Below are 57671 nucleotides of genomic sequence, written 5' to 3'. Positions count from 1 at the left end.
TCTATGCCAACAGCTGGCGCGTTACGGGGGAGGCGGCCTGATGGAAAAGACAGTCAATCACAAGGCCTGGTTCCTGGTCCTTCCCGTGCTTCTGCTCGTCGCCTTCTCGGCGGTGATCCCGCTCATGACGGTGGTCAACTATTCGGTGCAGGACACGTTCGGCAACAACAAGTTCTTCTGGGCCGGCGTCGAATGGTTCGATGACATGCTGCATTCCAAGCGCCTCTGGGATGCGCTTGGCCGCCAGATGATCTTCTCGGCCGTGATCCTCGCCATTGAAATCCCGCTCGGCATCTTCATCGCTCTCAACATGCCCAAGCGGGGCTTCTGGGCCTCGTTCTGCCTTGTCCTCATGGCGCTGCCGCTGCTCATTCCGTGGAATGTGGTGGGCACGATCTGGCAGATCTTTGCCCGTGTCGATATCGGCCTGCTGGGTGCGACGCTTCATGGCCTGGGCATCTCCTACAATTATACGCAGGATGCCGTCGCCGCCTGGGCCACAGTCATCGTCATGGACGTCTGGCACTGGACGTCGCTGGTGGCGCTGCTGGCCTATGCCGGTCTGCAGTCGATCCCCGATGCCTATTATCAGGCGGCAAAGATCGATCAGGCGAGCCGCTGGAGCGTGTTCCGCTACATCGAGCTGCCCAAGATGCAGGGCGTCCTGATGATCGCCATCCTGCTGCGGTTCATGGACAGCTTCATGATCTACACCGAGCCCTTCGTGGTGACGGGAGGCGGGCCGGGCAACTCGACGACGTTCCTGTCCATCGACCTCGTCAAGATGGCGCTCGGCCAGTTTGACTTGGGACCGGCCGCTGCCTTCTCGATCATGTACTTCCTCGTGATCCTGCTGATTTCCTGGGTGTTCTACACCGTGATGACCAACCTCGACAAAAGGGAGGGCTTCTGATGGGTGCCGCAACCATGACCGCTGCCATCCCGGCCCGGCGCCGCAGCTCTGCCCGCATCGGCATCAGCTCGCGTGCCGTGGTGATGGCTCTCTATCTGATCTTCCTGCTGCTGCCGATCTACTGGCTCGTCAACATGAGCCTGAAGACCAACACGGAGATCCTGTCCACCTTCTCGATGTGGCCGCAGAACCCGACGCTGGCCAATTACATCACGATCCTCACGGATCCGAGCTGGTACATGGGCTATGTCAATTCGCTGATCTACGTGGTGATGAACACGGTGATCTCGATCACCGTGGCGCTGCCGGCGGCCTATGCCTTCTCGCGCTACACGTTTCTCGGCGACAAGCACCTGTTCTTCTGGCTGCTGACCAACCGCATGGCCCCGCCGGCGGTGTTCGCGCTGCCCTTCTTCCAGCTTTATTCCTCGGTCGGACTGTTCGACACGCATATCGCCGTCGCCCTGGCGCATTGCCTGTTCAACGTGCCGCTGGCGGTCTGGATCCTGGAAGGCTTCATGCGCGGTGTGCCGAAGGAAATCGACGAGACTGCCTATATTGACGGCTATTCCTTCGGCCGCTTCTTTGTGAAGATCTTCATGCCGCTGATCGCGAGCGGCATCGGCGTGGCCGCCTTCTTCTGCTTCATGTTCTCCTGGGTCGAGCTGCTGCTGTCGCGCACGCTCACCTCGGTGAATGCCAAGCCGATCGCGGCCACCATGACCCGCACGGTCTCGGCGTCGGGAATGGACTGGGGCGTACTGGCAGCTGCCGGTGTGCTGACCATCATCCCCGGTGCGCTGGTGATCTACTTCGTCCGCAACTACATCGCCAAGGGCTTTGCCCTGGGCCGCGTCTGATCTGAGGGAGAACAGATATGGACTGGATGGCCTGGACTGCTCCGACCGCGATTTTCTTTGCGACGATAGCGGCGCTGCTGGTGATCTTCACCGTGCTGGCGATCCGCTTTCCGGAGACGCCGCGCACCGGTGTGCTGCGGATCGAGACGACCCGGGGGGACCGTCTCTTCATAACCCTTCTGGGCTCAGCCTTCATCACGCTTGGCTGGCTCGCCGCCTTCGGCGCTCCCCTGTGGGGGGCTCTGATCGCCTGTCTCGTTTATGCCCTTGCGGTTTTCCGCTGGGTCTGACGGGCAGGTAACCTGATCTCACGATCATGAAACTTCGGGAGGAAATGGAATGAGAGTGTTTTACACCTCCACCGCTATGGCGCTCGCCATGCTGGTTGGAAGCGGAAGCGCCTTTGCTGACATGGAGGCAGCAAAGAAGTTCCTCGACGCGGAAATCGGCGACATGTCGGCGCTGTCGCGCGCCGATCAGGAAGCCGAGATGCAGTGGTTCATTGACGCTGCCGCTCCGTTCAAGGGTATGGACATCAAGGTCGTTTCCGAAACGATTACCACCCATGAATACGAAGCCAAGGTGCTGGCCCCGGCCTTCACTGCGATCACCGGCATCAAGATCACCCACGATCTGATCGGTGAAGGCGATGTGGTGGAGAAGCTGCAGACCCAGATGCAGTCGGGCGAGAACATCTACGACGCCTATATCAATGACTCGGATCTGATCGGCACCCACTGGCGCTATCAGCAGGCCCGCAACCTGACCGACTGGATGGCGGACGAAGGCAAGGATGTTACCAATCCGGGCCTCGATCTCAATGACTTCATCGGCATCAAGTTCACGACCGGCCCGGATGGCAAGCTCTACCAGCTGCCCGATCAGCAGTTCGCGAACCTCTACTGGTTCCGGTATGACTGGTTCAACGACGAGAAGAACAAGGCGGACTTCAAGGAAAAGTACGGCTACGAGCTCGGCGTGCCGGTGAACTGGTCGGCTTATGAGGATATCGCCGAGTTCTTCACCGGCCGGGAAATCGACGGCAAGAAAGTCTATGGCCATATGGACTACGGCAAGAAGGACCCGTCTCTCGGCTGGCGCTTCACCGATGCCTGGCTGTCGATGGCCGGTGCCGGCGACAAGGGCGAGCCGAACGGCCTTCCGGTCGATGAATGGGGCATTCGCGTCAACGAGAACTTCCAGCCGGTCGGCTCGTGCGTGGCCCGTGGTGGCGACACCAACGGCCCGGCTGCGGTCTACTCGATCGCCAAATACATCGAGTGGCTGAACAAGTATGCGCCTCCGGCGGCTGCCGGCATGGTGTTCGGCGAAGCCGGTCCGGTGCCTGCCCAGGGCGAAATTGCCCAGCAGATCTTCTGGTACACCGCCTTCACCGCCGACATGGTCAAGCCTGGCCTGCCGGTCATGAACGAGGACGGCACGCCGAAGTGGCGCATGGCTCCCTCGCCGCATGGCGTGTACTGGGAAGAGGGCATGAAGGTCGGCTATCAGGACGCTGGCTCCTGGACGCTGATGAAGTCAACCCCGGTGGACCGTGCCAAGGCGGCCTGGCTCTACGCCCAGTTCGTCACCTCCAAGACCGTGGATGTGAAGAAGAGCCATGTCGGCCTGACCTTCATCCGCGAATCCACTCTGCAGCATGACAGCTTCACCGAACGCGCTCCGAAGCTTGGTGGTCTGGTCGAGTTCTACCGCTCGCCCGCCCGCCTGCAGTGGTCGCCGACCGGCACCAACGTTCCGGACTACCCGAAGCTGGCTCAGCTGTGGTGGCAGAACATCGGTGACGCTTCCTCCGGTGCAAAGTCCCCGCAGGAAGCCATGGATGCGCTTTGCGCAGAGCAGGAAAAGGTGCTTGAGCGCCTGGAGCGTGCAGGCGTGCAGGGCGATATCGGCCCGAAGCTGAACGAGGAGCAGAGCGCCGAGTTCTGGTTCGACCAGCCGGGTGCGCCCAAGCGCAAGATCCCGGACGAGAAGGAGCAGCCCATCACCGTTTCCTATGATGAGCTGATTGCCTCGTGGAAATAAGTAATTAGCTATCGACAATCGGGGGCGGGGCCGTAAGGTCCCGCCCTTGGGCTGACCGGGTCCCGGCGCAAAACGCCATGAGGCCGGTCTCATGGAACAACAAGATGCTCCCCTCGCGCGGCATGGCGAAGGGGCTTCTGCGGCTGGTGCAATCGAGGAGGCTGACTTGACCCATATTCTTGCCATTGACCAGGGCACGACTTCGAGCCGCGCGATCCTCTTCGACAAGCACATGAAGGTGGTTGCGAGCGCGCAGGAAGAGTTTCCGCAGATCTATCCCCAGTCCGGCTGGGTGGAGCATGATCCGGCGGACCTGTGGTCCACGACCGCCGGTTCCTGCCGCGCTGCAATTGAGCGCGCCGGGCGCACGGGCCGCGACATTGCCGCCATCGGCATCACCAACCAGCGTGAGACGACACTGGTCTGGGACCGCAACACCGGCCAGCCGGTCTATAACGCCATCGTCTGGCAGGACCGGCGCACGGCAGATCTGTGCCGCCAGCTGAAGGACGAAGGCCATGAAGCCATGGTCAGTGCTCGCACCGGCCTGCTGCTCGACCCCTATTTCTCCGGCACCAAGCTGAAGTGGATCCTCGACAACGTGGAGGGGGCCCGCGCCCGCGCCGAAAAGGGTGAGCTGCTGTTCGGCACGGTCGACAGCTTCCTCATCTGGAAGCTGACGGCAGGCGCCGTTCATGCAACGGACGCCACCAACGCCGCCCGCACCCTGCTGTTCGACATTCACAAGGGCGAGTGGAGCGCGGAGATCTGCGAGCTTCTCGATATTCCCATGGGGATGCTGCCGGAAGTGAAGGACTGCGCTGCCAATTACGGCAATGCCCGCGCCGATCTCTTCGGCCACGAAATCCCGATCATGGGTGTGGCCGGTGACCAGCAGGCTGCGACCGTGGGGCAGGCGTGCTTCAAGCCGGGCATGCTGAAGTCCACCTATGGCACCGGCTGCTTTGCCCTGCTCAACACCGGTGACAAGCCGGTCGTCTCGCAGAGCCGGCTGCTCACCACCATCGCCTATCAGATCGGCGGCAAGCGCACCTATGCGCTGGAAGGCTCCATCTTCATCGCTGGTGCCGTGGTGCAGTGGCTGCGCGACGGGCTGAAGATCATCCGCGAAGCCAAGGAAACCCAGCCGCTGGCCGAGCAGGCCGATCCCGGCCAGCACGTGATCATGGTGCCTGCCTTCACCGGCCTTGGCGCGCCCTACTGGCGCCCGGACTGCCGCGGCGCCATCTTTGGCCTCACGCGCAACTCCGGCCCCGCCGAATTCGCCAAGGCGGCGCTGGAAAGCGTCGGCTACCAGACCCGGGACCTGCTGGAGGCCATGCAGGTGGACTGGACGGATGCGGCCGGAAAGCCCGTGCTGCGCGTCGATGGCGGCATGAGCGCCAGCGACTGGGCCATGCAGTTCCTCTCCGACATCCTCGGCGCCCCGGTCGACCGGCCGCAGGTTCTGGAGACGACGGCGCTGGGCGCGGCCTGGCTCGCGGGCATGGCAGCTGGCGTCTATCCGGACATGGAAGGCTTTGCGGAAAGCTGGGCCATCGAAAAGCGTTTCGAGCCGGCCATCGGCGAAGACGAGCGCCAGCGCAAATACGGCGCCTGGAAGTCTGCCGTTGCTGCGACCATGAGCCTTTGAAGGCTGGCTGGGATAGATGGTTTAGCCTCTGGCAAAGGTCTTCAGCTTCTCACATTGGTTGAGGCGGTAGCCCGCAGTGACACATCTGGTTTATGACAGGACGCTTCCGCCCCCCTCCCCACCAGGGGGAGGGGGGCTGAAAGGCTGTGCTTGAGCAACCAAAATGCCGCCCTTCCCCACGCCGTGGACGGCTGCAGATAAGATGTATGCATGCAGTAGCTGAAGGTGGGAGAGAATCTGATGCCCAGCCGATCTTGTCTCACTTTGCGCAGCATTTTTGCGCGCTTGTGATGTTGCGCCGCAGCGTCGTCCGGGTTAGGTAAAACCCATAAGTCATCAGGACCCGGTGCAATTCCGGGTGGCTCTTCCGGCCGCCGATCCGCCGGACAATTCACATGATCGCGCATGCAAGGACGTTCTGCCGGCTGGTTATACCGCCGGACTGCGCAGGTCATCTGAACGGATTTCTCATGATCTCACTCTCCGCTTACCGGAACCAGTGGTTCGGCAATGTGCGCGCCGACCTGCTTTCTGGCCTGCTCGTGGCCCTTGCCCTCATCCCCGAGGCCATCGCCTTTTCGATCATCGCCGGGGTCGATCCCAAGATCGGCCTCTATGCTTCCTTCTCCATTGCCGTCATCACCGCCATTGCAGGCGGGCGGCCGGGCATGATTTCCGCCGCGACGGCGGCAACGGCCGTGCTGATGGTCACGCTGGTGAAGGAGCATGGCCTGCAATATCTGCTGGCGGCGACCATCCTCGCCGGTGTGCTGCAGGTGGGGGCAGGGCTGCTGCGGCTGGGCCATGTCATGCGCTTCGTCTCGCGCTCGGTGATGACCGGTTTTGTCAATGCGCTGGCGATCCTGATCTTCATGGCGCAGCTGCCGGAACTGATCGGCGTGACGCCGCTGACCTATGTCATGACGGCGGCCGGTCTCGGGATCATTTATCTGTTCCCCTACATCACCCGTGCGGTGCCATCGCCGCTCGTCTGCATCTTCGTGCTGACGGGCCTTGCCATCTGGTTTGGCCTTGATGTGCGCACGGTCGGCGATATGGGCGAGCTGCCCTCAACCCTGCCGGTGTTCCTTCTGCCCGAAGTGCCGCTGACGTTGGAAACCTTCCTGATCGTGCTGCCGTACTCGGCGGCTGTTGCGGCCGTGGGCCTGCTGGAATCCCTCATGACCCAGCAGCTGGTCGATGAAGTGACCGATACGCCGTCCGACCGCAATCAGGAATGCATCGGGCAGGGCCTTGCGAATTTCGCCACCGGCTTCATTGGCGGCATGGCGGGCTGTGCCATGATCGGCCAGTCGATGATCAATGTGAAGTCCGGCGGACGCGGGCGCCTGTCCTGTTTCGCGGCGGGCGTCATCTTGCTGTTTCTCATCGTGGTGCTGGGGGATTGGGTGAAGCAGATCCCCATGCCTGCGCTGGTGGCGATCATGATCATGGTGTCCATCGGAACGTTCAGCTGGACGTCAATCCTCAACCTGCGCAGCCATCCGCGCTCTTCCTCCATCGTCATGCTGGCGACGGTCATCTGTGTGGTGGCAACCCATAACCTTGCCATCGGCGTGCTGGTGGGTGTGCTCCTGTCCGGCATCTTCTTTGCCTGGAAGATCTCCCAGCTGTTCCGCGTCACCTCGGAGCTTTCCGCCGATGGCCGCAGCCGCACCTATGTGGTGGAAGGGCAGCTGTTCTTTGCCTCGGTCGAGGATTTTTATTCAGCCTTCGACTTTCGCGAAGCGCTGGACCGGGTCACAATCGACGTCAGCCGCGCGCATATCTGGGACATTTCCAGCGTCTCGGCGCTGGACATGGTGGTGCTGAAATTCCGGAGGGAGGGGGCGGATGTCACCATCACGGGCCTCAACGAGGCCAGTGAGACCATCGTCGACAAGCTCGCACTGCATGACAAGCCGGGCGCGCTCGACAAGCTGACGGCCCACTGATGGAGGACAAAGCCATGACAGCCAGAACCATCACCGCCCTTCTGGACGCCTCGGTCTATGCGCCCAGCGTCTGTGAACATGCGGTCTGGGCGGCCTCCCGCCTTGGCCTGCCCGTGGATCTCGTGCATGTGCTGGTGCGCAAGGCCGTGCACAGTGCCGATTACAGCGGCTCCATCGCGCTGGGTGCGCGCACCGCGCTCTTGAGCGAACTCGCCCGCCTGGATGAGGAGCGGGCGCGGGTGGCCCATGAGCATGGCCGCGCCATTCTGGATGATGCCGAGGCGCTGGTGCGCGAGCGCGGGGTTGCCGCCGTCTCCAGCCGCCTGAGGCATGGCGAGGTGGTGGAAGCGGTGACCGGAATTGAAGCCGGTGCCGAACTGATCGTCGTCGGCAAGCGTGGGGAGGCGGCGGATTTCGAGACGCTGCATCTGGGCTCCAATCTGGAGCGCCTGGCCCGCAGCGTGTCCCGGCCGCTGCTGGTCGCAGCCCGCAGCTTCCGTCCGGTGGAAAAGGTGCTCGTCGCCTTTGATGGCGGCCCCAGTGTGGTGAAGGCGGTGGACTATATTGCCCGGAGCCCGCTTTTCTCCGGTCTGCATATCCATCTGCTGATGGCCGGCGAGCCCAATACCGCACAGAAGGCGAGCCTGAGTTCGGCCGAAGACAAGCTGAAATCCGCAGGATTTGATGTGCTCACCGGCATTGTGCCGGGCGATCCGGAGCCGGTGATTTCCTCGAATGTAGAGCACAATGGCATCGGTCTGCTGGTGATGGGGGCTTATGGCCACTCGCGCCTGCGCAGCCTCATCATCGGCTCCACCACGACGCAGATGCTGCGTTCCTGCAAGGTGCCGGTGCTGCTGTTCCGCTAATGCCGGATGGGGCAGGGGCAGCCGTGCTAGCTGCCCCTCATGTCTGCTTTCAGGATCAGAGGAAGACGGCCTCGCCGGTTCCATGCGGCACGGCTTGCGGGCGCTCGCAGGTGGTTTCCAGCGTGATGCGGCGGCCTTCGTCAGAGGCGCGTTCGAGGCTCTCCATGATCTCCAGCACATGCAGCGCCAGCGCGCCATTTGCCCGGTGCGGCCGGCCGGTGCGGATGGCTGCCGCCATATCGAAGACACCCGCCATGCGGTAGTCGGCCACCTCGCGCCCGTCGCGCAAGGGGCGGTTGGGGGCGCCGAAGGGCAGGTGCGAGATGTCCTGCGCTTCCCACTCGCCGTTGAGCGCCGACAGCAGAACCTCGCCGCCGAAGAAGTTCGGATCCGGGTTGAGGATGCTGCCTTCCGTGCCGTAGAACTCGATCGGCTTGCGCCCGTGCTTCCACACGTCCCAGGAGGCGGTGAAGGCGACATTGGCGCCATTGGCGAAGGCGAGCACGCCATTGACCGTGGTCGGCACCTCCACCGTCAGTTCCTTGCCGTTGTGCGGCTCGCTGGTGATGACGCGCGTCTCCCGCCCGCGCGAGGCATGGGCCACGACGCTTTCCACCGGCCCCAGGCAATTGACCAGCTGGGTGATCGGATAGCAGCCGATATCCAGCACCGGCCCGCCGCCCCTCTGGAAGAAGAAGAACGGGTTGGGATGCCACATTTCCATACCGGGGGTGGCGAAGGTGACGGCACCGCCGACCACCTTGCCGATCCTGCCTTCGTCGATCAGCTCGCGGGCGCGCTGATGGGCTGCGCCGAGGAACGTGTCCGGTGCCGAGCCGATCCTCAGCCCCTTGGCATCGGCGGAAGCAACCATTTCCTTCGCCTCCGCATAGGTGACGGCAAAGGGTTTTTCGGAATAGACGTGTTTGCCGGCCGCAAGGATCGATCCGCTGACGGCGGCATGGGCCTGCGGTACCGTCAGGTTGATGATCATCACGATGTCCGGATCGGCCAGCATGGCGTCAACCGTCATGGCCTCAACGCCATAGGCCTCCGCCTTGGCGCGGGCTGCCTCTGCATTGAGATCCGTCACCGCCTTCACCGAGACGATCTGCGATCTGGCGCCGCCGGTCAGGTAGGCATCGGAGATGTTGCCGCAGCCGATGATGCCGAGTTTCATGGTCTTCATTTGGGGGAGTTCCTTCAGGCGCTGCGGGAGGTCTTGGCGGCTTCGCCGGAAAGGCCGGTGAGATAGGCATAGCTCTGGCGGGCAAAGGCGGCTGCATCGGCCGGCTTGTCATGCTCCAGCACCATGAGGCGGACGCCATGGCTGCGGGCGGCTTCGTGCAGCGCCGGCCAGTCCAGCGTGCCCGCGCCCACATTGGCCCAGCCGTCTTCATCAAGATTCTCGCCCTGCGGCGCGATGTCCTTCACGTGGATGGCCGACAGCCGGTCCTTGTGCTTTGCCATCCATGCGAGCGGGTCCGCACCGCCGCGCACCAGCCAGGCAAGATCGGCCTCGATCGTCAGCGGAGAACCGGCCGAAGCCTCGATCAGCAGATCAAAGGGGATTGCGCCATCGGCGCAGGGGAACAGCTCCCAATGGTGGTTGTGATAGCCGAGGTCGATGTTGCGGCTCTTGAGGCGCACGGCCATTTCACCGAGCTCTGCGCCAAGCTTGCGCCAGTAGTTGGCGGGCATGCCCTCGCGCTCGCCGGGGGGAACGGCAGGCATGTAGAGCTGGGAGATGCCGATGGCGGCTGCCTGATCCGCCACCCAGTCGAACCGCTCGCGCAGGTCGGCCAGCCCGACGTGACCGGAGGGGGCGGTTATCCCGTGCTGGTCGAGCAGGGACCGGGTTTCGGCAGCATTGGCCAGATGCGAGCCGATGGTCTCCACATGGCTAAAGCCGATGGAGGCCAGCGTCTCAAGCTGACGGGCGAGGTTTCCATAGTCCCGCAGGGAGTAAAGCTGGATGGAGATGATGTCCTGCATGTCGAATGCTCCAGTGAGATGAGGGAAGAAGGGGCAGGGTCAGAGGCGTTCGCCGTCCTCGCCGCCAAAGAGGGAAAGCTGGTCCGCGTCAAAGGCGAGGCTGACGGCGGTGCCGAGCGGATAGCTGATGGTGCCGGGCAGGCGGATCTGCAGCGACAGGCTGTCATTGGCGCACCACATCAGATTGTCGGCGCCGTGGGTCTCCAGCAGATCGACCCGGAAGCCCGGCTGTGCATCGGGGGTGTTGACGCGCACATGCTCCGGCCGCACGCCCAGCGTTGCGAGCATGGGCGCACGCACCGGCTCGCGGAAGCGGTACTGGCTCAACGGCTGGAGGATGCCCGGTGCAGTGAAAACAGGCGCACCGTCACCCGGCTGCACCGTGCCCTCGATGAAGTTCATGCGCGGGCTGCCGACGAAGCCGGCCACGAAGAGATTGGCCGGATGGTGATAGATCTCTGCCGGGGTGCCGAGCTGCTGGATCTTCTGGTCCTTCATCACGGCAATACGGTCGGCCAGCGTCAGCGCCTCGATCTGGTCGTGGGTGACGTAGATCATGGTCGTGTTCTGCATCTGCTGGTGCAGGCGCTTGATCTCGACGCGCAGTTCATTGCGCAGCTGCGCATCGAGGTTGGACAGGGGCTCATCGAAGAGGAACACATCCGCATCGCGTACCAGCGCCCGGCCAATGGCGACGCGCTGGCGCTGGCCGCCGGAGAGCTGGTCGGGGCGCCGGTCGAGAAGGTGGCTGATCTGCAGCATGTCCGCCGCACGGCTCACTTTGGCGTCGATGCTGGGCTTGGGTGTCTTGGCCATGCGCAGGCCGAAGGACATGTTCTCCCGCACGCTCATGCGCGGGTAGAGCGCGTAGGACTGGAACACCATGGCGATGCCCCGGTCCTTCGGCTCCTCCCAGGTGACATTGCGCCCGCCGATGTGGATCTGGCCTTCATTGATATCGAGAAGACCGGCGATGGCGTTGAGCAGGGTTGACTTGCCGCAGCCGGATGGGCCGAGCAGGACGATGAATTCCCCGGCCTCGATATCGAGCGACATGCCGTCGAACACCCGGTGCTGGCCGAATGCAACACTGACGTCACGGACTGAAACAGCAGACATGGCGTTATCCCTTGACCGCGCCGGCGGCGATGCCCCGCACGAACCAGCGTCCCGAGAGGAAATAGACCGCAAGCGGAACCAGCGCCGTGAGCATGGTGGCGGCCATGTCCACGTTGTAGGCGCGCTCGCCCTGGGTCGAATTGACGATATTGTTGAGCTGCACCGTCATCGGCAGGTTCTCCCGCCCGGCGAAGGTGAGGCCGAAGAGGAAGTCGTTCCAGATGCCGGTGACCTGCAGGATGGTGGCGACGATGAGGATCGGCGTCGACATGGGCAGGATCACCCGCAGGAAGATCGTCCAGAAGCCGCCGCCATCCACACGCGCCGCCTTGAACAGCTCGATGGGCAGGCCCGCATAATAGTTGCGGAACAGCAGGGTCATCAGCGGCAGGCCGAAGATGACGTGAACCAGCACGATGCACAGGAGCGAGTTGTAGATGCCGGTGGTGGCGAAGATGCGGACCAGCGGATAGAGGAACACCTGATAGGGCACGAAAGCGCCGATCAGCAGGATGCCGAACATCAGGTTCGCGCCCCGCACCCGCCAGAACGACAGGGCGTAGCCCGTGACGGCGCCCAGGGCGACCGAGAAGAACACCGATGGCACGAGGATCTTCAGCGAGTTCCAGAAGCCCGTGCTGATGCCGGAGCAGTCAAGGCCGGTGCAGGCCGAGGACCAGGCACGCAGCCACGGCTCGAAGGTCAGCGCCTTCGGCCAGGCGAGAATGCTGCCAAGCCGGATTTCCTCCATGTCCTTCAGCGAGGTCATGAGCATGATCCACAGCGGCAGCAGGAAGTAGAGTGCGCTGATGACCAGGAAGGCGTAGACACCGGCGCGGGAGAGCGTCAGGCGCTGCGGCTTGCGGCCCGAGGGGATGACGGTCTGGCTCATGCGTGCCTCCCGTGTTGCGGGCGGATGTAGCGGGCATAGACCCAGGGGGCGAGAACGCTGGCGACGGCGATGAGCATGGCCGTGGCGGCAGCGGTGGCGAGGCCGATGTTGTTGCGCTCGAAGAAGTGATCCATGACGAACTTGGCCGGCACTTCGGAGGCAATGCCCGGTCCGCCGAGCGTCATGGCGACAACGAGGTCGTAGAGCTTGACCACGCCCGTTGCGAGCAGGACGACGGCTGTGATGATCATTGGCCCGAGCAGCGGCAGCACCACCGACAGATAGGTGCGCCAGACGGGGATGCCGTCGATGCGGGCGGCCTTCCACAGGTCGGCATCAATGCCGCGCAGGCCCGCCAGCATGATGCACATGACAAGGCCCGCGCCATGCCACAGGCCCGCGATGACCAGCGTGTAGATGACCATCTGCGGATTGACGAGCCAGTCGAAGCGGAAGCTTGAAAAGCCGAGGTCGCGGACGATCTGCTGCAGGCCGAGCGTGGGGTTGAGGAACCACTGCCAGGCAAGGCCGGTGACCACGAAGGACATGGCATAGGGATAGAGGAAAACGGTGCGGAACACCGCCTCGCCACGCACATTTTGGTCGATGAAAACCGCCAGCAGAAAGCCGAGGATCAGGCAGCCGGCGATGAAGAGCACGCCGAAGACGGCGATGTTTTCGACCGAGAGCAGGAAGCGTTCGTTGGCGAAGAGGCGGGAATATTGCTGCAGACCCACCCAGTCCAGCACAGGCAGAAGCCTGGAACTGGTGAAGGACAGGCGGATGGTCCAGAGCAGGCAGCCCACAAAGACCACCAGAACGATGAGTGCCGTTGGAACGAGGGCCAGCGTGGCTGCCAGATTCCGCCGCCTGCGCGTGCGCACCCGTTCCGGCCGGCCGGCCGGTAGAGCTATGGTCATGACGAGTACCCCTTGATGGGCTCCGGTTGATGGCTCCGGAGGATGGGCTCCGGCAGTGTCACGGTGACATGCCGGAGCCCTGGCTGGGAGCCTTGGGAGCCTGTGCCGGTTCAGCCGGCGGATTGCATCGCGGAAATGAACCGGGCGATGAAGTCATCCGGGGTCATGGACGGGGTGCTCCAGAACTGGGTCACCACATCGCGGGTCGCGCCGACAAGGTCGGGCGATGCGATGAAGTTGATGCTGGGCACCTGCTGCTCGGGGTCCTTCAGGGCGGCCATGCCGGTCTGTGCGCAGCTGTCCATGCCGCTCACATCCACATCCAGCCGCACCGGAACCGAGCCTTTTTTCGTGTTGAAGGTGATCTGGGTTTCGGGATCCAGCATCAGCGTGGCCATGGCGGCCTGTGCTTCCTGGGCGCCCTTGTCGCTGACCTTGGGGAAGACAAAAACATCGCCGCCCATGACATAGCCGCCGGGCATGACGGTGCAGCCGAAGTCCTTGCCCGCTGTAAGCCCAGCGGCCGTGAACTCGCCCTTGGCCCAGTCGCCCATGAGCTGCATGGCGGCCCTGCCGGTGATCACCATGCTGGTGGTGTCGTTCCAGTTGCGGCCGGGGCTGCCCTCGTCGGTCAATGCGCGCAGGGCGGCGAAGGTTTCAGCTGCCTTGCGGAAGCCTTCGCTTTTGGCGGCCTCCGTATCGCGGTCAGCATAGACCTTGTGGAACACGTCCTTGCCCGCTTCCGCCACCAGGACGGCATCGAACAGCAGATGGTCCTGCCAGTTCTGGCCGCCATGGCCGAAGGGCACGATTCCCGCCTCGCGCAGCTTGCCGCCGGCAGCGATTACGTCGGCAAAGGTCTTCGGCGGTTCGACGCCGGCCTTGGCGAGAGCTTCCGGATTGTACCAGAGCCAGTTCTGGCCATGGATATTGACCGGGACAGCATAGAAACTGCCATTGCGCGTCGTCGCGGTGACGATGTCCGGCGGCAGCACATCCCGCCACTTGTTGGCTTCAGCCACCTCATCAAGGGAGCTCAGCATGCCGGTTGCCACCAGCTCGTCGAACTGAAGGCCGGTGTTGAACTGCATCACCGTCGGAGGATTGCCGCCGACAATGCGGTTGATGCCGGCGGTGCGGGCATTGGGGCCGCCGGCAATGGCGGAATCAATCCACTCACCGCCCTTGGCCTTGAAAGAATCTGCAAAAACCTTGATGGATTCGGACTCTCCCCCCGATGTCCACCAATGCAGCACTTCCGCCTTCATCTCGGCGGCCTGACCGGCCGCGGGCATAACCAGGCACATCGCCGTGGCCAGCAGGGCATGACGAAACTTTTTCATATGGTCTCCTCCCATTGAAACGATTTCATGGCCTCTTTGGGTTCTCTGTAATCGTTTACATCATTTTCATAGCACAGGCATGCGCCGCTTGAAAAGGGTAAATATTCGGAAGGACAACCGGGAGGGCGCCGGGGAGGGGCGGTTCGGGGCAGGCTGCAGCAAGATGGCGGACAGCTGAGGCGCTCCCGATGTAGAAGCAGAAGCACAGCTGCGCCAAACACTCAGCGTCACCCCGGGCGAAGCTGAGCGCAGATCCGGGGGCCACTCGTTCGCAGAGCGGTGAAGATTGCTTCCGGTGATGCCACTGGCTTCGGGCGTGAGCTTGCCGCAAGGCTTGAGACAACGGCAGCTCTCTGCAAGCGAGTGGACCCCGGCTCGCGCTGCGCTTGGCGGGGGCGACTCAGTGCCTGCTGCCTGCTTGCGCGCTCACCTTGCGCTGGCGGGCATCCCCGTGCTGCCGCGTACGACAAGTTCAACCGGCAGGAGCCGGTGCAGGCTGGGCGGGGTGCCGGTTTCGATCAGGTCCAGCAGCACATCCATGGCTTCCTCGCCGATTTCGCGGCGGGGCTGGCGCACGGTGGTCAGCGGCGGAGTGGTGCAGCTGGAGAACTGGATGTCGTCAAAGCCCATCACGGCCACATCTTCCGGCACTTTCAGGCCGCGCCGGGTCAGCTCCATGATCACGCCGATGGCCATTTCATCATTGGCGCAGAAGAAGGCCGTCGGGGGCTCCTCCATGCCATCCATGCTGGCTGCGGCCCTGACACCGCTTTCGATGGAAAAGTCGCCGGGCAGCAGCAGGCCCGGGTCGAGCGGAATGTCCGCTGCTGCGAGCGCAGCAGCATAGCCGTCCTGCCGCTGGCGCGTCAGGATGTTGCGCGCCGGGCCTGCCACATAGGCGATGCGGCGGTGGCCGGCGGCGATCAGATGTTCCGTGGCGAGCCGTGCCGCGGCCTGATTGTCGATGCCGATGAAGGGCAAGCCGGGCATTTCGATTTCCTCGCAGACCGAGATCATCGGCGGCGGATTGGCCGGAATGCTGCCCGCAGGCCAGGGCAGGCGGCCCGAAAGCAGCACCAGCCCGTCCACCTTGCCCGAGCGCAGATAGGAAACATAGGTTTCCTCGATGGCCGGATCATTCTCGCTGTTGCCGATGAGCAGACCATAGCCGCGCTGCTGGGCCACGGCCTCCAGCCCGCGCAGGATGCTGGCGAAGAAGGTGTTGCCGATATCAGGCACGATGACGAGAATCATGCGCGTGCTTTTCAGCCGCAGGCTCTGCGCCATGGCGTTTGCGGTGAAGCCGGTGCTGTCGATGGCCGCCAGCACTTTCTTGCGCGTGGCCTCCGCCACCTTCGCCGGATGGTGCAATGCGCGGCTGACGGTGGCGATGGAAACACCGGCGAGGCGCGCAACGTCCTCGATCGTGGCGGTCTTGCTCTGCATGCTGTTCCCTGTCTCTGCCTTGATGCAAGGCTATATGCAACCTCTGACCTATGCCTTGCCAAACTGCGTCTGTAAATGTTTACAGCGACAGTAAAAAGGTTTACATAAGCCATGTAGGCCGTCTGGAGCATGATAATCCACGGCTTGCATCCGCGTTACCCCTGCCGGATGAAATGCAGAAACATGTTCCAGCACGCCAGCCCGGCGTCCTTCCTCAAATGGGTGAGGCGCCGGAACAGGGGGGATTTTGTCATCGCTCGGGAGGTGCGCATGAAAACGATGAAGGGTCCGGGTCTGTTTCTGGCCCAGTTCGCCGGGGATACGGCGCCGTTCAACTCGCTCAAGTCCATGGTGACCTGGGCGGCGGACCTCGGCTATCGCGGGGTTCAGATTCCGACCTGGGACAGCCGCCTGTTCGATCTGGACAAGGCCGCAGACTCTGCTGGCTATTGTGAGGACGTGGCCGGCATCTGCCGGGAGGCGGGCGTCGAAGTCACCGAGCTTGCAACGCATCTTCAGGGCCAGCTTGTGGCCGTTCATCCGGCCTATGACGTGCCATTCGATGGTTTTGCCCCGGCGGCGGTGCATGGCAATCCGGCCGCGCGGCAGGCCTGGGCGGTGGATCAGATGCTGAAGGCGGCCAAGGCCTCGCGCCATTTCGGCCTCAATGCCAGTGTCAGCTTTACCGGCGCGCTGGCCTGGCCTTATGTCTACCCCTGGCCGCAGCGGCCGGAGGGGCTGATCGATACGGCCTTTGATGAACTGGCCCGGCGCTGGCGGCCGATCCTTGATGCCTATGACGAGGCGGGCGTCGATCTGTGCTACGAAATTCATCCCGGCGAGGATATCTTTGACGGCGCCAGCTTCGAGATGTTCCTGGAGCGCGTCGGCGGGCATCCGCGCTGCTGCATCAACTATGATCCGTCGCATTTCGTGCTGATGCAGCTCGATTATCTGGCCTTCATCGACATCTATCACGAGCGTATCCGAGCCTTCCATGTGAAGGACGCCGAGTTCAATCCGGACGGGCGCCAGGGTGTCTATTCCGGCTATCAGCCGTGGATCAACCGCGCCGGGCGTTTCCGCTCGCTGGGCGACGGGCAGGTGGATTTCGCCGGTGTCTTCTCCCGCCTCACGGCCCATGGCTATGACGGCTGGGCCGTGCTGGAATGGGAATGCTGCATCAAGCACCCGGAAGACGGCGCGGCCGAAGGGGCGCCCTTCATCGCGGACCACATCATCCGGGTGACTGAAAAGGCCTTTGACGACTTTGCCGCCAGCGGTGCAGATGATGCTGCCAACCGGCGGATGCTGGGCCTTGCCCCGGCTGCGGCCGGCTGAGGGAGGACTGGAACATGGCAATTGAAGCAAGGGGCGGGGCGGGGCAAGGCACCCGCGTGCGCCTTGGCATGGTTGGCGGCGGGCAGGGCGGCTTCATCGGCGCCGTCCACCGCATGGCCGCGAGGCTGGATGGTGACTTTGACCTCGTGGCCGGCGCCTTCTCGTCGGATCCGGAGCGGGCACGCCAGTCCGGCCTTGAGCTGGGTGTCGATCCGGCCCGCTGTTATGACAGCTTTGAAGCAATGGCCACTGCGGAAGCGGCAAGGCCGGACGGCATCGAGGCGGTGTCCATCGTCACGCCCAACCATCTGCATTTCCCGGTGGCCCGCGCCTTTCTGAAAGCCGGCATCCACGTCATCTGCGACAAGCCGCTGACCTCGACGCTGGAGGATGCGGAAGAGCTGGTGAAGCTGGGTGAGGCCAGCGGGCGGCTGTTCGTGCTCACGCACAACTATTCTGCCTATCCCATGGTGCGGCAGGCGCGGGAGATGATCGCCAATGGCGCACTTGGCACCTTGCGCCTGGTGCAGGTGGAATATCCGCAGGACTGGCTGACCGAGGCGGTGGAGGAAAGCGGCCAGAAACAGGCCGCCTGGCGCACCGATCCGGCCCGCTCGGGCGCGGGCGGCTGTATCGGCGACATCGGCACCCATGCGTTCCAGCTGGCCACCTTCGTGACGCAGCTTGCCCCGTCACAGGTGCTGGCCGATCTCAGCACCTTCGTTCCGGGCCGCCGGGTGGATGACAATGTCAACGTGCTGCTGCGGTTTGCCAGCGGCGCGCGCGGCATGCTCTGGGCCAGCCAGGTGGCGCCCGGCAACGAAAACGGCCTTCGCCTGCGTGTTTATGGCGACAAGGGCGGGCTGGAATGGGAGCAGGAAAACCCGAACCATCTGTGGTTCACCCCCTTCGGCGAACCGCGCCGCCGCCTGACACGCGGCGGGGCAGGCACGGGACCTGCTGCCGCTGCCGTGACGCGGGTGCCCTCTGGCCATCCGGAAGGCTATCTGGAGGCCTTCGCCACGCTCTACCGTGAGGCGGCGGGTGCCATCCGCACGGCACGCGACGGCGGACCGGTGGCCCTGCCGGAGCATCTGCCGGGCCTCAGCGACGGCCTTGCCGGCCTGCGCTTCATCGACGCCTGCATCCGCTCGTCATCTGCGGGCGGGGTGTGGACGGGGCTGTAAGCTGTTGAAAAATAGGGACCGGAACATCTGCTGTTCCGGTCCACGCTGAAGGAAAAACCTCTCCATCGTCATCCCGGCCAAGCGCAGCGCGAGCCGGGACCGGTGAGCCCGGGTCTCCCGGCTATGGCTCCAAAGGCAACCAACTTATACCCCGGCTCACCGGTCCCGGATTTCCGCTTCGCTGCGTCCGGGAAGACGATGGATAGGGGAGGGCGGGAAGAGCGCATTCAAGCAAGGCCGGAGCAGGTGCTGCTCCGGCCTTCTTGTTGATCTTACACGCTCACCCGCGTGCCGCTGCGGGCAGCTTCTGCGATGGCGTGGATGACCTTTTCGAATTCCAGTGCGGCTGCGAAATCCGGCCATGGCTTTGTGCCGGTTTCGATGGCGCGCAGGAATTCGGCGGCCTCGATGATCTTCAGGTCGTTGAAGCCGATCTGGTGGCCGGGGGCGGGGCAGAAGGCGCCGTAAACATCGTGATCCGGCCCGGTGAGAATGGTGCGGAAGCCCTGTTCGGCCTTCGGGCCCTCGTTGACGAAGAGCTGCAGCTCGTTCATCCGCTCCTGATCATAGATGATCATGCCTTCGGTGCCGTGGATCTCGAAGCCGAGGCGGTTCTTGCGGCCCCAGGCGGAGCGGGAGGCGGCGAAGGAGCCCTGTGCGCCATTGGCAAAACGCAGGATGGCGGTGGCCGTATCCTCGTTTTCCACCTTGCCCCGGCCGGTGCCATCCGGCAGGGGGCGGGTTTCGTGTACGGTCTGCATGTCGGCGATGAGGCTTTCGATGGGGCCGCAGATGCCGCAGAGCAGGCTGATCAGGTGGCAGCCGATATCCCCCAGCGCGCCAAGGCCTGCTTCGCCAAGCTTTGCCCGCCAGGTCCAGGGCAGATCCGGGTCGGCCTGATAATCCTCGTCCACCGCGCCGCGCACATGCACGATGCGGCCAATCCGCCCCTCCTGCACCAGCTTCTGCGCATGGCGGTAGGCGGGATTGCGGGTGTAGTTGTAGCCGGTCATGGTCAGCTTGCCGAAGCGGGCGGCGGCCTCGGCCATCTCTTCGGCTTCGGCCAGCGTCAGGCCCATCGGCTTCTCGCACCACACGTGCTTGCCCGCCTCCAGAGCGGCGATGGCCATCTCCTTGTGGAAACGGTTTGGCGTGGTGATCGACACCACGTCCACCTTCGGGTCAGTGACCAGCGCCTGCCAGTCTCCGGTGGAGCGGGCGAAGCCGAACTGGCTGGCAAAGGCGGCGGCCTTGTCTTCCGGCGTGTCGCAGAGCAGCTCCAGCCGCACGTCCTGCACGTCGCCCATGACGGCGCGGGCATTGCGCCAGGCGAGCGCATGCGCCTTGCCCATGAAGCCTGTTCCGATCAGGCCAATCCCCAGGGTCATTGATTTCCTCCCGAAACCAAATAGAATTTTTATTCCATTATTGTCATCCTGCGGCTATCCTGTTTTGTCAAGCAGGATCAACGAACTGGCAAACCGCAATGTCGCACCTCTCCGCCCCGCGCAACATCGAAGCCTTCCATGCCCGTCTGCTGGAAGCGGCGGAAACCCTGCCGAAACGCCTGCGCCAATGCGCGGAATATCTGGCGGCGAACACGGACCGGATCGCGGTTTCGACGGTGGCCGAGATGGCGCTGGCGGCCGGAGTGCAGCCCTCGGCGCTGATGCGATTCTGCAAGATCCTGGGTTTTTCCGGCTATTCGGAGATGCAGCGCCTGTTCCGCGATGCCTATGCGCAGGGCTGGCCGGACTACGCGACACGGCTCAGAAACCTGCGGGAAAGCGGTGCTGGCAGCCCCTCTGCCTTGCTGGCGGAGTTCATCGATGCGGGCCGCATGTCGCTGGAAAATCTCGCCAGCAGCGTCGACAGCCGCAATCTGGACCGGGCGGTGAAGATCCTTTCCGAAGCCGGAATGGTGCATCTCGTGGGCCTGCGCCGTGCCTTCCCGGTGGCGTCCTATCTCGCCTATGCCTTTGAAAAAATGGATGTTCCGGCGTTTCTGCATGATGGTGTGGGTAAGCTGGATCACCGCCATGCCATCCGTCCGGGCGATGCGCTGGTGGCCATCACCTTCTCGCCCTACAGCGGGGAAACGGTGGAACTGGCGGAGTTTGCCCGCAGCCAGGATGTGCCGGTCATCGCCATCACCGACACGGTGATGAGCCCGCTGCAGAAACTGGATGCGACGGTGCTGAGTGTGGCGGAAGTTGACTTCGGTGCCTTCCGTGCGCTGTCGGCGACGCTCTCGCTTGCCATCACGCTGGCGGTGGCCGTTGGTGCCGGACGAAAAGCCGCACCATAAAAAAACTGTTGCATCAAACCTAAAAATGGAATGAATATTCCATACCCGAAGCCCGGACATATCCGGGCCGGGTGGCCGCCGGGGGGAGCCGGCGGATCCGCACTCTGGGAGGTTATGATGAGAAAAGCGCTTACCGCCGTCGCCGCTGCGGCCATCGCCGTGGCAGGCCTGTCTGCTCCGGCTGTTGCCGAAGGTGAAAAGTTCGTCCTGGTCAGCCATGCGCCGGACAGTGACAGCTGGTGGAACACCATCAAGAATGCCATCGCCGTTGCCGGCGAGCAGATGAAGGTCAGTGTCGAATACCGCAACCCGCCGACCGGTGATCTGGCCGACATGGCCCGCATCGTCGAGCAGGCGGCTGCATCCAACCCGAATGGCATCATCGTCACCATCGCTGACTATGATGTGCTGTCCGGCCCGATTTCCAACGCTGTGGCCAAGGGCATTCCGGTCATCACCATCAACTCCGGCACCATCGAGCAGTCCAAGAACCTGGGCGCGCTGCTGCATGTGGGCCAGCCGGAATATGACGCAGGCTTCGGCGCGGGCGAAAAGGCCAAGGCTGCCGGTGCCACCTCGTTCCTGTGTGTGAACCACTACATCACCAACCCGGCCTCCGTGGAACGCTGCCAGGGCTTTGCCGCCGCGCTCGGCGTGGATCTGGGCAACCAGATGATCGATGCCGGTCAGGACCCGTCCGAAATCCAGAACAAGGTCTCGGCTTATCTGCAGACCAACCCGGACACGGGCGCCATCCTCGCCCTCGGCCCCACCTCTGCGCACCCGACGCTGGCGGCGCTGGAGCAGAATGGCAAGGCTGGCCAGATCTTCTTCGGCACCTTCGATCTTTCCTCTGAAATCGCCAATGCCATCAAGGCTGGCACCATCAACTTCGCCATCGACCAGCAGCCTTATCTGCAGGGCTACCTGCCGGTGGTGATCCTCACCAACTTCGCCCGTTACGGCGTCGTGCCGGGCAACTCGATCAACTCGGGCCCGGGCTTCGTCACCAAGGACAACATCGCACTGGTTGAGAAATACGCCGGTCAGTACCGCTAAGCGGCTGACATGAGCTGAGGTTTCAGCCCCGGCCGGGGCGGTGTGAAAGCGCCCCGGCCCCTTGCAACAGACGTTTCCTGAAAATCGAGGCAACTCATGACGGACGAGCGCATCAAGCAGGTCTCGGCCCTGCGCCGTGCCATGATCCGGCCCGAGCTGGGTGCGACCACCGGCACCGTTCTGGTCTTCCTTTTCTTCCTTTTGATCGCGGGCAACTCCGGCATGTTCGCGCCGGAAGGCATCATGAACTGGACCGTGGTGTCCGCCCAGTTTGCCATCATCGCCGTGGGCGCCTGCCTGCTGATGATTTCCGGCGAATTCGACCTTTCGGTCGGCTCCATGATCGGCTTTGCCGGCATTGTCATCGCCATTCTGAGTGTCAAATTCGGCTTGCCCGTCTGGGTGTCCATCATCGCGGCCTTTGTCATCTGCGTGACGCTGGGCTGGATCAACGGCATGCTGGTGATCAAGACCGGGCTGCCGTCCTTCATCGTGACACTGGCCTTCCTCTACATCCTGCGCGGCCTCACCATCTGGCTGTCGATCCTCACCACCCGCCAGACCATCATCGGCGGCGTCAAGGATCTGGCACAGAACGACTGGCTCGCCTTCCTGTTCGGCGGCGTGATCTTCAAGAACCTCTTCGTCTGGTTTGCCGATATCGGCCTTGTCGGCAAGTTCGTGGCTGGTCCCAAGGCCGGGCTGCCGGTGGTGGAAGGCGTGCCGATGCTGGTGGTCTGGGCGCTGGTTCTGGTCGCCTTCGGCCATATCCTTCTCACCCGCACCAAGTTCGGCAACTGGATCTTTGCCTCCGGCGGTGATGCGCAGGCGGCCCGCTATGTGGGCGTGCCGGTCAACCGGGTGAAGGTGCTGATGTTCATGTTCACCGCCTTCTGCGCCACCGTATTTGCCACCTGCCAGGTGATCGAATTCGGCTCGGCGGCGGCGGACCGCGGCCTGCTGAAGGAGTTCGAGGCGATCATCTGCGTGGTCATCGGCGGGGCGCTGCTCACCGGCGGCTATGGCTCGGTCATTGGCGCGGCGCTGGGCGCCATCATCTTCGGCGTGGTGCAGCAGGGCCTGTTCTTCTCGGGCGCAGAGAGTTCGCTCTTCCGGGTGTTCCTCGGCACGATCCTGATCCTTGCCGTGATCCTCAACACCTACATCCGCCGCATGATCACGGGAGAACGCTGATGTCCGCCCCGCTCATCGAACTGCGCAACATCGAGAAGCATTTCGGCCCCGTGATCGCGCTGGCGGGCGTCAGCTTCGACGTGAAGGCCGGAGAATGCCACTGCCTGCTGGGCGACAACGGCGCCGGCAAGTCCACCTTCATCAAGACCATGGCCGGCGTGCACAAGCCGACCAAGGGCGAGATCCTGGTGGACGGCAAGGCTACGGCCTTCAACAGCCCGCGTGACGCCATGGGCGCAGGCATTGCCACGGTCTATCAGGATCTGGCGATGATCCCGCTGATGTCGGTCACCCGGAATTTCTGGATGGGCCGCGAGCCGGAGAAGAAGTTCGGCCCGTTCCGCTTCATCGACTTTGACAAGGCTAACCGGGTGACGCTGGAGGAAATGGCCAACATGGGCATTCACCTGCGCGAGCCGGAACAGGCGGTCGGCACGCTTTCGGGCGGCGAGCCCCAGACGGTGGCCATCGCCCGTGCGGTCTATTTCGGCGCCAAGGTGCTGATCCTCGACGAGCCGACTTCGGCGCTCGGCGTGCGCCAGACCTCCAACGTGCTGGCAACCATCGACAAGGTGCGCAAGCGCGGCATTGGTGTCGTCTTCATCACCCACAATGTGCGCCATGCCATGGCGGTGGGTGACCGGTTCACCGTGCTGAACCGCGGCAAGACGCTGGGCACCGCAAAGCGCGGGGAAATCAAGCCGGAAGAATTGCAGGACCTGATGGCGGGTGGCAAGGAACTGGCTGAACTTGAGGGTTCGCTCGGCGGCACGATCTGAGGTGTTGCGGGTTAATTTAGGAAAGACCGACATGACAATGCGTTTCGCAGTATTGGGGGCAGGGCGGATTGGCCGCGTCCATGCCAAGGCGATCGCCGCGACGGAAGGAGCCACGCTGATTGCCGTGGCCGATCCCATCGCAGCGGCGGCTCAGTCGCTGGCGGCGGAGCATGGCTGCTCCATCCGCACCATCGACGAGATTGAAGCGGCAAAGGATGTGGATGCGGTCATCATCTGCACCCCGACCGACACCCACGCAGACCTGATCGAGCGCTTTGCCCGCGCCGGCAAGGGCATCTTCTGCGAAAAGCCGGTGGATCTGAACGTCCAGCGCGTCAAGGACTGCCTGAAGACGGTGAAGGAAACCGGCGCCACGCTGATGGTCGGCTTCAACCGCCGCTTCGATCCGCATTTCGCCGCGCTCAAGGCCACCATCGACAGCGGCCGCATTGGCGATGTGGAGATGGTGACGATCACCTCGCGCGATCCTTCGCCCCCGCCGTACGAGTACATCTCCCGTTCGGGCGGCATCTTCCGCGACATGACCATCCATGACTTCGACGTGGCCCGCTGGCTTCTGGGCGAGGAAGTGGACACGGTGATGGCCTCTGCCTCCGTTCTGGTCGATCCGGAAATCGGCAAGCGCGGGGATTTTGACAGCGTCAACATCATCCTGCGCACCGCGTCGGGCCGTCAGGCGATCATCACCAACACCCGCCGTGCGGTCTATGGCTATGACCAGCGCATCGAGGTGCTGGGAGCCAAGGGGCTGGTGGCTGCAGAGAACCTGCGCGAGGCCAACATCGAGGTGGCCGATGCCAGCGGCTATCACAAGCCGCCGCTGCTCGACTTCTTCATGACCCGCTACACGGCAGCCTATGCCGCTGAAATCACCGCCTTCATCAAGGCCGTGACGGACAAAACCGTGCCGCCCACCACGGGTGAGGACGGGCTGAAGGCGCTGGCGCTGGCGGAGGCTGCGCTGAAGTCGGTCGCGGAAGGGCGGGCCGTGCGCCTCTCGGAAATCACGGGCTGAAGGACCAACGCGGATGAGCAAGACCCTCGATCTCATCACCATCGGCCGGTCCTCGGTCGATCTCTATGGCTCCCAGGTGGGCGGCCGTCTTGAGGATATGGGCAGCTTCCAGAAATATATCGGAGGTTCGCCCACCAACATTGCCGCCGGTTCTGCGCGGCTTGGCCTCAAGGCTGGCCTCATCACCCGCGTGGGGGATGAGCACATGGGCCGCTTCATCCGCGAACAGCTGGTGCGCGAGGGCGTGGACGTGACGGGCGTGAAAACCGACCCGGAACGCCTCACCGCCCTCGTGCTGCTGGGCATCCGTGACGACAAGCAGTTCCCGCTGATCTTCTACCGCGAGAACTGCGCCGACATGGCGATCTGCGAGGACGACATCGACCCCGCATATATCGCCAGCGCAAGGGCGGTGGTGGCCACCGGCACGCACCTGTCCCATCCGCGCACTGAAGCTGCCGTGCTGAAGGCTCTGCGCCTTGCCCGCGAAAGCGGCGGCCAGACGGCGCTCGACATCGATTACCGCCCCAACCTCTGGGGCCTGTCCGGTCATGGCGACGGCGAAAACCGCTTCATTGCTTCGGCCAAGGTGACGGCCCGCCTGCAGCAGCACCTGCCGTTGTTCGATCTGATCGTCGGCACGGAAGAAGAGTTCCACATTGCAGGCGGCTCCACCAACACCATCGAGGCCCTTCGTGCCGTGCGGGCGCTGACGGGGGCGACGCTGATCTGCAAGCGCGGGCCCATGGGCGCTGCTGCCTTTGCCGGGGCCATTCCCGACACGCTGGATGAAGGCGAGGCAGGGCCGGGCTTTCCCATCGAGGTGTTCAACGTGCTGGGCGCGGGCGACGGCTTCATGGCGGGTCTGCTGAAGGGCTGGCTTGATGGCGAGACCTGGCCGCGTGCGCTGACCTATGCCAATGCCTGCGGCGCCTTTGCCGTGTCGCGCCATGGCTGCACGCCGGCCTATCCGTCCTGGGAGGAGCTGCAGTTCTTCCTGAAGCGCGGTGTGGTCACGCCTGCGCTGCGCAAGGATGCGGAGCTGGAGCAGGTGCACTGGTCCACCAACCGCTCCTATGACTGGCCGTCGATGCATGTCTTTGCCTTCGACCACCGCCGTCAGATGGAGGAGCTGCCGGGGGCAACGCCGGAGAAGATCGGCGCCTTCAAGAAGCTCTGCCTTGCCGCCGTGGAAGAAGTGGCTGCTGGAAGGACCGGGTACGGCCTTCTGTGCGACAACCGCCTTGGCCGCGATGCGCTGCATCAGGCGGCCGGCAAGGGGCTGTGGATCGGCCGCCCGGTCGAGTGGCCCGGCTCGCGTCCGCTGACGCTGGAGCTGGAGCTGGGACCGGATTATGGCGGGCTCACCGAATGGCCGCTGGAGCATGTGGTCAAGGTTCTGTGCTTCTGCCACCCGGAGGATGACGCAGCCTTGTGGGCCGAGCAGGAAGCGGTGATCCAGCGCCTGTTTGCCGCCGCCCGCCGCAACCGGCTGGAGTTCCTGCTCGAGGTCATCCCCTCCAAGGTTGGCCCGGTGGATGATGACACGACCGCCCGCATCATCGAGCGCTTCTACAAGCTCGGGATCTATCCGGACTGGTGGAAGCTGGAGCCAATGCGCTCCGATGCAGCGTGGAAGCGCACCTGTGACATGATCAAGGCCTATGATCCGCGTGTGCGCGGCATCGTGGTGCTGGGTCTTGACGCACCGGAGGACGAGCTGGCGGCCTGCTTTGCCACGGCCGCGCAGCATGATCTGGTCAAGGGTTTTGCCGTGGGGCGCACCATCTACAGCGAGGCAGCACGCGGCTGGCTCGCCGGAACCATGACGGATGCTGAGGCCATCGCACAGATGGCCGGAAAATTCGCCCGCCTGTCCGCCACTTGGGATGCGGCACGCGGTGCAACGGGAGTTGCGGCATGAGCAAGGTAAGACTGACCGCCGCCCAGGCCATGGTGCGCTGGCTTTCCAGCCAGATGACCGAAGACGGCGTGCCCTTCATCGCCGGGGTCTGGGCCATCTTCGGCCATGGCAATGTGGCCGGCATTGGTGAAGCGCTCTACGGCGTGCGCGACACGCTGCCCACGTGGCGCGGCCACAACGAGCAGGGCATGGCCCATGCGGCCATCGCCTATGCCAAGCAGCTTGGCCGCCGCCGGGCCATGGCGGTGACTTCCTCCATCGGCCCCGGCGCCACCAACATGGTGACGGCGGCAGCGCTCGCCCATGTCAACCGGCTGCCGGTGCTGTTCGTGCCGGGCGATGTCTTCGCCAACCGCGGGCCGGACCCGGTGCTGCAGCAGATTGAGGATTTCGGCGACGGCACCATCAGCGCCAACGACTGCTTCCGCCCGGTCTCGCGTTATTTCGACCGCATCATGCGGCCAGAGCAGCTGCTGACGGCCCTGCCGCGTGCCATGGCGGTGATGACCGATCCGGCCGATTGCGGCCCGGTGACGCTGGCATTCTGTCAGGACGTGCAGGTGGAAGCCTATGACTGGCCGGAAGAGTTCTTTGCCCCCCGCGTCTGGCGCCAGCGCCGCCAGCGCCCGGACGAGGCAGAACTGGCCGAAGTGGTGGCCCTGATCCGCGCCGCGAAGAAGCCGGTGCTGATCGCAGGCGGCGGCGTGCACTATTCCGGCGCCACGGAAGCGCTGAAGGCCTTTGCCGAGGCGCATCAGATCCCGGTGGTGGAAAGCCAGGCGGGCAAGTCGGCACTGCCGTGGGACCATCCGCTCAACCTTGGCCCGGTCGGTGTTACCGGGTCGGAAAGCGCCAACAGCACTGCGAAGGATGCCGATCTCGTCATCGGTGTTGGCACCCGTTTTCAGGATTTCACCACCGGCTCCTGGGGCCTGTTCCGCAATCCGGCGCGCAAGCTCGTGTCCATCAACGTTGCGGCCTATGACGCCATGAAGCATGGCGCGGTGCCGCTGCAGGGCGATGCCCGCGTCTGTCTTGGCGAATTGTCAGCGCAGCTGGGTGCCCACAAGGGCCCGGCCGTTGCCGCAAGCCTCAAGGCGGACTGGTTCGCCAAGGTCGATCCGCTGACGGCTGCTCCGGAAGCGGATGCAAACGGCCTGCCCACGGATCAGCAGGTCATCGGCGCCGTGCAGCGTGCCGCCGGTCCCGATACGGTGGTGATGTGCGCCGCCGGTACCATGCCGGGCGAATTGCACAAGCTGTGGAAGGCGAGCCGCCCCATGTCCTATCACATGGAATACGGCTTCTCCTGCATGGGCTATGAAATCGCCGGAGCGCTGGGCATCAAGATGGCGGAGCCGGAGCGCGACGTCATCTGCATGGTCGGTGACGGCAGCTACATGATGATGAATTCCGAACTCGCCAGCGCCGTGATGCTGGGCCAGAAGATCACGGTCGTCATCACTGACAACCGGGGCTACGGCTGCATCAACCGGCTGCAGATGGGCACCGGCGGGGCCGAGTTCAACAACCTTCTCGACCACACCAACCACGCCAACCCCAGCCATATCGACTTCGTCGCCCATGCAGGTGCCATGGGGGCGAAGGCGGTGAAGGCCGGGTCGATCGCCGAGCTGGAGGCAGCCCTTGCCGAAGCGAAGACGGCGAGCGGCCCGTTTGTGGTGGTCATCGACACCGATCCCTACCCCTCCACGCCCCATGGCGGGCACTGGTGGGATGTGGCGGTGCCGGAAGTTTCCGCCCGTGCCGAAGTGCGGGCGGCGCGCGAGTCCTACGAACGTTCGCTTCAGGAAAGAAACTGAACCATGATCCTCTATGGCACCAACCCTATTGCCTGGTCCAACGACGACGACCAGACCCTCGGCGCCCATATTCCGCTTGAGCAGTGCCTCGATGAAACCGCCAAGATCGGTTTCGACGGCATCGAGAAGGGCCACAAGCTGCCCGCGACGCCGGAAGGCATCGCCAGGGAACTGGGCGGACGCGGGCTGAAATATATCTCCGGCTGGCATTCGCTGAACCTTCTGACCAACTCCATCGAGGACGAGAAGGCGGCGATGCAGCCCTTCCTCGATCTGCTGAAGGCGGTGGGTTCGAAGGTGATCATCACCTGCGAAACCTCCAATGCCATTCATGGCAATGACGGCGTGCCGGTGAACAACAAGCCGGTGCTGGCCGCCTCCGAATGGGCAGACTTCGGCCGGGGCGTCGAGGCGCTGGCGGCCTTTGCGGCAGAGCAGGGCATCACGCTGGTCTATCACCACCACATGGGCACGGTGGTGGAGAGCGAGGCGGAAATCGACCTGTTCATGCAGCACACGGGACCAGCCACCAAGCTGCTGTTCGACACGGGCCATTGCTATTTCGGCGGCGGCAACCCGGCGGCGGTGGCCGAGCGTCACATGGCCCGCGTGCGCCATATCCATGCCAAGAACGTGCGCCCGGACATCATGCGTCAGGTGCGTGAGGAAAACCTCTCCTTCCTCGAAGGCGTGCGCCGCGGTGTCTTCACTGTGCCGGGTGATGCGGAAGGTGGCGTCGATTTCCTGCCCGTGCTGAAGAGCGCAGCCGCGCATGGCTACGAAGGCTGGCTCGTCATCGAGGCCGAGCAGGACCCGAGCGTTCGCAATCCCTTCGAATACCAGAGCATGGGCTTCAACGCCCTGCGCAGCTTCGCCCGCGAAGCCGGTCTCGACAAGGGCAGGTGATGGAGTAGGGGGCGGATCTACATATCAGGTCCGGAGATTACCCGCAGTGATGCGTTTGATCTTTTGCAGGGCCTCTCCGCCCCCCTCCCCCTCGTGGGGAGGGGTAAGGGGTGGGGGGTATGATCCCACAACTATCTGAATTATATATGATTTCTTGAAGAGGCGTCAGGAGGAGCAGCTGTCTGTGGTCAATGGATGCTCTGCCAGACGGAAAGGCCTTTCCCCCCACCCCTAACCCTTCCCCACGAGGGGGAGGGGGGCGGAGACGCCGTGCCTGAGTGATCAGGCTTCAGGTACGATGTGTGCATGTAGTAAAAGGGGGGGAGAGGGGTGCTGCGGCAAAAGGCAGAGCTGGGGAAACACGGCAGGTAGCTTCAAACCATATATGGTGCAGCACAGGCCCCTGCCATCTGCTACGCTCGGCGCACCCGCTCTCCCCTGATCCCCGGCAGTAAAGAGACCTTGATGAAGATTATTGACCCGACCCATTCCTTCTACGGCCCGCTGTGGCGGCGCATTGCCATTGTGGTGGTTGCGGCTGGCTGGGCCGGGTTTGAATACTGGAACGGCTCCACCGGCTGGGCGCTGTTCTTCGCGGCCATTGCGGCCTATGCCGCATGGGCGCTCATCATCACCTACAAGCCGCAACAGGGCGGAGACGGAACGGCATGAGCAAGCTTCTGAGAAAGCCGCAAGGCACCCACGGCAAGACCCACGCCATCACGCCGGAAAGCGCCGGCTGGGGCTATGTGGGATTTGATCTTTACCGCCTGAAGGCGGGCGAAAGCGTTGGTGAGGCCACCGGCGGACGTGAAGTCATCCTCGTGCTGGTCGAGGGCAAGGCCCGCCTCTCCGCATCGGGCAAGGATTTCGGCGAGATGGGCCTGCGCATGGACGTGTTTGAGCGCCTGCCGCCCGCCTGCCTTTATGTGCCGGACCAGTCGGACTGGGCCGTCACCGCCACCACGGATCTGACGCTGGCCGTCTGCTCGGCACCGGGCAAGGGCACCCATGAAGCGCAGGTGCTGGGACCGGATGGCATCCAGCTCGACCAGCGCGGGCAGGGCACCAACACCCGCTACATCCACAACATCGCCATGGAAGGGCGGGATGTGGCTGACAGCCTGCTGGTGACGGAAGTCTTCACCCCCTCTGGCCACTGGTCGTCCTATCCGCCGCACCGGCACGACGAGGACAATTATCCGGACATGACCTATCTGGAAGAGACCTATTACCATCGGCTCAACCCGGCGCAGGGCTTCGGCATCCAGCGGGTCTTTACCGAGGACGGCTCCCTCGACGAGACGATGGCCGTTTCCAACCACGACGTGGTTCTGGTCCCCAAAGGCCACCACCCCTGCGGCTCGCCCTATGGCTACGAGATGTATTATCTCAACGTCATGGCCGGCCCCTTGCGCAAGTGGCGCTTCAAGAACCACCCGGACCACGACTGGATCTACCAGCGCGACATGGTGAAGTGACAGGTGCAGCCGCTCCCTACTCACACGGCGCAATCCTGACTGGTTGCGAGGCATCGGTGCCGATCGTGTGGCAGGTGCCGTTTGCGCAGAGGGTCCAGCCGGAGACGGTGGCGCCGGAGGCGGCGAGCAGGAGTTCCGGTTGCGGCGGCAGGGTGGGCGTCCAGACCCACCAGCCGTCCTGAAGCCGGGCACCATCGCCCGGTTCCATGCCCGCGCCCGAGCCGCGCACACGGGCCTCCTGAAGTTTAAGGCCGTCCTCAGTCACCACCCAGGTTTCCTGCCACTGCGTCTTTTCGACGGAGTGGGTCCATTCCAGGGTGAAGGGGCCGGAGAGGCTGAGTGTCAGCGCTCCGGCCAGAAGGCAGGCGCTCATGCGCCTGCGTTCGGGCTGGCTTTGTTGCCTGCAGCCATGTTGGCCCGCCAGACGAGGAAGGCGAAGAGGGCGAAGAGCCCCAGCCCCACTTCATCCGTGACCGGCAGGGCCGCCACCAGCGTAAACGCCGAGGCGATGGCGAGCGCCCGCATCCACCAGGCCAGCGGCACGCCGAGCCAGCCGATGACGGCTGCGCCCCACAGGCTGATGGCGATGGCGACCTTGAGGACGATGTAGACCACCGCCGGGACATAGCCGATGCTTTCTGCCAGCGCCCCGCCATCCTGCAGCATCAGGGCCGGGGTATAGACGGCCATGAAGGGGATGACGAACCCGGCTGCCGCCACCTTCACCGCCTCGAAGGAGATCTTCAGCCCGCTTTCCTTGGCGATGGGGCTTGCGGCAAAGCAGGCGAGCGCAACGGGCGGGGTGAGGTCGGCGAGGATGCCGAAATAGAACACGAACATGTGGCTGACGATCAGCGGCACGCCGAGTTCCAGCAGGGCAGGGCCTGCAATCGACGAGGTGATGATGTAGTTCGGGATGGTCGGAATGCCCATGCCCAGCACGATGCAGGTGATCATCGTCAGAAGCAGCGAGAGGAACAGGCTGTTCTGGCCGACGCTGACGATGAACTGGCCGAAGGTGGTGGCCGCACCCGTCAGCGTCATGGTGCCGATGATGATGCCGACGAGGGCACAGGCGACGCCCACGGGTAGGGCGGTGCGGGCGCCCTCTCCAAGGCTGTCGCGGCACAGGGCCAGCGTGTTGCGCCCGCCCTTGGTGAAGATGTTGAGGAGAATGAGCGCCGAAATGGCGATCAGCAGCACCTTGATGCCGAGGGAGAAGAAGGCAGCCCCCGTCAGCCCGAGGCCGATCCAGAAAATCGTGCGGATGACACCCTGCGGCAGGCCGAGGGCGACGGAGCCGCCGAGGATCAGCAGCACGGTCAGTCCCAGACCAATGGTGCCGGCAAAGAGCGGCGTGTAGCCGCCGAAAAGGAGATAGACCAGCACGCCGAGCGGCAGCAGCAGGAACCAGCCTTCCTTCAGCGCCTTCACGGCGGAGGGCAGTTCGTCCTTCGGCAGGCCGCGCAGGTTCCGCTTGCCCGCTTCCAGATGCACCATCCAGAAGGCAGAGGCGAAATAGAGCACGGCAGGAATGAGGGCCGCCTGCACCACCTCGTAATATTCGACGCCCAGCGTTTCGGCCATGATGAAGGCCACCGCGCCCATGACCGGCGGCATGATCTGGCCACCCATGGAGGATGTGGCCTCCACACCACCGGCAAAGGCCGGGCGGTAGCCGAAGCGCTTCATCAGGGGAATGGTGAACTGGCCGGTGGTGACCACATTGGCAACGCCCGAGCCGGAAATCGTGCCCATAAGCCCTGAGGAAATGACCGACACCTTGGCGGCCCCGCCCGTGGCATGGCCGACGAGGCCGAGGCTGACATCGGTGAAGAGCTTGATCATCCCGGCCCGCTCCAGGAAGGAGCCGAAGAGGATGAACAGGAAGATGAAGCTGGAGCTGACATAGACCGGAATGCCGTAGATGCCTTCCGTGCCATAGGTCATGTGCTCGACAACCTGCGCAAAATCGTAGCCGCGATGGTCCAGCGGCGCGGGCAGATACTGGCCGAAGAGGCAGTAGGCGAGAAACAGCCCCGCAATGATGGGCAGCGCCAGCCCCATCATGGCCCAGGCGGCGGCAAAGACCGTGACGAGCGCGACGACACCCATCACCAGATCCCGCGGCAGCGGGTCGCCTGCCCGGATCAGAAGGTCCGTGTAATCCCACCATTGGTAGGCCGCGACGGAAACGGCGGCGAAAGCCATCAGCCAGGCGGCGATGCGCACCGGCAGCTTGTCATGCCGGGCGGCGGCGACCAGCGGGAAGGTCAGCAGGCCGAGAAAGCCGACATGCACCGCGCGCACGATCTGGCTCGGCAGGTCGATGACATGGGCGGCCGTGGCGATCTGGAAGGCGGAAAAGGCAAAGGCGATCCAGAACAGCAGGCGGCCTTCAAAGCCTTCCTGAAAGCCAGCGCCATGCGGGTCTTCCTGAGGCGCAGCAATCTGGGTCTGCGGAGAGAGGGGTGTGCTCATGCGCGGCTCGAACTTTCGCGGGATGCGGCAATGCGGAAAGGGAAAAAGGGGGAGCGCAGATGCTGCGCTCCCCCCGTCAGCCGGGGCCCTTACATCAGGCCCTTTTCCTTGTAGTAGCGTTCGGCACCGGGATGCAGCGGCACGGGCATGCCGGTGAGGGCATTGTCGAGGCTGATGGCCCGGGCGGCCGCATGGGCGGCGACCATTTCCGGCAGGTTCTCGAACAGCTGCTTGGTCATCTGGTAGGCGGTTTCTTCCGAGACATCCTCATGGGTGATGAGGAAGTTGACGACCGCGACCGTCGGCACATCGGCGCTCTGGCCGTCATAGGTGCCCGCCGGAATGGTGGCGGAGATATAGGGGGCACCCAGTTTTGCGACCACATCTTCCGGTACGGCGACCATGTTGACCGGAACCGAGGTGGCAAGGTCCTTCAGCGAGGCAACGCCAAGGCCTGCGGACTGCAGGGTGGCGTCGAGCTGGCGGTTCTTCATCAGTTCCACGGACTCGGCGAAGGGCAGGTATTCGGTCTTGGACAGATCCGAGTAACCCATGCCGGCGGCGGCAAAGATGGCGCGGGCGTTCAACTCGGTGCCGGACTTGGCCGCACCCACGGACAGGCTCTTGCCCTTCAGGCCGGCCAGATCGGTGATGCCGCTGTCCTTGGAGGCAACGATCTGGATGTAGTTCGGATAGATGGCGGCAATGCCGCGCAGCTTGGTCAGGGGCGCCTTGAAACCGGCCTCGGCATCGCCTTCCCAGGCGAGCTTGACGGAATCACCGAGGGCAAAGCCGATCTCGCCCTTGCCCTGCTGCAGCAGGTTGAGGTTTTCGACCGAGGCCTTGGTGGCCTGCACCTGCGGGCGGGCGCCTTCGATCTTGTCGCCATAGATTTTCGACAGGGCAACGCCCAGCGGATAGTAGACGCCGGATGTGCCGCCCGTAAGCACGTTGATGAATTCGGCCTTGGCCGGGGCCATGGCAACGCCCATGGCCGTGGCAGCGATGGCAGCAGCACCAAGCGAACGCTTGATCAGGTTCATGAATATGCCTCCCTTTTGGTTCCGGTCTTTTCGTCCGGCATGCAGCGCGGCAGGGGCCGCAACTGCCTTCTGGCTCATGGCCACACGGGCACAAGGTCTCCTCCCGTGAGCCTTACCGGCAGCAAACGTAGCGGGGGAAACGGCGCAAGAGCAACCGTGTTTATACCGAGGCCATCCGGGGGAGGGTGCCTGTGGAACGAGGTGCGTTGCTCAGCCGCCGAGGGCCGCCTCGATCAGACGGGGAAGGCCCAGCCTTGCGGCACCTGTCAGCGGGGCGCCGCCGCCGAGCTGCGAGCGGCGGATCTCCGGTGGAGCCGGATGGCACAGCGGCAGAAGCGCGCTGACGCGGGCGATGAAATCCGGCCTTGCGCCGATCGAGCCGCCCAGCACCACAAGGGCGGGGTTGGTGATGGCGGCAAGGGCGGCAATGGCGCGGGCGGCCAGCCGGGCCGTTTCCTCCAGAACGGCTTTGGCGGCGGCATCGCCTTGTTCTGCCCGGGCGAAAATTTCCGGCACGGTGAGGTCTTCATCGCTCAGCGCCTGGTAGCGGCGGCGCATGCCGTGCGAGCCTGCTTCCTGCTCCAGCGCACCGCAGTCCCGCGATTGCGGGTCGAACGGATCAGCGCCGAAGGGCAGGAAGGCTATTTCTCCGGCCGCATGTGCGGCGCCGCGCAAGAGCCGGCCATCGCAGATGAGGCCGCAGCCGATGCCTGTGCCCACGGAAACATAGGCCATGTCCAGAACAGGAGCGGCGGCAGACAAAGCCCACCGCTCGCCTTCGGCGGAGAGGTTCACGTCATTTTCCAGCTGCACGCTGCAGCCGAGCGCTTCGGCAAAGGCGGCGCATACGTCGAATGCGTCAAAGCCGGGAATGTTGGGCGCCATCATCACCCGGCCGGTCGTGAGGTCCGGTGCGCCGGGCACACCGATGACGGCATGGCGCACCCGGCTCCAGTCAAGCCTTGCAGCGGCTGCCGCTTCCCGGCACAGGCGGGCGATCTGGGTGATGACGTGCTGGCCGCCCCGGCTGTCCGTTGGCTCCGTCAGGCCGGGCAGCAGCGTGCCGGTGAGGGTTGAGAGCGCCACGGCCACCTTGGTGCCGCCCAGATCCACCACGGCGCAGCAGGCTGCTTCCGGAACCGGGGCAAAAACGGAAGCCCGGCGCCCGATGTGACCTCCGGTCTCGCCGGTCTGGCGGATGACGCCCGCGGTCTCCAGCGCCCGGCAGATGAGCGTCAGCGTCTGTTTCGACAAGCCGCAGCGGCGCGCCAGTTCAGCCCGGGACATGGGGCCATCCAAGAGGAGCTGCCGGAAGACGGCGTGATGCGTGGCCGGATGCTGCGGGAGTGGTGACATATTAGGTGCTTTTTAGTTCTTTAGGTTGACGAACTAAATTCCTGATCCTCCTTGTTGTCAAGCGCCGGACCGTCTTGCAGTGCCGGAGTGCATGTAATAATGTAACATCTTCGCGCGCGCTTGCCAGTGCGTGCCAGATGCTTATCTCTAGCCGGGGTCCTGGCCGATTGCCTTCAGGCAGGACAGGGTGAGCTGCAGCCGCCGGTGCGAGGAATTGGGGACGGAATGCCAAAGATCACGCAGAAAATCCCCGTTATCGTCCTCACCGGCTTTCTGGGCTCGGGCAAATCCACGCTCTTGCAGGAGTTGCTGACCCGCGAGAACGGGCAGGACACGGCGGTTATCATCAACGAATTCGGCGAGGTGCCGATTGACCATGATCTGGTCCGGGTGGGCCGGGGCGAGCTGATGCGCACCTCCACCGGCTGCCTGTGCTGCACCGCCGGGGCCGATGTGCGTGCCACCCTGTACGAGCTGTATGAAGCGGTGGAGAGCGGCGATGTGGCCCCGTTCTCCCGCGTCATCATCGAAACCACGGGCCTTGCCGATCCCGCACCGCTGGTCAACCAGCTGGTGGCGGGTGCTATGCCCGCCATGGGTCTGCGCGATCATGTGGTGGCGCGGCACTTCGTGCTCGCCGGTGTCGTCACCACGGTCGACATCATCACCGGCGAAATCACGCTGGAGAACCATTTCGAAGCGGCCAAGCAGGTGGCCTTTGCCGACCGGATCGTACTGACCAAGACGGATCTGGCGCAGGACCCGGCGAGCAAACGCGATATCGATCTGCTGGCAGAAGGCCTGCGGCAGCTGAACCCTGCGGCTGAACTCATCGACCGGCACGGGGAGGGTGTTGATCTCGACAGCCTGTTCGTGCCGCGCAACTATCAGCCGGCCAGCCTTGGCGAGGATGTGCTGGGGTGGCTCGCCATGGATCAGGCGGTCAGCGCCGAAGGCGGCCATGCGCATGGCAAGAGCGGCCTTTCCCGCCACGCTGCGCGGGTGAACAGCTTCGTGCTGACCTCCGATACCCCCTTTGCCGAGGCCAACTACAAGCGCTTCATGGATGTGCTGGTCAAGGCAGCCGGGCCGCGCCTCCTGCGCGTCAAGGGGCTGATCGCGCTGGAAGATGCGCCGGACAAGCCGCTGGTCATCCATGCGGTGCAGCATGCCGTGTTTCCGGCGGTGCAGCTGGAGGCCTGGCCGAGCGAAGACCGGCGCGGGCGCCTCGTCTTCATCACGGATGAGCTGGAGGAAAAGCCCGTCCGGGACCTGTTTGAAGCGGTGCTCGTCGGCCGTCCCTCGGCCATGGAGCGCCTGCGCAGTGCAATCGGGCTGGGGCCCAAACCAACACGGGACGCCTGACACATGACGGCATTCATCAATCCGCTCAAGCCGCGCTCGCGCGGTATTCCGCAGAAGATCGCCGAGATCAAGGGCTGGGTCCGCACGGCCTTTGCCCTTGAGGAGGGCGTGGCCATTTCCTTGTCTGAGCTGAGCTGCCGCGATGAGGGCTGTCCGGACGTGGAAACGGTCATTGGCCTGTTGCGCGAGGGGCATCCCATCGAAGTGCACCGTCTGCACATGCCGCTGACGGAGGTGAGCGAAGCGGATGTGAGAAAGCTAGCGGCAGGTGGCTGAGCTTCCGGCGTTTTTCGGGTTGACGTCGCACGAGGGCGAATAAGACGGTATGTCTTTGGGAAACCAAAGACCTGCGCAGGCTCGATTCGATGAGTACGCAACCCGCCCACGACCTTCCTGCATCACGGCTGTTCAGCTGGACCGGTGAATTCCGGAACCGTGAGCAGGAAGATGCCTATTGCACGGCGTCTCTCCGTGAGACGCTGGGGACGGCCAAGCTCTGCGTCGGGGCAACGACGATTGCCAGCCTGGCCTTCGCGCCGATGGATATCATGATGCTTGAGGAGCCGCGCCTGCTGCTCTTTCTTGGCATCCGGGTTGTGCTGGGCGTGCTCTGTGTCGTGGTGCTTTACTTTCTGGTCAAGGCGGAAAGCCATCACCGGATCGTTGTGCTGACCTATGCGCATATCCTGCCGTTCTTCTTTCTCAATGCGCTGATTTTCGACCATCCGGCGCTGACCCGCCATGGCGGTCTGCTGCTGCCGCTGATCGCCATGTCCATGGCAATGTATCTGCCTGGGCGCTTCTGGGTGGTGGCACTGACCAGCGCCTATGCGCCGCTGGTCAGCCTGCTGTTCTGGGGCGTGTTGCGGCCGCAACCTGAAACCCCGCTGGATCTGGCCTCCATCTTTCTGGTGATCACGGTGGCTTACGTGGCGGGCAGTGTGGCGCGGGTGCAGCTGAACAGGATGCGCCGAGAGGAGTTTCTGCATATCGAGCGGGAGCGGCAGATCAATGAGGAACTGCGCCAGGCGAAGGATGCGGCGGAGGCCGGTGCCCGCGTAAAGGCCGACTTCCTTGCGGTCATGAGCCATGAGATCCGCACGCCTCTCAATGGCGTGCTTGGCATGGTGCGGCTGGCGCAGGCTGAAGAGCTGCCGCCGGTCGCCCGCACGCGGCTGGAGATCCTGCAGCAATCCGCCGAGGCTCTGGCCACCATCCTTGATGACGTGCTGGACCTGTCCAAACTGGAGACGGGAACGGCAGAACATGAAAATGTGCCGCTGGACCTGCATCAGATCCTCAAGGATGTGGTGACGCTGGTCAGCTCCAAGGCACAGGAGAAGGGGCTTTCCGTCCGTCTGGATTTCCATCCCGATGTGCCGCGCAAGGTGATGGGGGACCCTGCAAGACTGCGCCAGATCCTGCTCAATCTGGCCGGCAATGCGGTGAAGTTCACGGAGCAGGGCTTTGTCACTATTACGGTGGACCTGCAGGGGCAGCTGTCCGGCGGAACACAGGCGGGCCGCGGGCTTCTGCCGCTGCGCTTTTCCGTCCGGGATACGGGCATCGGCATTTCGGAGGAAGAGATGCCGCGCCTGTTCCAGCCCTTTTCGCAGGCCGATGCCTCGATCCGCCGCCGCTATGGCGGCTCGGGGCTGGGTCTTGTCATCTGCCGCCGGCTGGCCGAGGCCCTGGGCGGCAGCGTCTCAGTGACCAGTATCAAGGGAGAGGGCAGCTGTTTTCAGCTCAATCTGCCCATGGCACGGGCGCCTGAAGGAGCGCTGGAGGCGGCTGCAGCAGAGCTGGATGCCGGCACCCATGCCGGGCTGGTGCCGCTGCGCAGCCTGGCGATCCTTCTGGTGGAGGACAATCCGGTGAACCAGCTGGTCGCCAGCGGGTTGCTGGAACGCGAGGGTCATGTCTGCACTGTGGCAGACAGCGGCGAGGAGGCACTGAAGCTGGTGCAGGCACGGCCCTTTGATGTGGTGCTGATGGACCTGCAGATGCCGGGCATGGACGGATATGAAACCTGCAGCGCCATCCGGGCGCTGGGCGGGGCCTTCCGCCATCTGCCCATCATCGCGCTGACGGCCAATGCGCTTCCGGAGGACCGCCGCCGGTCGCAGGAGGCGGGCATGGACGGGCACCTGGAAAAGCCGGTGCGGCCGGAGATTCTGAACGATACGCTGCACCGGGCCGCCAGCCGGAGGCAGGCGCAGGAGCGCTCCTTGGCGGAGCGGCGTCCCATGCGGCCGCTCAACATCCTGCCGGGCGCCGATATTCTGATTGCAGGTGACGTTCCCCCCGGCCTGCCCGAGGGTCTCACGGGCCTTGGTTACCGGGTCTTTCCGCTTCCGGACATCAAGGCAGCCCAGCATATCCTGGCTGTCCGGCCTTTTCCGGTGATGATCCTCTTCCCGCGCCGCATGGGCGACGTGGCGGCGGCGCAGGAGCTTTGTGAAGGCGGCATGCAGCTCATTACCTGCGCTTGCGGGCCTGCGGCGCTGGATGAACTGCAGCGGCTTGGGGTCGACGCGGTCTTCGATTGCGGCCGTGCGGAAGGCAAGCGCGTGCAGGATCTGGCAGAAGAACTGGGGCAGATGCTGAGCGGCCCTGTGGTGTCCGGGGACACGGGACATATGGTCACAGCCCCTGCCCAGCTTCTGGGGCCTGACCGGCTTGCGCAGCTCAAAATCCTGTTCCTTGAGAACTTGAAAGAGCAGCTTCAAGCTTTGCGTAAGGCGGAAGGTGATAGCGTGGAACTGCAGCGTGTTGCACACCGCGTGAAGGGCAGTGCGGCCAACATGGGTTACACTGGCCTTCAGCATGCTGCCGGGCTCTTGTTGACAGAAATAACCGCGCCAAGTAACGGCGCTATCGATAAGCTTTCAACCGCACTTAGTGCGGCGATTGCAGAGCTTGAAACGAATACAGGCGCCAAGGCAACTGACGCGCCCGGGAAGACAGCACGCTGATGACCGCAACAGTCCTTGTCGTTGAAGATGCCCCCGAAAGCCTGGAGATGATTTCCGGCTTCCTCAAGGATAATGGCATGACGGTGATCGCTGCGGGCAGCGGTGCGGATCTGCGGGCCCGGTTGCAGGGTTTGCAGCCGGACATCATTCTGCTGGACGTCAATCTGCCGGACGAGGACGGCATCGAACTGGCGCGGCAGTTACGCCTTGGCGAGCGGTTCGGTCTCATCTTCGTCACGGGGCGGGATTCCGATGATGATGTTCTGGCCGGGCTCGATGCGGGCGGGGATGACTATGTCACCAAGCCGATCAACCTGCGCACGCTGCTGGCCCGCATCCGCAGTGTGCTGCGCCGCTCGCGCGAGCCGGTGATCACCTTTGACGGGTGGATCCTGGACGTGGTGCGGCGCGAATTGTTCCGCCCCAACGGTCAGCTGGTGGAGCTGACGGCCGGTGAGTTCAACATTCTCGTGGCGCTGGCCTCCCGCCAGATGCAGCCGCTGAGCCGTGATTTTCTGCTGGATGTGATTTCCAACCGCGACCCGCGCGACATCAGCGGGCATACGGTCGATAATCTCATCGCGCGCCTGCGCAAGAAGATGCAGCATGAAGGAAAAGACGCGCCGATCGTCACCATCCGCGGTGTCGGCTATGCGCTGATGCCCTCGCAGCACAAGGTGGACTGAGGGAAGACGGGCCTCCTTGCAGAGTTCCGTCTTGCGTTGAGACCCGCCCGCTCAATCGAGGGGCTTGTGGCTCTCCAGAATGCTGTCGGCCCACATGGCATAGGGGCGGAAGCGGCGGTCGAGCAGGCGGCAGACCTTGGCGCCTTCCGTTGTGGTGGGCTGCAGGATGAGGCTGGACTGGGAGCCGCGTATCTCTTCCAGCCGGGCCAGAAGCTCGCCCATCCCGGCAATCAGTGCAACATGCCAGTGGACGGACGGCGACAGCCAGCCGCAGGGCAATGTCCAGCGCCCGGGCGCCGAATGATGTTGCGCCAGAAGCCAGCCCAGAGGCTCTCCCCCGGCACCGAGGAGCACCTGCGAGACTTCCCGGTCCAGCCCGTCCTGCCACAGCTGCGGATCGGCCCAGGCGGGCAGGGCGTGGCGGGCGGTGAGCCGGGTCGTGGCAACGGAAAGGCCTGCCTCCTCGAGGGCGTCCAGACTGGCCAGAGATTTCAGAACGAGGCCCCGGCGCTGAAGCTGCTGCATCAGCATCCCGTGCTGCGGCAGGGCGTCGTGCCGTTCGCCTACGTGAAAGGCCATGCGCAGCCGCGCCTTGGCTGCAGGCTGCCAGCCGGAGGCGGCCAGCAGACCGGCGAAGGCCTCGCCCTGCGGCAGCCGTTCGGACCATTGGGTGGCGAGCTGCGTGCGCCCTTCCGCCTTCATTCTTGCGGCAAAGGCTTCCAGCAGGCGGAGCGCCAGACGCTGGCGGCGCAGAAGCGGCAGCACCATCACGGACAGAAGCTCCTGCTCGCCGGGCACCATGCTGCTGCGCCGGGACAGAAGCAGTCCTGCGGGAATGTCGCCCAGCCACAGGCCGAGATGGCAGTAGCGGTCCTGCTCCGCGCCGGTGATCCCGTCACGCAGCGTGGACGAAAGACCCTGCGCCGTCAGCGGCGCGAAGCGGAGCAGGTCGTCCGGCCTGCAAGGTCTGATCTCAATCGACTCCGTCAGATGCATCGATGGGGGCCTGGCTGGTGTCGGGGACATGCACGTGCTCACAGTGGTGTTGTACGGGCTCCGGAGCATTCAGTCTGCGCTGAATATGTATTCGCTCTCGAAGAGATAATCGGTGGAAGCTGCGTGGCTGCCGAAGTGCTTGTAGAGCATCTGCTCCATGCCCCCGGGCACATCGGCGGGCGGCTGGCAGATGAGGAGGGTGTCGGGTCCGGCCTCTTTCTCCAGCACCTGCACCAGCCGGGCAATGCCGCCCAGAAGCCAGCCCTGCTGGATGCGCTCGCGCACGACCCAGCCCTGCGGAATGTACCAGCGCTGGAAGGCGGATTGCTGCACGCACACAAGCCAGCCCTGAACCGCGCCCGTTCCGTCAAACAGGATCTGGCTGAGGCCTGCCCCTTCGCCTTGTGCCCAGTATGCGGGGTTGGACCACTCCGGCGCACGTCCCTGCGCAATCAGGTCCTGCCCCTCCTGCACAAGCTGCCGGCGCCTGGCGTCATCCAGAGCGTCGAGGCGGGTGCAGCGCAGCCCCTTGGCCTCCAGCCGCGTGAGGATGCGGTCGCGCGAGGGAAAGCCTTTCGGCCAGTCACCAATGCGCCAGGACATGCGGCGGCGCGAGACTTCGGGCTGGCCCCATCCGGAGGAGGCCAGCAGCCGGGCAAACTCGGCCGCGCGCGGCAGGCGGCTGGACCAGCGGGCATAGATGCCGCGCCGCCCGCCCTTGCGCAAGGTCTGGCTCAGCCGGGCCAGCAGCATCATGGCGATGCCCCGGCCACGCCACTGTGGTGCCACCATGATGGAGGTGAGCTCCTGCAGGCCGCCTTCGCCAGCACAGGAGAGGACCAGTCCGGCGGGCTCATCGCCGATGAAGGCGGCAAGGCGCAGCACACGCATGTCCTCAGTGGGCGCGGCAAGCATCCACTGCAGCGCGCCTGCGGTCAGCGCGGCAAGGGCCGGTGCTTCTTCGGGTCTGGTTTCGCGGATCTGCGGCACATGCGTGTCCAGATCCTGTGCTGTCATGGTGTCCATTCGGGCCTGCCGCCATAGACCGGCCGCCCCGCGGCAGCCCGGTTTGTCTGCCCTCTTACTACCGCAGGCGCGGCGGTTTGTTTTGGCACTTTTGAGGTCCAATCCGGCAGGGCCCGGTCCGCTGCGCCTATAACGGGGGCAGATGATTTCTGCAGCCTGGGCGCCATCTGACGATGAGCCTGCCCGGCGGGCAGGATGGCTTGCACGGCCTGCCCGACTGGCTGGCCCTGAATTGTTTTCCAAGACAGAGGCGGAGAGAAAATGTCCCACGTTCCCGATCCCATGACGCAGGCCCGTCAGCATATCGAGCGCGCGCTGATCGACACGGCGCAGTCCGACGAGGCCTTCCGCAAGCTGTTGCTGCAGGACCCGCGCGCGGCGCTGAAGCAGCTGATCGGCGTCGATCCGATCCCCGGTTTCAAGATCCGTGTGCTGGAAGAAGTGCCGGGCGAAGTGGTTCTGGTGCTGCCGCGCGCCATCGCGCAGGACGAGCTTCCGGATGAAATTCTGGACTATGCAGCAGGCGGCGCCGAGGGCAACCCTTGCCCGGACCCGCGCGGCGGACAGCGCGGCACCATCGTCAAGATCCGTCCTGCGTCCAGCAACTGACGGAAGCTTTCTTCTCCTGCTGCATGGCCGGGCTTGTCCCGGCCATCTGCAAGTCATTGATTTGTGTAGATCCTCGGCACAAGGCCGAGGAGGACGATGGAGAGGCCGAAGGGTTGTCAGCAAACTCAGGCGCCGGCCGTCTGGCTGGCGCCTTTTCTATGTCTGGAATCAGACAGTGGCGAGCAGGTAAGCGAAGTTGCCGGTCAGCCAGCTGTCCATCGCGTCCCAGGCACTCTGCCGGACTTCGATGTCGCGGCCGCCGCGTGCGTGCAGCTGAACGAGGCCCAGCGTTTCGGCCTGTTCCATCAGCAGGCGGGCGTGGGTTCTGGAAATGCCGGCATGTTCCGAGATGGATTCATAACCCATCTGGATGCGGCTGCTGCCGGTCTGGGCAGCCTCATGCAGCAGCATCAAAAGTGTAAGGTAACCGCCGTCCCGCTCGGCCAGCGCCGAAATGGAGCGGTGCTGCATCCGCATGCCGAAGTAATCCTGCAGCAGGGGGGCAAAGCTGCGGCGCCAGTTGCGGTGGCCTGCCGTTGCCGGGGCGATGCTGCGCTCCGACCAGGCCGGTGCCATCGGGTCGGCATGCTGGTGCTGGCTGCCATTTGCCTCGCCGCCTGTCTCGCCGGTATGGCTGAGGCGGGCCAGAAGCTGGCTGGCCGCCGCCGACTGCTCTCCCTGATCCGGCTGCAGGCACAGGGGAGACAGGTGCATCCCGGTGAAGAGCGCGTCAGCGGACCACATGCGGGCTGTCGGCATCAGGATGCTGATCCGCAGATCCTCTTCCGCCTTGCGCCGCTCGATGAAGCCATAGCGCTCGAAAATGGCCACCAGCGCTTCGATCCGGTTGCGGCTGGTCAGGCCCGACGAGGAGAGGCGCGCCTGAAGGCGCCCGAGTGTCAGCCAGCTGTCCCGGTCTTCCGGGTTCTGTGCGGCGCTCAGGCACAGGATAGCCTGAAACACCATGAAGCGGCCTTCCTCCAGCATCAGCCGTGCCAGCAGATAGTCACCGCGGAAGAGGGACACGAGGTTCTGGACAACGGCGTCGCGGACGGGGGGCGTGATGGTCTGCTGCCCGGCGTTGAGGATCTCAAGAGCTGCAGCGTTCTGAGGCTCCGTACCCTCCCACAGGCATCCAGCCGCGGCATGGAGCGTGCCCGGAACAGGGTGCTTGAGAGGGGCTGCAGCATTCATCAGGTGATCTCCAGACCGGCTTCCGCTGATCAGCACCTTGCGCTTGGCAAAGGCTTCGACGATCGCACGTACTCTGTCCGATATTGATACCACGTAATTTGATGTGCTGAAGTAGTGGAATATCAATGGCCGTTGATCTATGGCTTATCGGTTGTTATTTCATATATATCTATTCTTATGATTGTTGATATTCTTTTGGATGTGAGTATTTTTTATTTGTTTTTGTTTAATTTTCAGATGATTTTTTGCCGCCTTCAATAGTTCTCCTGCTTGATTTCGGGTGTGTATTGAACGCCGCCGGGATTGCCAGTGCCTGCTCTTTGATGCTGGATGCGGCTGGCGTTTTTTGGGTGCTTTCGGGGTTGCTCCGCCGCCGGGTGTTACGTGTTTGGGGAATGTGGGGCTGGTATGTGGCGTGTCGGGCGGCTTGGAGTGATGCGTAAGGGGATTTCGCTCCCGCTTGCCGGGGTGAGGCGCGCAGGGGCTGTGGGGCTTCTGGGTGCTCTGCTGTCCGGCTGCGCGCTGGTGGGCAATCCGCTTGTGCCGTCCGATGATTTTTCTCCGGCGATGCCGTCCGCCTATATCCATCAGGACCCGCGCAGTCAGGCGCTGATGCGTGCACCGGCTGCCGCGCCTGCCTTCTGGGCGGCCTTTGGCTCGCCGGAGCTTGCTGCGCTCGTTTCCCGTGCCGAAGAGGGGAGCAAGGATATTGCAGCCGCGATTGCCCGCGTCCGTCAGGCAGAATGGGGGGCGTTGCAGGCCGGTACGGGTCTTTTGCCGTCCGGTGCCCTGAGCGGGACAAGCACGACATTCCGGTCCTCTGCCACGGCGGCGGGGCTGGAAAGCGGACGCCTGCCGCAGCAGCAGCTGCGCCGTGCGGGCCTGTCTGCTTCCTGGGAATTGGACTTCTGGGGCAAGAATGCCGCGCTCTACTCCGCCGCGGCCCGCCGTGAGGAGGCGGGTGTCTTCGCGCTTGCCGCAACACGTCTGGCTGTGACGGCGGAAACGGCGCAGACCTATGTGACCGTGCTGTCCCTGCGTGACCGGCTGGCGATTGCACGGCAGAACCTCACGCTTGCCCGCAAGGTGATGGACAGCATCCGCGAGCGTGTGGAGGCAGGTTCTGCCACACAGGTGACGCTGGCCCAGCAGGAAACCGTGGTGCGCCAGCAGGAGGCCGCGATCGTCAGCCTCAGAAGGTCGGCGTTGCAGGCGGAACTGTCGCTGGCGCTGCTCGTGGGCACCCGTCCGGGGGATGTCAGCCTTGGCAAGGGCGGACTGAAAGGCCTGAAGCTGCCGCCGCTGACCGCCGGGCTGCCCTCGGATGTGCTGAGCCGCCGGCCGGATGTGCGTCAGGCCGAAGCGCAGATCCTAGCCGCCTCGCAGGATGTGGGCGCTGCCCGGGCGGCGATGCTGCCCAGCCTGAGTTTCTCGCTGCAGCGTGGCTTCGAGAGCCTGACCACGAGCACGCTGATCTCTCCCGCTTCCGGCGTTGCCAACTTCACCAGCCAGCTGACCCAGCCACTCTTCGATGCGCCCCGGCTGGCGGCGCAGATGAAGGGGGCCGAGGCCCGGCGGGAGGAGTTGATTGCCACCTACGAGCTGGCGGTTCTCTCCTCCCTGTCCGATGTGGAGAAGGCGCTGGTGGCGCTGAACACGAGCGGGGAGGAACTGGCAATTGCCGGAAAGGCCGTGGATGCGGCGCGCCGGGCCTATGAGCTGACACAGGAGCAGCTGGAGGCGGGGCAAGTGGACATGACGACGGTGCTGAACACCCAGCGGGAATATTTCTCCGCCTCTGACAGTCTGGAACAGCTGCGCCTTGCGCGCTTCCAGGCCGCCATCGCGCTTTACCGGGCGCTGGGCGGGGGATGGTCGCCGGAAGATGCAAGGCTGCTGATGCAGCCGAAGGAAACGCCGTCCGTAAGCGGAACGAAGACCGTAGCCGCCACAAGTGCGGCTGCGGCGCAGTAAGAGAAGGCAGGGGCCATGTCATCGCAACCGAGCCCGGCGCCGCAGGACGGCGCGTCCAATCAGGCCATCCGGCTGTTCCGGCAGGCGGCGCTGGACCGGCTTTCCTCTCCCGAGCAGCTGGACCAGCTGATCTCGCTGACGCGCCCGCGCGACCTGCTGGCCATGCTGACGCTGTTTGCCCTCATTGCGCTGGCGATTGGCTGGTCCATTCTGGGCCGTGTGCCCGAACGGGTGAAGGGGTCGGGCATTCTGATCACCACGGGTGGGCGCGTTGTGGATGCGGTGGCGACGGGTGACGGCACGCTGACGGATATTCTGGTGGAGGTCGGCGGCGGCGTGCAGCAGGGGCAGGTGGTGGCACGGGTGATCCAGCCCGCCCTGCGCCAGCAGCTCGACAACATCAACGCGGTGATTGCGGAGCGCAAGGCGCTTCTGGAGGAACTGAAGGGGCAGGTGGCGGAGCGCACCCGTGCCGCCGATCAGACGCAGGCCGCCCGCGTCAACGCCCTGACCATGCGCGTCAGCGATGCGCAGGAGCGGGTGCGGGTGCTGGACGAGCAGGAAAAGCGCGACACGGCGCTGTTCGACCGGCGGCTCATCACCTGGCAGCAATTGCTGGAAACCCGCAGGGCGCTGGCCGAGGCGCGGCAGAGCGAGCTGGAAGCGCGCAGCCAGATCTCGCAGGTGGAAAGCGACGCCATCGTGCAGCGCAATTCCAACGACCGGGACATCCGCTCCTCCGAGGAACGGCTGGCAGATGCAGAACGGCAGAAGGCCGAGCTGGAAATCCAGCTGCGCCAGCAGGAGACCATCACCAGCCCGGCAAATGGCCGCGTGGTGGAATGGAAGGCCGTGCCCGGCACCCGCATCGCGCCGGGGCAGGCGCTGCTGAGCATCGAGAGCGGGGCGGCCGGGCTGGAGCTTCTGCTGTACCTTCCGCCCAATGATGGCAAGCGCGTGGTTTCCGGCATGCCGGTGCAGATCGCCCCCTCCACGGTGCGGCGCGAGGAATATGGCATGATGGAAGGCACGGTGGCGGCGGTTTCCGACTTCCCCACCACGGCCCAGGCGATGCAGGCCATCCTGCGCAATGACCAGTTGGTGCAGAGCTTCTCGTCCAAGGGCGCGCCCTTTGCCGCGCGTGTGCTGCTGACACCGGACGCCAATACGCCGAGCGGTTTCGCCTGGAGCGGTGGTTCCGGGCCTGAGCAGCAGTTCAGCAGCGGCTCGATGGCCGAAGCGGAAGTGACCGTCGCCTGGCGGCGCCCGATCAGCTACGTCATTCCCTGGCTGCGCAAGGTCTCGGGGCTGGCAGGGTGAGCGGCCTCATGAGCACGGACACGCCCCCCAGCCCTGCAAAGCGCCGCCGCAAGGCCACGCCGTCCATCCTGCAGATGGAGGCGGTGGAATGCGGTGCGGCCAGCCTTGCCATGATCCTCGCCCATCACGGCGCCTGGATTCCGCTGGAACAGCTGCGCGTTGCCTGCGGCGTTTCGCGTGATGGCTCCAAGGCCAGCAGCCTGTTGAAGGCTGCCCGGCAATATGGCTTCACCGCCAAGGGCTTCCGCAAGGAGCCGGAGGCGCTGACCGATCTGCCCTGGCCCGCCATCCTGCACTGGAACTTCAACCACTATGTGGTTTTCGAGGGCATGACGGAGACCCATGCCTATATCAACGATCCGGCGCTGGGGCCGCGTGTCATCACCCGTGAGGAGCTAAGCGAAGCCTTCACCGGTGTGGTCCTGACCTTCGAGAAGACGGATGCCTTCCGCAAGACGCGCAAGCCCGAGGGGCTGCTCTCCGCCTTCCGCGCGCGTGTTTCGTCCTCGCACGGAGCGCTGTGGCTGATCGGGCTTCTGAGCCTTGCGCTCGTTATTCCCGGCGTGGTGCTGCCGGTCTTCGCCAAGATCTTCGTCGATGGTATCCTGATGCAGCAGCAGGAGCATCTGACGCGTCCGCTGCTGATCGCGCTGGGTCTGACGGCCCTGATCAAGACCGGCCTTACATGGCTCAGATCCTCGCTGATCCTGAGATTGCGCACCAAGCTGACGATTTCCGGTGCGGGCGCCTTCGTCTGGAGGGTGCTGCATCTGCCCATGTCCTTCTTCTCCCAGCGCAGCGCCGGTGAGATTGCGTCCCGCGTCGAGGCAAGCGAACGGGTGGCGGAGGTCATCTCTGCCGACATGGCCAATGCGGTGCTGAACTGGGGTACGCTCGCCTTCTTTGCCGTGGTGCTGGTCAGCTATGATCCGGTGCTGGGTGCGCTGACCATTGCGCTCAGCCTGCCGAACCTCGTGGTGCTGCGCGTGGTGCAGGAGCGGCTGAAGCAATCCTCCATCCGCCTCGCGGTGGAGCATGGCAAGCTTGGCGGCACCACGGTCGGCCTCATCTACAACATCGAGACCATCAAGGCCTCGGGCCTTGAAACCTCCTCCTTCGGGCGCTGGGCGGGCATTCATGCAAGGCTGCTCAATGCGGTGCAGGAATCGGGCTCGCGGGCGCTGATCACCTCGCTGGCCCCGGCGCTGCTCACCGGCCTGGTGGATGTGGCCATTCTGGGCGCGGGCGCCTTCCGCGTGATGCAGGGCGCAATGACACTCGGCGATCTCGTGGCCTTCCAGCTTCTGGCCGCCAGCTTCTCCGCGCCGCTTGTCAGCCTCGTGGCCCTGTCGCCGAAGCTTGCCAACATCCGCGCCGATCTCAACCGCGTCGATGATGCCATGCGCAACCAGCCCGATCCGCTGACGCAGAGCCCGGCCGGTGGCGCTTCCCGCCTGATGAGCGGCGCGCTGGAAGTGGATGCCATCCGCTATGGCTACAATCCGCTGGATGAGCCGCTGTTCGAGCGCATTTCCCTTTCCGCCCGTCCGGGCGAACGCATCGCCCTTGTCGGCCGCTCGGGCTGCGGCAAGTCCACGCTGGGGCGGCTGATCTGCGGGCTTGTGGCGCCCTGGGAAGGGGAAATCCGCCTCGATGGCGTACCCCTTTCCCAAATGGACCAGTTTCAGCGTGCGGCGAACATCGCCTATGTGGATCAGGACATCTTCCTCTTTGAAGGCACCGTGCGCGAAAACCTGACGCTGTGGAACCCGGATGTGCCGGATGATGCCATCACCCGGGCGCTGGAAGATGCGGCGATCCTTGATGACATCGTGTCACGACCCGGTGAGCTTGATGCCCATGTGGAGGAGGGCGGGCGCAACTTCTCCGGCGGTCAGCGCCAGCGGCTGGAACTGGCCCGGGCCCTTGTCGGCGACCCGGCCATTCTGGTGCTGGATGAAGCCACCGCTGCCCTCGACCCGCAGACGGAAAAAGCCATCGATGACAACCTGCGCCGCCGTGGCTGCACCTGCATCATCATCGCCCACCGGCTCAGCACCGTGCGCGACTGCTCGGAGATCATCGTGATGGAGCGGGGCGAAATCGTCGAGCGCGGCACCCATGACAGCCTGATGGCCGCCAATGGGGCCTATGCGGATCTCATCCAGACGGGGGCGCAGTGAGGCGGACATGACACAAGACTCCCATCCCGCTCTGGCTTCTGGTGCTTACCTGCCCTCCGGCAGTGCCCATCCGCATGTGCTTGATGACCCGGCACAGTGGATCATCATCGAGCGCGGCTATCTCGATGTGTTCGCCGTCTTCGGCGCGCCGCTGGAAGGCCGCCGCCTGTTCCTGTTCCGGCTGGAAGAAGGGGCGCTTGCGCGTGGCATCGCCGCTGCTGCGCTGAGCGATGGCCGCAGCCTGGCCCTTGTTGGCGTTGGCGGTGCGGACAGCGCCTTGCGCCGCTGTGCCCCCGGCGAGCCGGTGGCCGCAGAGGCGGTGCAGCGCTGGCAGGAGGTTCTGGCCCAGGCTGCGGACCTGCCGCCGGTGCCTGATGACGCGGCAGAAGGCGGTGAACGCAGCGACGCCGTGCTGCTGCTGGCGCTGGCCAACAGCCTTGCCGAACGCGAAGCCTTGCGCAGCCAGCACGACTGGCGCAGCGAAAGGCGCAAGCTGGGCGAAGCGCGCAAGACGCAGGCTCTCTCGGAACTCGCCTCTGCCGCCGCCGGGCATGCAATCGAGGCGGCCGTCACTCCGGCCGCTGCCGAAGATCCCGATCCGCTGCGCTCCAGCCTGTTGCGCATCTTTGGTGCCCTGAAGGTTGCGCCGAAGCTGGAAGCCTTTGACACGCCGGGCGGGCTGGAGGAGGGACGCAGCCGCCTCGACATCATCGTCTCGCGCCACCAGATGACCCGGCGCACGGTGCTGCTGCGGCCCGGCTGGACGCTGCTGCCCGGCCTGCCGCTGATCGGCTTCATGGGCGAAGAGCGCCGTCCCGTGGCGCTGCTGTTCCGCAAGGGGTGCTGGCATGTGCATGACGGCCCGCGTGTGACGCCGATTGCCAGCGACGGCACGGAAGGCAGCGGCACCGCTGGCCTTGCGGCCGATGCGGTGCAGATCTATCCCGCGCTGCCCGCCAGATCCCTGCGCTTCCGGGACCTCTTTGCCTTCGGCTTCGCCAGCCTTGCGGCGGACCGGGTGCGGCTGGTGCTGCTGATGCTGGCCGCCGCCATTCTGGCAACGCTGGTGCCTTATGGCTCGCGCTTCCTGGTCAGCGACGCGATCCCCTATGCCAATCTCAACCTCACCTGGGTGATCATCGGCGGATTGCTGGCCGCAGCGCTGGCGCGGGCGGTGCTTGATGCGGGCAAGGGGCTGACCATGCTGCGCTCCGAACTGGGTTTTGAAAGCCGCCTGCAACCGGCGATGCTGCTACGGCTGCTGCGGCTGCCGCCCGCCTTCTTCCGCCGCTATGCGGTGGGCGACATTTCCGACCGTGTGCTCGGCATTCAGGCGGCGCGTGAGGTGATCACCTCCAGCTTTACGAGCGCGGCGGCGAGCAGCGTGTTCTCCATCATCAGCCTCGTGCCCATCCTCACGGTGGACAAAAGGCTGGCGCTGATCGTGCTGCTGCTGGCGGTGTTCATCGGGCTCATCAACGTGGCGATCAGCTACCGCGCGCTCATTTACGAGCGCCAGCGCATGGCGCTGAAAGGGCGGATCGAGAGCTTCGTGGTGCAGATGCTGATGGGCGTCACCAAGCTCAAGGCCTCTGCCAGCGAGGCGATGGGCTTTGGCCGCTGGTCGGGCCTTTTCGCGCAGAACATGCGCCATGCGGTGAAGGCCGGGCGCTGGACCAATCTGCAAGGCGCAGCCGATGCCCTCCTGCCGCAACTCGCCACCATCGTGCTCTATGCCATGATCCTCTATTTCCTGAAGGCGGATATGGAAAAGGCGGCGAGCGGCGGGGATGCAGGGAAAGGCTTCTCGCTGGCGGACTTCATCACCGTCTCGACGGCCTTTGCCCAGGTGCTTGGCGGCATTTCGGCGCTGGCCGGGGCGCTGATCCAGTCGCTTTCTGCGGTGCCGCTGATCGAGCGCGCCGGGCCGATCATCGAGGCCGTGCCGGATGCACCGCCGCCGGAAAGCCGCCCGGTGAAACTGTCCGGTGCCATCGACATCCGCAATGTCTCCTTCCGTTATTCGGAGAAAGCCCCGCTGGCGCTCAACGAGCTGAGCGTGCGCATCGGCAAGGGCGAGTTCGTTGCCATCGTCGGGGCATCTGGCTCCGGCAAATCCACGCTCCTGCGGCTGCTGCTCGGCTTCGACCGGCCGGAGCTGGGCGACATCTTCTTCGATGGCCATTCCCTCAGCCGGCTGGATCTGGCGCAGGTGCGCCGCCAGATCGGCGTGGTGCTGCAGCATGGCCGCATCATGGCCGGCAGCATCCATGACAATATCGCAGGCGAGAGCGGCCTCGGTATGGATGCCTCGCTGGAGGCGGCGAAGATGGTCGGCCTCGACAAGGACATCGAGCAGATGCCCATGGGCCTGCACACGGTGATGCTGGACGGCGGCGGCACGCTGTCGGGCGGCCAGCGCCAGCGCATTCTTCTGGCGCGGGCGCTGATCAGCAAGCCGGCCGTGCTGTTCCTCGATGAGGCGACAAGCGCCCTCGACAACCGCACGCAGGCCATCGTCACCGAAACCCTGCAGCGGCTGCCGGTGACAAGGCTCGTCATCGCCCACCGGCTCAGCACCATCGAAAGCGCCGGCCGCATCATCATGCTCGACAAGGGGCGGGTGGTGGAGACCGGAAGCTACGCCGAACTCATGGCACTCAATGGACATTTTGCGGCGCATGCCCGCCGCCAGCTGGTTTGAACTGAGGACGGATTTTCATGCGCAAGGTTCTTTACATACTGGGTCAGCTGGATGACGCGGACATCGCCTGGATGGCCCAGACCGGCGAGCGCCGGACCGTGGCTGCGGGCGCCATGCTCATTCAGGAAGGCCGCGCCACGGCGGATCTCTTCATCGTGCTGGACGGGCAGGTGGATGTGCAGGTGACCGGTGTCGGCACCGTCGCCAGCCTGTCGAGCGGCGAAATCCTCGGCGAAATGTCTTTCGTCGACAAGGTGCCGCCCTCGGCCACCGTCGTGGCCGCCCGCGATACCCGCGTTCTGGCACTGGAGAAGCGCCGCATCGAGCAGCGGCTGGAGGAGAATGCAGCCTTCGCCGCCCGCTTCTACAAGGCACTGGCCGTGTTTCTGGCCGACCGCCTGCGCACCACGACCCTGCGCGGCAAGGGGGGCGGCAGCCAGGCCGAGGATGAGCTGGATGACATGGTGCTGGACGGGGTCTCCATGGCCGGGCTCCGCTTCCAGCACCTTCTGGAAATCCTGAACGGCGGCAACGGCTGACAACAAGCCTTTGGCACCCTCAGGTAAAAGGCCGTGCAGAGGTGGGTCAGCACGGTCTTTTTGGCGTCTGGATTGGCGTTGGAGGGAGGCGGGGATTCACACATCAGCTTCGGAGACCGCCCGCAGTGATGTATCGGATCTGTGGCAGGTCTCTCCGCTCCCCTCCCCCTGGTGGGGAGGGGTAAGGGGTGGGGGGCTCTCAGCCTGCAAGCGTTTGAAAAATGAACCTTTTCCTGAAGAGGCTTCAAGAGGAGCGGCTCGCCGGAACCAATGAGTGCTCTGCCAGACTGAAAGGCTTTTCCCCCCCCACCCCTAACCCCTCCCCACGAGGGGGAGGGGGGCTGAAACGCCATGCCGAAGTGACCAGATTGCAGCCTTTCCCCAAACCGTCTCCGGCTTCGTGCAAGATGTGTGCATCCAGTAGCTCTAGGAGGGAGAGGGGCGCTGCGGCTTCAGGCGGTTTCTTCCTCTTCCTTTGAATGCGTTTCTCTCACCTGCCGCGCCGCCCGTTCTTGCCATCAGTCAGGCCTATGTCTTGCTGCAGGTGCTCCGGCAAGGCATCCTTGCGGGGAACCCAGACCCTGTGCTGGTCTTCCAGTCTTGCGGATGTGGCGGCTTCCTGCGTGGAAGAGGCCGCCAGAAGCTTGAGAACAAGACGGAAAATCAGGTTTCCCGCGCTGCCTTGGAGCGTCATTTCGGTTCATGTCCCGGTTGAAGTTGCCCACACCATACGTTTGATGCATTCTTCCGATCCAATCAAAGCTCACGCAGTTATCATAAGGCCAGCTTGTGTCAGATTTGCCTCCTCTGGCGGCACTCCGCGTTTTTGAGGCCGCCGCCCGCCATTGCAACTTCACCCGGGCCGCCGAAGAGCTGGGGATGACGCAGGCCGCCGTCAGCTATCAGATCAAGCTGCTGGAGGAGCGTTCCGGCGGGCCGCTGTTCCTCCGGAAATCCCGTCAGGTGGAACTGACGGAACTGGGCCGCCGTCTCGCCGGGCCGGTGACGGAGGCCTTCGACCTTATCCGCGGGGCGTTCTCCAGCGTCCGGCAGGAGGCGCAGGGCGTGCTGGTGATCAATTGCGGCCCCACCTTTGCGGCCCGCTGGCTGGCCCAGCGGATTGGCACCTTTCAGCTGCAGCATCCCGAGCTCGCCGTGCGGTTTGATGTGTCAAACCATCAGGTGGACTTTGCCCGCGAGGCGGTGGATGTGACCATCCGTGCCGGGCTTGGCAACTGGCCGGGGCTGGCGGCGCATATGATCAAGCCAGCGCCTTTCACGCCCATGCTCAGTCCCCGCCTTGCTGCCTCCATCGGCGGAGTCCGGGAACCGGCAGACCTTCTGAAGCTGAAGATCATCGACCCGAGCGATCCCTGGTGGCGTGTCTGGTTTACGTCGGCAGGGCTTGAGAACGTCGCTCTTGATGCCCGTTCGCGCTCGCAGATGGGCGCGCAGGTGCTGGAGGCGCAGGCAGCGGTGGCGGGACAGGGAGTGGCCATTCTCACGCCGGACTTTTACCGGGAAGAGCTGGAGCGCGGCCTGCTGGTGCAGCCCTTTGATCTGGTGGCCAGCAATGGCGAATCCTACTGGCTGGTCTATCCGGAAGGCCGCAGGAACAACCGCAAGATCCGCGCCTTCCGGGAGTGGATCGTCAAGGTCGCGGGGGAAGCGTGACCGGAACGGCTTCTCCGGTCACGCCCTGGCCTGTCAATGGCTGCGGGTGGCCCCGCCATCCACACGGATCAGCGAGCCGGTGACATAGGACGCCCGCTCCGAGGCGAGGAAAGCCACCATGGCGGCAAACTCGTCCGGGCGGCCGTAGCGGCCAACCGGAATGGCTTCCGCAGAGGCGCGCGCCACCTCTTCCACCGGCTGGCCGGTGCGCTTGGCAGCCGCCGCATCCAGTTCCTCAAGCCGGGTGGTGAGAATGCGGCCCGGCAGCACCACGTTGACGGTGACCCCATCCCGGGCAACTTCGGCGGCCAGGGTCTTCGACCAGCCGGTGACGGCAGCGCGGATGCCGTTGGAAAGCGCCAGATTGGCAATCGGCTGTTCCACGCCGGAGGATGCAACGGTGATGACGCGGCCCCAGCCCTTCTTCTGCATCTGCGGCACAAGGCGGCCCGACAGATGGAAGAGGTTGGCAGCCATCGCCTCGAAATGCTGGATCCACAGGCTGCGGTCCATGGTCAGGGCCGGGCCGGGGGGAGGTCCGCCAATGTTATTGACGAGAATATCGACCCCGCCTTCCGCCAGCAGCTTGTCCAGCGCCGCGTCAATGGCGGAGAGATCTGTGAGGTCCAGCTTCAGCGGCGTAACCTGCGCGCCGGCAATCTCAGCGGCCCAGGCTTCGATGGCCTCGCTGGTGCGGGCCGCGGCGATCACATGCGCGCCTTCCCGGGCGAGTTCCTCGGCAATCGCCCGGCCAAGGCCACGGCTTGCACCCAATACGAGGGCGCGCTTGCCCTTCAGTCCAAGATCCATCAGTTCAACTCCTTCAGACGCTTTTCAAGGCGGGCCATCAGCCGGTCCACTTCCGCACGGGACAGGGGATCGAGCGGCGCACCGGGTTTGCGCAGGGCAGGGCTTGCCAGAATGCCGCGCCGGTACATGATGTATTTGCGGATGGCGAGACCGGCGCCGGGCTGCTGTTCCATCCGGGCCAGCGGCAGATAGGCATCGAACAGATCCCGGGCCCGCTCCATATCGCCCTTGCGGTGGTTTTCAACGACGCCCGCCATCATTTCGGGATAGGCAAAGCCGGTCATGGCGCCATCGGCACCCCGTTCCATCTCTTCCGGCAGGAAGACGCCGCCATTGCCGCACAGGATGGAGATGCGCCGGTTCAGCGTGCCCTCCTTGCGCAGGGCGGTGATCTTGGCCAGCCCCGGCCAGTCCTCATGCTTCAGGCAGACGGCGGTGGGCAGGGCATTGAAGATGCGGGCGAGCGCCGGAACGGAGATCTGCACGCCCGTCACGAGCGGGAAGTCCTGCAGCACGAAGGGGGTATCTCCGAGGAACTCGACCACCTGCATATAATAGGTGACGATCTGGTCGTCGGTGCGCAGGGAGCCGGGAGGGGCAACCATGACACCGGCCGCGCCCATATCCATGACGCGGGCGGTGAGGTCCTGCATCTGCGCAAAGCCGGGCGCCGAGGCGCCAACCACGACCGGCACCCTTCCATCCACCCGCTTCATTATATGGCGCACGATGGCTGCGGACTCGTCCGAAGTCAGCTTCGGCGCCTCGCCCATGATGCCCAGCAGTGTCAGTCCGGTGGCGCCTGCATTCAGATAATGGTCGACCATGCGGTCGCAGCTGTTGAAGTCAATGTCACCCGTCTCGGTGAACGGCGTGGCGGCGATCACATAGACCCCGCTGGCCGCTTCTGTCAGTCGTGTCATTGGTGTTTCCCGTGATGCTGGCCGTCGTCCGGCCGATGGAAAGGCAGACTGCATTTTTCAGCTGCAGCTGTCAGCAGAAACCGGCGGCTGGGGGCTCAAGGGCAGGGCTTAACAGAAGGTTTATGCAGCAGGATCAGCAGGTTCTGCCGGGAGCGGGCTGGCCGCAAAGTTTTTTGAAGGAGCCTGTTGAAAACTGTCATACCCCTTGCAGCCGCAGAATTCTGCGGGGTTGAGGGGTGGGTGCGGGGAGGTTGTCCACATGCCGCCGTCAAAAATTCATCCGCCTCGCAAAAAATCGTCACGAAAGCGATTGACCGGTCCGGTGGGTCTGCGTATAAGCCTGTTCATCGACGGCGGCAACGTCGCTGGCGGCGGGGACGCTGTTCCCGAGACTTCCCGACAGGGTGGCTTTGGTGGCCGGATGAGAGTTCGGTAGCGGGTTTCTGTTGGGTGATGAACGCGCAAGTGTTCAGTTCTTTGACAATTAGATATTTGAAGGAAGGGAAACGCGGCCGGCGTTGACTTTGCGCTTCGGCGAGACCAGCGATGGTTTTGCTAAGAAGCAAGGGTTACGGACAGGTACGTTTCTTTTTCGGAAAAGAAGCAAGGAAGACACATTTTGGCCGAGAGGTCGAGATGGTCTCTGTCGAGTTTCTGGCGCTGAGAAGTGTCAGGGAACTTTGAGTGCTTTATGCAGCGATTGAGAATTGGTGCCTGTGATTGAACTTTTGTTTAACCTGAGAGTTTGATCCTGGCTCAGAAC

The 57671-nt window shown here is 64.2% G+C and carries 48 protein-coding genes and 1 other annotated feature (1 of these 49 running past the window's edge); of the genes, 31 read left to right on the top strand and 17 right to left on the bottom strand.

Annotated elements, in window-relative coordinates:
- The 8 genes from IF10I1_RS00250 to IF10I1_RS00215 form a co-directional block, all read left to right on the top strand.
- On the top strand, nt 1-41 hold the end of the coding sequence (locus IF10I1_RS00250) for an ABC transporter ATP-binding protein (protein ID WP_186391801.1). 1036 nt of this gene lie to the left of the window's left edge; 41 of the gene's 1077 nt are visible here — the last part of the coding sequence; its start codon lies beyond the left edge, outside the window; it ends in the stop codon at nt 39-41.
- Nucleotides 41-913 (top strand): carbohydrate ABC transporter permease, encoded by an 873-nt coding sequence (locus tag IF10I1_RS00245; RefSeq protein ID WP_050472523.1) that lies wholly within the window; start codon nt 41-43, stop codon nt 911-913. The genes IF10I1_RS00250 and IF10I1_RS00245 overlap by 1 nt, the downstream gene beginning before the upstream one ends.
- An 83-nt stretch (nt 914-996) precedes the next feature.
- Nucleotides 997-1773 carry a carbohydrate ABC transporter permease gene (locus tag IF10I1_RS00240; protein ID WP_244274474.1) on the top strand — a complete coding sequence of 259 codons (777 nt, stop codon included), beginning with the start codon at nt 997-999 and terminating at the stop codon, nt 1771-1773.
- 17 nt (nt 1774-1790) lie between these two features.
- On the top strand, nt 1791-2063 hold the full coding sequence (locus tag IF10I1_RS00235; protein ID WP_050472524.1) for a DUF2160 domain-containing protein: 273 nt from the start codon (nt 1791-1793) through the stop codon (nt 2061-2063).
- Between the two features lie 49 nt (nt 2064-2112).
- Nucleotides 2113-3819, top strand: coding sequence for an ABC transporter substrate-binding protein (locus IF10I1_RS00230; RefSeq protein ID WP_186391802.1), 1707 nt, complete (start codon nt 2113-2115; stop codon nt 3817-3819).
- Between the two features lie 166 nt (nt 3820-3985).
- A complete protein-coding gene (gene glpK / locus IF10I1_RS00225) occupies nt 3986-5473 on the top strand; it encodes a glycerol kinase GlpK (protein WP_186391803.1) in 1488 nt (495 codons plus the stop codon).
- A gap of 336 nt (nt 5474-5809) precedes the next feature.
- Nucleotides 5810-5865, top strand: a sequence feature (sul1 is cis-regulatory element that is thought to sense ions involved in sulfur or methionine metabolism; They are found in Alphaproteobacteria).
- 78 nt (nt 5866-5943) lie between these two features.
- Nucleotides 5944-7428 carry a SulP family inorganic anion transporter gene (locus tag IF10I1_RS00220; protein WP_186391804.1) on the top strand — a complete coding sequence of 495 codons (1485 nt, stop codon included), beginning with the start codon at nt 5944-5946 and terminating at the stop codon, nt 7426-7428.
- A gap of 14 nt (nt 7429-7442) precedes the next feature.
- Complete coding sequence (locus IF10I1_RS00215; protein ID WP_123195770.1) at nt 7443-8297, top strand: universal stress protein; 855 nt, start codon at nt 7443-7445, stop codon at nt 8295-8297.
- 55 nt (nt 8298-8352) lie between these two features.
- Here the strand turns inward: IF10I1_RS00215 and IF10I1_RS00210 are convergent, their stop codons facing one another.
- The 7 genes from IF10I1_RS00210 to IF10I1_RS00180 form a co-directional block, all read right to left on the bottom strand.
- Nucleotides 8353-9486 (bottom strand): Gfo/Idh/MocA family protein, encoded by a 1134-nt coding sequence (locus tag IF10I1_RS00210; RefSeq protein WP_186424295.1) that lies wholly within the window; start codon nt 9484-9486, stop codon nt 8353-8355.
- Nucleotides 9487-9500: 14 nt separating this feature from the next.
- On the bottom strand, nt 9501-10292 hold the full coding sequence (locus IF10I1_RS00205) for a sugar phosphate isomerase/epimerase (RefSeq protein ID WP_186391806.1): 792 nt from the start codon (nt 10290-10292) through the stop codon (nt 9501-9503).
- Between the two features lie 39 nt (nt 10293-10331).
- Nucleotides 10332-11411: an ABC transporter ATP-binding protein gene (locus IF10I1_RS00200; protein ID WP_186391807.1), complete on the bottom strand. Its 1080-nt coding sequence runs from the start codon at nt 11409-11411 to the stop codon at nt 10332-10334.
- A gap of 4 nt (nt 11412-11415) precedes the next feature.
- Nucleotides 11416-12303 (bottom strand): carbohydrate ABC transporter permease, encoded by an 888-nt coding sequence (locus IF10I1_RS00195; RefSeq protein ID WP_186391808.1) that lies wholly within the window; start codon nt 12301-12303, stop codon nt 11416-11418.
- Nucleotides 12300-13223, bottom strand: a complete 924-nt coding sequence (locus IF10I1_RS00190; protein ID WP_094463774.1) for a carbohydrate ABC transporter permease — start codon at nt 13221-13223, stop codon at nt 12300-12302. The genes IF10I1_RS00195 and IF10I1_RS00190 overlap by 4 nt, the downstream gene beginning before the upstream one ends.
- 110 nt (nt 13224-13333) lie before the next feature.
- A complete protein-coding gene (locus IF10I1_RS00185) occupies nt 13334-14566 on the bottom strand; it encodes an ABC transporter substrate-binding protein (RefSeq protein ID WP_244274618.1) in 1233 nt (410 codons plus the stop codon).
- Between the two features lie 426 nt (nt 14567-14992).
- Nucleotides 14993-16012, bottom strand: a complete 1020-nt coding sequence (locus IF10I1_RS00180; RefSeq protein ID WP_186391809.1) for a LacI family DNA-binding transcriptional regulator — start codon at nt 16010-16012, stop codon at nt 14993-14995.
- 270 nt (nt 16013-16282) lie between these two features.
- Here IF10I1_RS00180 and IF10I1_RS00175 point away from each other — a divergent pair, with 270 nt between their 5' ends.
- The gene (locus IF10I1_RS00175) at nt 16283-17353 is read left to right on the top strand and encodes a sugar phosphate isomerase/epimerase (protein ID WP_058898821.1); all 1071 of its coding nucleotides are present in this window, start codon (nt 16283-16285) and stop codon (nt 17351-17353) included.
- A gap of 14 nt (nt 17354-17367) precedes the next feature.
- Complete coding sequence (locus IF10I1_RS00170) at nt 17368-18540, top strand: Gfo/Idh/MocA family protein (RefSeq protein ID WP_186391810.1); 1173 nt, start codon at nt 17368-17370, stop codon at nt 18538-18540.
- A 272-nt stretch (nt 18541-18812) separates the two neighbouring features.
- Here IF10I1_RS00170 and IF10I1_RS00165 read toward each other — a convergent pair whose 3' ends face one another.
- A complete protein-coding gene (locus IF10I1_RS00165) occupies nt 18813-19928 on the bottom strand; it encodes a Gfo/Idh/MocA family protein (protein WP_186391811.1) in 1116 nt (371 codons plus the stop codon).
- A gap of 98 nt (nt 19929-20026) precedes the next feature.
- Here IF10I1_RS00165 and IF10I1_RS00160 point away from each other — a divergent pair, with 98 nt between their 5' ends.
- From IF10I1_RS00160 to iolB, 10 genes are all read left to right on the top strand, one after another.
- Nucleotides 20027-20848, top strand: coding sequence for a MurR/RpiR family transcriptional regulator (locus tag IF10I1_RS00160; RefSeq protein ID WP_058898824.1), 822 nt, complete (start codon nt 20027-20029; stop codon nt 20846-20848).
- A gap of 117 nt (nt 20849-20965) precedes the next feature.
- A complete protein-coding gene (locus tag IF10I1_RS00155) occupies nt 20966-21907 on the top strand; it encodes a sugar ABC transporter substrate-binding protein (protein ID WP_186391812.1) in 942 nt (313 codons plus the stop codon).
- Nucleotides 21908-22003: 96 nt separating this feature from the next.
- Nucleotides 22004-23101 (top strand): ABC transporter permease, encoded by a 1098-nt coding sequence (locus IF10I1_RS00150; protein WP_122521942.1) that lies wholly within the window; start codon nt 22004-22006, stop codon nt 23099-23101.
- A complete protein-coding gene (locus IF10I1_RS00145; protein WP_186415595.1) occupies nt 23101-23880 on the top strand; it encodes an ATP-binding cassette domain-containing protein in 780 nt (259 codons plus the stop codon). The genes IF10I1_RS00150 and IF10I1_RS00145 overlap by 1 nt, the downstream gene beginning before the upstream one ends.
- 31 nt (nt 23881-23911) lie before the next feature.
- Complete coding sequence (gene iolG, locus IF10I1_RS00140; RefSeq protein ID WP_186391813.1) at nt 23912-24916, top strand: inositol 2-dehydrogenase; 1005 nt, start codon at nt 23912-23914, stop codon at nt 24914-24916.
- A 13-nt stretch (nt 24917-24929) separates the two neighbouring features.
- Nucleotides 24930-26840 (top strand): 5-dehydro-2-deoxygluconokinase, encoded by a 1911-nt coding sequence (iolC, locus tag IF10I1_RS00135; RefSeq protein ID WP_186424294.1) that lies wholly within the window; start codon nt 24930-24932, stop codon nt 26838-26840.
- A complete protein-coding gene (gene iolD / locus IF10I1_RS00130) occupies nt 26837-28663 on the top strand; it encodes a 3D-(3,5/4)-trihydroxycyclohexane-1,2-dione acylhydrolase (decyclizing) (RefSeq protein WP_186415597.1) in 1827 nt (608 codons plus the stop codon). The genes iolC and iolD overlap by 4 nt, the downstream gene beginning before the upstream one ends.
- A 3-nt stretch (nt 28664-28666) precedes the next feature.
- Complete coding sequence (gene iolE, locus IF10I1_RS00125; protein ID WP_122521936.1) at nt 28667-29569, top strand: myo-inosose-2 dehydratase; 903 nt, start codon at nt 28667-28669, stop codon at nt 29567-29569.
- A gap of 465 nt (nt 29570-30034) precedes the next feature.
- On the top strand, nt 30035-30241 hold the full coding sequence (locus IF10I1_RS00120; RefSeq protein WP_050475236.1) for a hypothetical protein: 207 nt from the start codon (nt 30035-30037) through the stop codon (nt 30239-30241).
- On the top strand, nt 30238-31050 hold the full coding sequence (iolB, locus tag IF10I1_RS00115; RefSeq protein ID WP_186415598.1) for a 5-deoxy-glucuronate isomerase: 813 nt from the start codon (nt 30238-30240) through the stop codon (nt 31048-31050). Before IF10I1_RS00120 ends, iolB begins: the two co-directional genes overlap by 4 nt.
- A gap of 16 nt (nt 31051-31066) precedes the next feature.
- Here the strand turns inward: iolB and IF10I1_RS00110 are convergent, their stop codons facing one another.
- The 4 genes from IF10I1_RS00110 to IF10I1_RS00095 all read right to left on the bottom strand — a co-directional run bounded on the left by IF10I1_RS00110 (nt 31067) and on the right by IF10I1_RS00095 (nt 35930).
- Complete coding sequence (locus IF10I1_RS00110; RefSeq protein WP_186415599.1) at nt 31067-31423, bottom strand: DUF1850 domain-containing protein; 357 nt, start codon at nt 31421-31423, stop codon at nt 31067-31069.
- Nucleotides 31420-33531, bottom strand: a complete 2112-nt coding sequence (locus IF10I1_RS00105) for a TRAP transporter permease (protein ID WP_186415600.1) — start codon at nt 33529-33531, stop codon at nt 31420-31422. Before IF10I1_RS00105 ends, IF10I1_RS00110 begins: the two co-directional genes overlap by 4 nt.
- Nucleotides 33532-33620: 89 nt before the next feature.
- Nucleotides 33621-34574 carry a TAXI family TRAP transporter solute-binding subunit gene (locus IF10I1_RS00100; protein WP_122521928.1) on the bottom strand — a complete coding sequence of 318 codons (954 nt, stop codon included), beginning with the start codon at nt 34572-34574 and terminating at the stop codon, nt 33621-33623.
- Between the two features lie 210 nt (nt 34575-34784).
- Nucleotides 34785-35930 carry an ROK family transcriptional regulator gene (locus IF10I1_RS00095; protein ID WP_186391821.1) on the bottom strand — a complete coding sequence of 382 codons (1146 nt, stop codon included), beginning with the start codon at nt 35928-35930 and terminating at the stop codon, nt 34785-34787.
- Nucleotides 35931-36155: 225 nt separating this feature from the next.
- Between IF10I1_RS00095 and IF10I1_RS00090 the strand changes: the two genes are divergently transcribed.
- From IF10I1_RS00090 to IF10I1_RS00075, 4 genes are all read left to right on the top strand, one after another.
- Nucleotides 36156-37295 (top strand): GTP-binding protein, encoded by a 1140-nt coding sequence (locus tag IF10I1_RS00090; protein ID WP_186391822.1) that lies wholly within the window; start codon nt 36156-36158, stop codon nt 37293-37295.
- Between the two features lie 3 nt (nt 37296-37298).
- Nucleotides 37299-37571, top strand: a complete 273-nt coding sequence (locus tag IF10I1_RS00085) for a nitrate reductase (protein ID WP_186391823.1) — start codon at nt 37299-37301, stop codon at nt 37569-37571.
- 89 nt (nt 37572-37660) lie between these two features.
- A complete protein-coding gene (locus IF10I1_RS00080) occupies nt 37661-40270 on the top strand; it encodes an ATP-binding protein (protein ID WP_186391824.1) in 2610 nt (869 codons plus the stop codon).
- Entirely contained in the window at nt 40270-40956 is a 687-nt protein-coding gene (locus tag IF10I1_RS00075; RefSeq protein ID WP_050475244.1) for a response regulator transcription factor, read from the top strand. The genes IF10I1_RS00080 and IF10I1_RS00075 overlap by 1 nt, the downstream gene beginning before the upstream one ends.
- Nucleotides 40957-41007: 51 nt before the next feature.
- Here IF10I1_RS00075 and IF10I1_RS00070 read toward each other — a convergent pair whose 3' ends face one another.
- The gene (locus IF10I1_RS00070) at nt 41008-41952 is read right to left on the bottom strand and encodes a hypothetical protein (RefSeq protein WP_186391825.1); all 945 of its coding nucleotides are present in this window, start codon (nt 41950-41952) and stop codon (nt 41008-41010) included.
- A gap of 69 nt (nt 41953-42021) precedes the next feature.
- Nucleotides 42022-42978 (bottom strand): GNAT family N-acetyltransferase, encoded by a 957-nt coding sequence (locus IF10I1_RS00065; RefSeq protein WP_186391826.1) that lies wholly within the window; start codon nt 42976-42978, stop codon nt 42022-42024.
- 261 nt (nt 42979-43239) lie between these two features.
- Between IF10I1_RS00065 and IF10I1_RS00060 the strand changes: the two genes are divergently transcribed.
- A complete protein-coding gene (locus tag IF10I1_RS00060; protein ID WP_050475247.1) occupies nt 43240-43587 on the top strand; it encodes an NHLP leader peptide family RiPP precursor in 348 nt (115 codons plus the stop codon).
- Between the two features lie 168 nt (nt 43588-43755).
- On the opposite strand, the gene IF10I1_RS00055 is transcribed toward IF10I1_RS00060, so the two are convergent.
- Nucleotides 43756-44781: a hypothetical protein gene (locus tag IF10I1_RS00055; RefSeq protein ID WP_186424293.1), complete on the bottom strand. Its 1026-nt coding sequence runs from the start codon at nt 44779-44781 to the stop codon at nt 43756-43758.
- A gap of 435 nt (nt 44782-45216) precedes the next feature.
- Here IF10I1_RS00055 and IF10I1_RS00050 point away from each other — a divergent pair, with 435 nt between their 5' ends.
- The 6 genes from IF10I1_RS00050 to IF10I1_RS00025 all read left to right on the top strand — a co-directional run bounded on the left by IF10I1_RS00050 (nt 45217) and on the right by IF10I1_RS00025 (nt 55175).
- Complete coding sequence (locus tag IF10I1_RS00050) at nt 45217-46755, top strand: efflux transporter outer membrane subunit (RefSeq protein ID WP_186391828.1); 1539 nt, start codon at nt 45217-45219, stop codon at nt 46753-46755.
- Nucleotides 46756-46770: 15 nt separating this feature from the next.
- Nucleotides 46771-48075, top strand: a complete 1305-nt coding sequence (locus IF10I1_RS00045) for an NHLP bacteriocin system secretion protein (RefSeq protein WP_094463937.1) — start codon at nt 46771-46773, stop codon at nt 48073-48075.
- Between the two features lie 8 nt (nt 48076-48083).
- Nucleotides 48084-50258 (top strand): NHLP family bacteriocin export ABC transporter peptidase/permease/ATPase subunit, encoded by a 2175-nt coding sequence (locus IF10I1_RS00040; protein WP_208977536.1) that lies wholly within the window; start codon nt 48084-48086, stop codon nt 50256-50258.
- A 7-nt stretch (nt 50259-50265) separates the two neighbouring features.
- A complete protein-coding gene (locus IF10I1_RS00035) occupies nt 50266-52962 on the top strand; it encodes an ATP-binding cassette domain-containing protein (protein WP_186391830.1) in 2697 nt (898 codons plus the stop codon).
- Nucleotides 52963-52979: 17 nt separating this feature from the next.
- Entirely contained in the window at nt 52980-53501 is a 522-nt protein-coding gene (locus tag IF10I1_RS00030; protein WP_186391831.1) for a cyclic nucleotide-binding domain-containing protein, read from the top strand.
- A gap of 798 nt (nt 53502-54299) precedes the next feature.
- On the top strand, nt 54300-55175 hold the full coding sequence (locus IF10I1_RS00025; RefSeq protein ID WP_186424335.1) for a LysR substrate-binding domain-containing protein: 876 nt from the start codon (nt 54300-54302) through the stop codon (nt 55173-55175).
- Between the two features lie 33 nt (nt 55176-55208).
- On the opposite strand, the gene IF10I1_RS00020 is transcribed toward IF10I1_RS00025, so the two are convergent.
- The gene (locus IF10I1_RS00020; protein ID WP_186424292.1) at nt 55209-55985 is read right to left on the bottom strand and encodes an SDR family oxidoreductase; all 777 of its coding nucleotides are present in this window, start codon (nt 55983-55985) and stop codon (nt 55209-55211) included.
- Nucleotides 55985-56908, bottom strand: a complete 924-nt coding sequence (locus tag IF10I1_RS00015) for a dihydrodipicolinate synthase family protein (RefSeq protein ID WP_186424291.1) — start codon at nt 56906-56908, stop codon at nt 55985-55987. The genes IF10I1_RS00020 and IF10I1_RS00015 overlap by 1 nt, the downstream gene beginning before the upstream one ends.
- Nucleotides 56909-57671: the final 763 nt, after the last annotated feature.

This window comes from Pannonibacter sp. I15F10I1, from assembly GCF_900185665.1.
In the GTDB taxonomy this organism is placed as follows: domain Bacteria; phylum Pseudomonadota; class Alphaproteobacteria; order Rhizobiales; family Stappiaceae; genus Pannonibacter; species Pannonibacter indicus.
This window is presented reverse-complemented; position numbering and strand designations above follow the sequence as displayed.

Bases quoted from the DNA above. Each gene is read 5' to 3' on its own strand.
- IF10I1_RS00245 (WP_050472523.1), top strand. From the start codon at position 41: ATGGAAAAGACAGTCAATCACAAGGCCTGGTTCCTGGTCCTTCCCGTG.
- IF10I1_RS00240 (WP_244274474.1), top strand. From the start codon at position 997: ATGGCTCTCTATCTGATCTTCCTGCTGCTGCCGATCTACTGGCTCGTC.
- IF10I1_RS00235 (WP_050472524.1), top strand. From the start codon at position 1,791: ATGGACTGGATGGCCTGGACTGCTCCGACCGCGATTTTCTTTGCGACG.
- IF10I1_RS00230 (WP_186391802.1), top strand. From the start codon at position 2,113: ATGAGAGTGTTTTACACCTCCACCGCTATGGCGCTCGCCATGCTGGTT.
- IF10I1_RS00220 (WP_186391804.1), top strand. From the start codon at position 5,944: ATGATCTCACTCTCCGCTTACCGGAACCAGTGGTTCGGCAATGTGCGC.
- IF10I1_RS00215 (WP_123195770.1), top strand. From the start codon at position 7,443: ATGACAGCCAGAACCATCACCGCCCTTCTGGACGCCTCGGTCTATGCG.
- IF10I1_RS00210 (WP_186424295.1), bottom strand. From the start codon at position 9,486: ATGAAGACCATGAAACTCGGCATCATCGGCTGCGGCAACATCTCCGAT.
- IF10I1_RS00205 (WP_186391806.1), bottom strand. From the start codon at position 10,292: ATGCAGGACATCATCTCCATCCAGCTTTACTCCCTGCGGGACTATGGA.
- IF10I1_RS00200 (WP_186391807.1), bottom strand. From the start codon at position 11,411: ATGTCTGCTGTTTCAGTCCGTGACGTCAGTGTTGCATTCGGCCAGCAC.
- IF10I1_RS00195 (WP_186391808.1), bottom strand. From the start codon at position 12,303: ATGAGCCAGACCGTCATCCCCTCGGGCCGCAAGCCGCAGCGCCTGACG.
- IF10I1_RS00190 (WP_094463774.1), bottom strand. From the start codon at position 13,223: ATGACCATAGCTCTACCGGCCGGCCGGCCGGAACGGGTGCGCACGCGC.
- IF10I1_RS00185 (WP_244274618.1), bottom strand. From the start codon at position 14,566: ATGAAAAAGTTTCGTCATGCCCTGCTGGCCACGGCGATGTGCCTGGTT.
- IF10I1_RS00180 (WP_186391809.1), bottom strand. From the start codon at position 16,012: ATGCAGAGCAAGACCGCCACGATCGAGGACGTTGCGCGCCTCGCCGGT.
- IF10I1_RS00175 (WP_058898821.1), top strand. From the start codon at position 16,283: ATGAAAACGATGAAGGGTCCGGGTCTGTTTCTGGCCCAGTTCGCCGGG.
- IF10I1_RS00170 (WP_186391810.1), top strand. From the start codon at position 17,368: ATGGCAATTGAAGCAAGGGGCGGGGCGGGGCAAGGCACCCGCGTGCGC.
- IF10I1_RS00165 (WP_186391811.1), bottom strand. From the start codon at position 19,928: ATGACCCTGGGGATTGGCCTGATCGGAACAGGCTTCATGGGCAAGGCG.
- IF10I1_RS00160 (WP_058898824.1), top strand. From the start codon at position 20,027: ATGTCGCACCTCTCCGCCCCGCGCAACATCGAAGCCTTCCATGCCCGT.
- IF10I1_RS00155 (WP_186391812.1), top strand. From the start codon at position 20,966: ATGAGAAAAGCGCTTACCGCCGTCGCCGCTGCGGCCATCGCCGTGGCA.
- IF10I1_RS00150 (WP_122521942.1), top strand. From the start codon at position 22,004: ATGACGGACGAGCGCATCAAGCAGGTCTCGGCCCTGCGCCGTGCCATG.
- IF10I1_RS00145 (WP_186415595.1), top strand. From the start codon at position 23,101: ATGTCCGCCCCGCTCATCGAACTGCGCAACATCGAGAAGCATTTCGGC.
- iolG (WP_186391813.1), top strand. From the start codon at position 23,912: ATGACAATGCGTTTCGCAGTATTGGGGGCAGGGCGGATTGGCCGCGTC.
- iolC (WP_186424294.1), top strand. From the start codon at position 24,930: ATGAGCAAGACCCTCGATCTCATCACCATCGGCCGGTCCTCGGTCGAT.
- iolD (WP_186415597.1), top strand. From the start codon at position 26,837: ATGAGCAAGGTAAGACTGACCGCCGCCCAGGCCATGGTGCGCTGGCTT.
- iolE (WP_122521936.1), top strand. From the start codon at position 28,667: ATGATCCTCTATGGCACCAACCCTATTGCCTGGTCCAACGACGACGAC.
- IF10I1_RS00120 (WP_050475236.1), top strand. From the start codon at position 30,035: ATGAAGATTATTGACCCGACCCATTCCTTCTACGGCCCGCTGTGGCGG.
- iolB (WP_186415598.1), top strand. From the start codon at position 30,238: ATGAGCAAGCTTCTGAGAAAGCCGCAAGGCACCCACGGCAAGACCCAC.
- IF10I1_RS00110 (WP_186415599.1), bottom strand. From the start codon at position 31,423: ATGAGCGCCTGCCTTCTGGCCGGAGCGCTGACACTCAGCCTCTCCGGC.
- IF10I1_RS00105 (WP_186415600.1), bottom strand. From the start codon at position 33,531: ATGAGCACACCCCTCTCTCCGCAGACCCAGATTGCTGCGCCTCAGGAA.
- IF10I1_RS00100 (WP_122521928.1), bottom strand. From the start codon at position 34,574: ATGAACCTGATCAAGCGTTCGCTTGGTGCTGCTGCCATCGCTGCCACG.
- IF10I1_RS00095 (WP_186391821.1), bottom strand. From the start codon at position 35,930: ATGTCACCACTCCCGCAGCATCCGGCCACGCATCACGCCGTCTTCCGG.
- IF10I1_RS00090 (WP_186391822.1), top strand. From the start codon at position 36,156: ATGCCAAAGATCACGCAGAAAATCCCCGTTATCGTCCTCACCGGCTTT.
- IF10I1_RS00085 (WP_186391823.1), top strand. From the start codon at position 37,299: ATGACGGCATTCATCAATCCGCTCAAGCCGCGCTCGCGCGGTATTCCG.
- IF10I1_RS00080 (WP_186391824.1), top strand. From the start codon at position 37,661: ATGAGTACGCAACCCGCCCACGACCTTCCTGCATCACGGCTGTTCAGC.
- IF10I1_RS00075 (WP_050475244.1), top strand. From the start codon at position 40,270: ATGACCGCAACAGTCCTTGTCGTTGAAGATGCCCCCGAAAGCCTGGAG.
- IF10I1_RS00070 (WP_186391825.1), bottom strand. From the start codon at position 41,952: ATGCATCTGACGGAGTCGATTGAGATCAGACCTTGCAGGCCGGACGAC.
- IF10I1_RS00065 (WP_186391826.1), bottom strand. From the start codon at position 42,978: ATGGACACCATGACAGCACAGGATCTGGACACGCATGTGCCGCAGATC.
- IF10I1_RS00060 (WP_050475247.1), top strand. From the start codon at position 43,240: ATGTCCCACGTTCCCGATCCCATGACGCAGGCCCGTCAGCATATCGAG.
- IF10I1_RS00055 (WP_186424293.1), bottom strand. From the start codon at position 44,781: ATGAATGCTGCAGCCCCTCTCAAGCACCCTGTTCCGGGCACGCTCCAT.
- IF10I1_RS00050 (WP_186391828.1), top strand. From the start codon at position 45,217: ATGCGTAAGGGGATTTCGCTCCCGCTTGCCGGGGTGAGGCGCGCAGGG.
- IF10I1_RS00045 (WP_094463937.1), top strand. From the start codon at position 46,771: ATGTCATCGCAACCGAGCCCGGCGCCGCAGGACGGCGCGTCCAATCAG.
- IF10I1_RS00040 (WP_208977536.1), top strand. From the start codon at position 48,084: ATGAGCACGGACACGCCCCCCAGCCCTGCAAAGCGCCGCCGCAAGGCC.
- IF10I1_RS00035 (WP_186391830.1), top strand. From the start codon at position 50,266: ATGACACAAGACTCCCATCCCGCTCTGGCTTCTGGTGCTTACCTGCCC.
- IF10I1_RS00030 (WP_186391831.1), top strand. From the start codon at position 52,980: ATGCGCAAGGTTCTTTACATACTGGGTCAGCTGGATGACGCGGACATC.
- IF10I1_RS00020 (WP_186424292.1), bottom strand. From the start codon at position 55,985: ATGGATCTTGGACTGAAGGGCAAGCGCGCCCTCGTATTGGGTGCAAGC.
- IF10I1_RS00015 (WP_186424291.1), bottom strand. From the start codon at position 56,908: ATGACACGACTGACAGAAGCGGCCAGCGGGGTCTATGTGATCGCCGCC.